This window comes from Duganella paludis (assembly GCF_054461335.1).
In genome coordinates this window covers 57,672-114,639 of the sequence record NZ_CM136922.1, presented here as the reverse complement: position 1 = coordinate 114,639, position 56,968 = coordinate 57,672, and the positions used below count along the sequence as shown (strand labels likewise).

Below are 56,968 nucleotides of genomic sequence, written 5' to 3'. Positions count from 1 at the left end.
AAACCTGCCCGGTGTGCGGCTCGCATGTGGTGCGAGAAGAGGGCGAGGCCATCGCCCGCTGCTCCGGCGGTTTGTTCTGCTCCGCGCAGCGCAAGGAAGCCATTCGCCACTTCGCCGGCCGCCGCATGATGGACATCGAAGGCCTGGGCGACCGCTACATCGACAGCCTGGTCGAATGGGGCAAGGTGCAGCGCGTGGCCGACCTGTATGCGCTCAAGCTGGACGACCTGCTGGAGATGAAGCGCCTGGCCGATGAGCGCGACGGCACCACGCCGGAAACCGTCGCCAAGGGGAAGATCGCCACCAAATGGGCCGACAACCTGCTGGAAGCCATCGCCGCTAGCAGGAACCCGCCGCTGGAGCGCCTGCTGTTCGCGCTCGGCATCCGCCATGTGGGCGAATCGACCGCCAAGACGCTGGCCGAATGGCTGGGCCGTTTCGACTTGATCCGCCGCGTGCCGGCCGCGCTGCTGCGCGTGCTGCCCGACATTGGCGGCACGGTGGCCGACTCCATCGCCGAATTCTTCGCCGAACCGAAAAACCAGGAAGCTATCGACGCGCTGCTGGCCGCCGGCGTGGCGCCGCAGGGTGAGCACCCGCCCAGCGCCAAGCTGCGCGAGAAACTGGAACCGGTCAAATTGCTGGCCGCGCTGGCGATACCAAAACTGACCGAACCGCGCAGCAAGCAACTGATCGAAGAGGGCGTGACGCTGGAAACGCTAGGCTATCTGCAAGTGTTCAACGTCTTCGGCCTGCCGGCCGCCGTGGCGGAATCGCTGGACAACTGGATGGCGCAGCCGGCCAATCGCGAACAGGTCAAGGCGCTGCATCTGCTGCGCGAAGACCTGCTGGCGCAGCTACCGGAAAGCGTGGCCGCCGAAGGTCACCTTACCGGCAAGACCTTCGTCATCACCGGCACGCTGCCGACCATGGGCCGCGACCAGGCCGCCGCGCTGATCGAAGCCAAGGGTGGCAAGGTCTCCGGCTCGGTATCGAAGAAAACGCATTACCTTGTCGCTGGCGCAGATGCGGGCAGCAAGCTGGCCAAGGCACAAGAGCTGGAAGTGACGATTCTGGACGAAGCAGGACTGCTCGCATTACTCGAAAAAGAAGAATAACCATGACCAAAATTAAAAAAGCCGTATTCCCTGTCGCAGGGCTGGGCAGCCGCTTCCTTCCCGCCACCAAGGCGCAGCCGAAGGAGATGCTGCCCATCGTCGACAAGCCGCTGATCCAGTACGCGGTCGAAGAGGCGGTCGCCGCCGGCATCACGGAGATGGTGTTCATCACCGGCCGCAACAAGCGCGCCATCGAAGACCACTTCGACAAAGCCTACGAGCTGGAATCGGAACTGGAGGCCGCCGACAAACACGCGCTGCTGGAACTGGTGCGCAATGTGATACCGAAGAGCGTCAACTGCATCTACATCCGCCAGTCCGAGCCGCTGGGCCTGGGCCACGCGGTGCTGTGCGCGCGCCCGGTGATCGGTGACGAGCCGTTCGCCGTGCTGCTGGCGGACGACTTCATGGACACGGCCGACGGCGTCAAGCCGGTGCTGGCGCAGATGACCGAGCTGTATGCCTACGAACGCTCCAGCATCCTGGCGGTGCAAGAAGTGCCGCGCGAAGCGACCCGCCAATACGGCATCGTCAGCGCCACCGCCTACCAGCCCAAGCTGGAACTGGTGCATGGCATCGTCGAGAAACCGAAGCCGGAAGTGGCGCCGTCCACCTTGGCGGTGGTGGGACGCTATGTGCTGTCGGGCCGTATCTTCGACTACCTGGAAAATCTGGGCAGCGGCGCCGGCGGCGAGATCCAGCTGACCGACGGTATCGCCGCGCTGATGAAAGACGAGCGTGTGCTGGCCTACCGCTACGACGGCATCCGCTACGACTGCGGCTCCAAGCTGGGCTACCTGAAAGCCACCACGGCGATGGGTCTCAAGCACGCGGAAACCGGCGAGGACTACTGCGCCTTCCTGCGTCAGATCCAGTGCGACATCGAGGCTCAATCAAAATGACCGTCCGTGAGATCCTGAAGATGGGCGATCCGCGCCTGCTGCGCGTGGCCGAACCGGTGACCGAATTCGACACGCCCGCCATGCGCGAACTGATCGCCGACATGTTCGACACCATGCACGCTGCCAACGGCGCAGGCCTGGCGGCGCCGCAGATCGGCGTCAACCTGCAGCTGGTGATCTACGGCTTCAAGAGCAATCCGCGCTACCCGGAGGCGCCGCAGGTGCCGGAAACGGTGCTGATTAATCCCGTGCTCAGGCCCTTGTCGGAAGAGATGGAGGAAGGCTTCGAAGGCTGCCTGTCCGTGCCCGGCCTGCGCGGCAGCGTGCCGCGCTACGCCAAGCTGCGTTACGAAGGCGTGGATCAGCACAACCAGCCGATCAAGCGCGACGTGGACGGCTTCCACGCGCGCGTGGTACAGCACGAGGTGGACCACCTGTTGGGCAAGCTGTACCCGATGCGCATCAAGGACTTTTCCAAGTTCGGCTTTACGGAAGTGATGTTCCCCGATCTCGACCCCAACGACGACGACTGACGCCATGCGCACCGAGCCGCCACCGCAATCGATACGGCCGCGCGTCGGCAAGGTGCGTGGCGAATTTCAGATGGGGACTTCGCGCATCCGGCGCATCGGCATCAACCGCTGGCACTGGGGCGATATCTACCACTGGATGCTGACGGTCAGCTGGCCGCGTTTCTTTGTGCTGGTCGGCCTGCTGTACCTGTTCACCAACCTGGCGTTCGCGCTGGCCTTCTACGCGGTGCCCGGTTCGATCTCGAATGCGCGGCCCGGCTACTTCCCCGATTGCGTCTTCTTCTCCATCGAGACGCTGGCCACGGTCGGTTATGGCTATATGAATCCGGCCACCACCTACGGCCACGTGGTGGCGTCGACCGAGATCCTGCTTGGCATGGTGGAGGTGGCGGCGGTGACCGGCCTGCTGTTCGCGCGCTTCTCGCGGCCCACCTCGCGCATCATGTTCTCCGATGTGGCGGTGGTGACGCCGTTCAACGGCGTGCCCACGCTGATGCTGCGCGCCGGGAACGAGCGCGCCAACCTGATTCTGGAAGCGTCGGCGCGGGCCTCGCTGGTGCGGCGCGAAACCACCCTGGAAGGGCAGGTCTTCACGCGCTTCTACGATCTGAAACTGGAGCGCGAAGAAAATAGCGTGTTCGCGTTGAGCTGGACCATCCTGCACCAGATCGACGAAACGAGCCCGCTGTTCGGCAAGACGCAGCAGGACCTGATCGACGAAGGCACCACGCTGGCGGTGGGCATCTCCGGCACCGACGACACGCTCAACGACTTCGTCCACGCGCGCCAGACCTATGCGGCGGAGCACATCTTCTTCAACCACCACTTCGCCGACATCATGTCCGACAAACTGGAAGGCAATGTGCGCATCCTCGACTTCAGCAAGTTCCACGACATCTACCCGGACGGCAGCAGCGAAGGTACCATGCCCGGCGCCGCGCTGGCCCATCCGGGCTAGCCGCTCAGCAGGTCGCGCGAATTCAGCAAAGCATAGACGATTTCAGGATGCTCGCGGAAGCAGCGGCGCACGGCGGCCGGCAGCGCTTCCTGGGTTTTGCGGCACAGGCCCGGCTGCTCGACCAGTTTGATCGACAGGCCCATCACGGTGCTGACGCCGCGCGCGCTCGGGGTAATGGTCAGCGTAATGCCGAGCAGTTCCTGCAGGCGCTGTTTCATGCGGCCCAGGTCTTCGTAGGTGGCTACGGCCGCAATGCGTTCAATCAGCCGTTTCTCTTCCTCTCGCGTGAGGCGCAGCACGCGGATGTCGGCGCCGTCGCGTTCCCAGGCGTCCAGCAGCTCATCGCGCCCGCACACGCAAGCGCCCGGCGGGCACTCTTTGCGGATCGGGAAGGGCAGGGCAGGGCACATGGTTAGCTCGCGGTCACGGGATCTGAATTTTACTCTTGTTTGCGGCAGCTCAAACCCAGGTCAGCATATTTTCCTATGCTAGACTGGTTATATGGTGGGAGGCTGTTATGAACACTTGGTCGGTAGAAAATGCACAAAGCCAATTTGCCGATATGCTGGATGCATGTCTGAAGGGCGAGAGCGTGGCGTTGCTGACGCAACAAATGGCGCGATCTGCTCACCGGCCTAGTCTAAAGGAGTTGCTATTGAGTGACTGGGCCCGAACCGATGAGCTGGTTCCCGAAAGATTAAAATCGCGGAACAGTACAACTTTGTCTGAGTGACGTTAAATGTATCTGCTTGATACGAACGTCGTCTCGGAGCTACGGCATTTGCGTCCTCATGCTGGCGTTCTTGCCTGGATAGCGCCTATACCCGATGATGAACTATATCTTTCTGCCGCTACAGTAGGCGAAATTCAGGTTGGTATAGAACGGACAAGGGAGAGAAACCCCGCTAAGGCCAATGAGATCGAACGCTGGGCCATCCTTTTAATTGGGAGCTATAATTTGTTGCCAATGGATGCGGAGACTTTTCGTCTTTGGGCCAAGCTGATGCATCGACGCACACATGCCCTCGATATGGACGCTATGATTGCGGCAACCGCAAAGCAGCACAATTTGATTGTGGTGACGCGCAACGTTGGCGATTTTATCCCTTTCCAGGTAGACGTTTTAAATCCTTTCTTACCACGCGAGGAATAGAACTACTGCAGGCGTTGCTGCAATAGTGCGAGCACGGCGGCTTCCTCCGGGTGCAACGAGTGCAGGTCTTCCTGCAGCTCTTCCTTGGCGCGCTGGCGCAGGGCGTCCAGCATGGTGCCGTCGAGGTAGGACTCGATCACGGCCGGATGCACATAGCACTTGCGGCAGATGGTCGGCGTATTGCCGAGCTTTTTGGCCACCGCTTCGATGGCCTGCACGATGTTCTTCTTGGCCTGGGCTTCCGAGTCATACTTCTCGTACTCCTTCAGCGCGACGGCGGCCAGCACGGTGCCGGCCCAGGTGCGGAAGTCCTTGGCGGTGTAGTCCGCGCCGGTGATGGTTTGCAGGTATTCGTTGACGTCGGCCGAGCCGATGGCGTGCGGATCGCCGTCGTCGTCCTCATACTGGAACAGATCCTGTCCCGGTAGGTCGCGCATGCGGCGGATAATGTTGGCCAGGCGCCGGTCCTGCACTTCCAGCGCATGATGTACGCCGCTCTTGCCGCGAAAACGGAATTCCACCTTGCTGCCGTCCAGCCGCACGTGGCGGTCGCGCAGCGTGGTCAGGCCGAACGATTTGTTCTCACGCGCGTATTCCTCGTTCCCGATGCGCATCAGCGTCGCCTCCAGCAGATAGACGATGGTGGCCAGCACTTTCTCGCGCGGCAGCCCTGGCTTGCGCAGCGCGGCGTCCACCGCCACGCGGATCGAGGGAAGGGCCTTGCCGAAGTTGAGCATGCGGCCGTACTTGGCGTCGTCGCGGTGCGCGCGCCAGCGGGCGTGGTAGCGGTATTGTTTGCGGCCGCGCGCATCGCGGCCGGTGGCTTGCAAGTGGCCGAGGGCGTGCTTGCAGATCCAGACGTCGGTCCATGCCGGCGGAATCACCAGCGCCTTGATGCGGGCGAGGATGTCGGCATCGGCGACCGCCTTGCCGTCGGCATCGAGATAGCGGAACTGCTTGCCGCGCAGCTGGCGCGTGATGCCCGGCTGGTCGTCGTGCACATAACGCAGGCCCGCCAGCCTGGCGGCGACGGGCGCCGGCGTGGTGGCCGGGGCAGACGTGGAGGCGGGGACTTGCAGCACGGCGTGCGGGTCGCGTTTCATGGTTATTCTCGCTGATCAGGTCAGGGAATCCTACGCCGGCCCGTACGGGGACGATGTGCGCTAGCGCACGATTTATTAATCCATCCGCTTGAGACGCTGGCCGACGATGCTCCATTTGCAGGCCTCGCCGTCCACGCGGCCGGTCAGCACCCAGCCGGTGCCGATCTTCTCGACGCCGATCTCGCATTCCAGCTCCTTGGCCAGCTTCTCGGCCCAGCCCTTGGCGGCGCCTTGACCCTTGAACAGCTCATTGCCTTCGTAGATAACGGTGGCGTCGAATACTGAGGCGGCGAATACGGTCATGATGGTCTTCCAAAAAAAGTAAGCCGTTATTGTGCCACGGACTGCCGTTTGTATTAAGATCCGCGTTCTTGATTTTTATGCAAGGTTGAACATGAAGCGGATTTCGGTGGCGTTGTTTATGTTTATGTTTATGTCGATGGCGATGCAGTGCCAGGCGGCGAGCATCGAGGACAGCGTAAGCCATGTGCGTGCGCTGCGCCAGCAGGCCGCCGGCCTGACCGGCGCAGACGCCACGGCGGCCGACCTGCAGCGCGCGAGCATGCTGCTGGAGGACGCCCAGCGCTACCTCGGCGAGGCGGTGCAGGCCACCGGCAATCCGTCGCTGCGGCTGGAGGGCTATAACAACCTGGTACCGCTGGCTGCCACCTACAGTCGCCAGGGCCGCAAGGAGCAGGCGCTGGTCGCGCTGGAGCAGGCCAGCATGCTGCTGTGGTTTCCTGCCGCCGCCAAGCAGCTGCGCACCAGCAGCGAGTTCGAGGCGATCCGCAACGAGCCGCGCTTCCAGACCGTGCTTGCCACCGCCGCGCTGCCACAGCGCCTGTGGCAAGGTCCCGCCAGCGCGCAGCCCTACACGGAGTCGCTCAGCATGGAGCAGCGCATTGCCGGCCTCACGCACTTCTGGGCCGAGGCGCGTCACAGCTTCGTCTACTTCGACAAAGTGCCGGACCTCGACTGGGACAAAGTCTATATGGAGTACCTGCCCAAGGTGATGGCGGCGCAGACCACGCGTGACTATTACGCGGTGATGCGCCAGCTGGCGCCACTGCTCAAGGACGGTCACACCAACATCTGGGCGCCTGGCGAGTTGAACGCCGAATTCGAAGCGGTGCCGCCCGTGCGCATGACGTTAGTAGAGGGCCGCGTGCTGGTGGCGTTCATCGACGACGCGGCCCTGGCGGCGTCCGGACGCCTGCGTGTGGGCGATGAACTGCTGGCCATCGACGGCGTGCCGGTGCACGACTATGCGAAGCAGCGCGTGGCGCCGCTGGTCAGCGCCGGTGCACCGCAGGATCTGGCGTTCCAGACCTACACGGTGGGCCTGCTGCGCGGCCGCGCCACGGACGCCGTGAAGCTGCGCCTGCGCGCCGCCGATGGCGCCGAGCGGGGGGAGAAACGATTGCCCGCAGCGGCGGCTATCACTGGCCGGAAGCGCCGCAGTTTTCCATGCAGGCTAACGGCGTGGCCTACCTGCGCATCGACCACTTCACCGACGATTCCGGCCTCAAGGCCTTCGAAGCGGCGCTGCCGCAGATCCTCAAAGCGCGTGCGCTGATCATTGACATGCGCCGCAACGGCGGCGGCAATGGCCAGATCGGCTCCCAGATACTCAGCTACCTGACACGCAAGCCTATCGTCGGCGCAACCAGCTACGTGCGCGCCAACGACGCCTATCTGCGCGCCTCCGTCGGCAGCCTGGTGAACTGGACGCAGCTGCCGGGCGGCGCTTACGTGCAGCAGCGCGAACAGGTGTACGAGGGACCGGTGGCGGTGCTGAGCGGCCCGCAGACTTATTCAGCGGCCGAGGACTTCGTCGTCACCTTCAACATCATGCGGCGCGGCCTGACGCTGGGCGAGGCCACCGGCGGCAGTACCGGGCAGGCCATCAACTTCCAGTTGCCCGGCGGCGGCGGGGCGCGCGTTTGCGCAAAGCGCGACGTGTTCCCTGACGGCCGCGAGTTCGTCGGCATCGGCGTGGCGCCGCAGATCGAAGTCAAACAGACTGTCGCCGGCCTGCGCGCCGGGCGCGATCCGGTGCTGGAGCGGGCGTTGGCGGAGTTGGCGGGGGCGGGCAAGCGCTAAAGCGGTTTGTACCTACGCTACCACTACGTCATTCAACGTATTCCTCGGAGATTGCCGTCTCGTTAATCTTGTCTCATCCAAAACCAAACTGGGAGAGCAAGATGGGGGTGAAACAGGTGCTGTTGGCAACGGCGGTTGCAGCGGCGGCGGGCAATGCGCTGGCCGGTGCGACGATCAACGTTGGCGAAGACAAGTCGGTCACGGTCGGCTTCGGACTGCGCGAGAGCTACACCAGCGCGGATCACGGCGCGCCGGACGGCGGCCGCTCCAGCGACTTCAATCTGGACAGCGGACGCCTGTTCTTCGGCGCTTCGCTGAACAAGAACATCAAGGGCATGTTCAACACCGAGTGGGACGGCGACAAGATCCGCGTGCTGGATGCCGCCGGCCAGTTCGCCATTTCGCCTGAACTGAATATCTGGGCCGGCCGCCTGCTGTCGCCGTCCGACCGCGCCAACATGGCCGGTCCATACTACTCGCTGGGCGGCGGCTACTGGGCCGGCGTGGCTTCGCGCTACGGCTACAACGGCGGCATCTTCCGTGGCCGCGACGACGGCGTGGTCGTCTGGGGCAATGTGGGCGACGGTGGCCGCCTTGGCTACTCCTTCGGCGCCTTCGAAGGCCACACCTTCGGCATCGGTTCGCTGACGCAGAACCAGGCCAAGGCCGCAGGCGTCAAAGCCGACGACGCCCTGATGTACGCAGGCCGCGTGCAGTACGACTTCTGGGATGCGGAGCCGGGCTACTACGGCACCGGCAACTACCTGGGCGGCGCCGACATCCTCGCCATCGGCGTGGCGGGCCGCTACCAGAAGGACGGCATCCTCACCGTCGGCAAGGTTGGCAAGTACAGCTCCTACAACGTCGACTTTCTGCTTGAAAAACGCATCAAGGGCGCCGGCGCCTTCGCGGTGGAAGCGGCGTGGTACGACTACGACACCGGCGACATCATCAAGTCCGAACAGGGCAAGGCCTATTCCGCCGGCGCTTCCTACATCTTCGAAGAGAAAGCCGGCTGGGGCAAGTTCCAACCGTTCGTGCGCTGGCAGAAGTTCGCCGCCGACACCAACATCGACACCAAGCAGTTCGATGTCGGCACCAACTACATCATCGACGGCTACAACGCGCAGATCAGCGCCGTGTACTCGAAGACCAGGATCACCAGCGTCGCGGATCAGGACAAGTTCTCGATCGCCCTGCAACTTCAATACTAATCAACCACCACGGAGCCAACCCATGCAAAATCGTCGCAACTTTATCGGCACCATGAGCCGCATCGCCGCCGCCTCCGCGCTGCTGGCGGCAGGCACGCAGGCCTACGCGGCCGACACCATCAAGATCGGCATCCTGCACTCGCTGTCCGGCACCATGGCCATCTCGGAGACGTCGCTGAAAGACGTGGCCCTGATGACCATCGATGAAATCAACGCCAAGGGCGGCGTGATGGGCAAGAAGCTGGAAGCGGTGGTGGTGGACCCGGCCTCCAACTGGCCGCTGTTCGCGGAAAAAGCGCGCGGCCTGATCGCGCAGGACAAGGTCTCGGTGGTCTTCGGTTGCTGGACTTCGGTGTCGCGCAAGTCGGTGCTGCCGGTGTTCAAGGAGCTCAATAGCCTGTTGTTCTATCCGGTGCAGTACGAAGGTGAAGAACTGGAGAAGAACGTGTTCTACACAGGCGCGGCGCCGAACCAGCAAGCGATTCCTGCAGTGCAGTACCTGATGAGCAAGGACGGCGGCGGCGCCAAGCGCTTCGTGCTGCTGGGGACCGATTACGTCTACCCGCGCACCACCAACAAGATCCTGCGCGCCTACCTGAAGAGCAAAGGCGTGAAGGACAGCGATATCGACGAGGTGTACACCCCGTTCGGCCATTCGGATTACCAGACCATCGTCGCCAACATCAAGAAGTTCTCGGCCGGTGGCAAGACGGCTGTGATCTCGACCATCAACGGCGACTCCAACGTGCCGTTCTACAAAGAGCTGGGTAACGCTGGCCTGAAGGCGACCGACGTGCCGGTGGTGGCGTTCTCGGTTGGCGAGGAAGAGTTGCGCGGCGTCGACACCAAGCCGCTGCTGGGGCACCTGGCGGCGTGGAACTACTTCGAGTCGGTGAAGAATCCAGTGAACACGGACTTCATCAAGAAGTGGAAAGCCTACGCGGTCGCCAAGAAGCTGCCGAATTCGAACACGGTGGTGACCAACGATCCGATGGAAGCGACCTACGTCGGCATTCACATGTGGGCGCAGGCGGTGGAGAAGGCCAAGTCGACCGATACCGACAAGGTGATCGCAGCGATGGGCGGCCAGACCTTCAAGGCGCCGTCGGGCTTCACCCTGACCATGGACCCGACCAACCACCACTTGCACAAGCCTGTGTTCATCGGCGAGATCCGCGCGGACGGGCAGTTCAACGTGGTCTGGAAAACGCCAGGCCCGGTACGCGCCGCGCCATGGAGCCCATACATTCCGGGTAACGAAGGCAAGCAAAAGCTGTAAGCGGCATCACGTCAGCATGGGCTCCCGCTTTCGCGGGAGCGACGGCTGCCGCATAGCCGCCGTCCACTGCAATTGCGTGCCGCCGGCCGTATAGCCGCCGTCATTCCCGCGAAAGCGGGAATCCATGCTGAGCCAATCGCATCAACTAAGGAATACGCATCTTGAAAAAACTCCTTCTCCTTGCATGCCTGCTGCTGGCCGGCGCCGCGCGCGCGGCGATCGATCCGGCCATGCTGGCGCCACTGGCCGGTGACGATCCCGACGCCCGCGTCGAAGCCATCGCTAAAATCGGCGCACTCGCCAACGACGACGCCACGCGCTTCCTGACTTCCCTGCAAAACGGCGACGTCTATACCACGCCCGACGGCAAGCTATACATCGTCGCCGACGACAAGGCCATCGACGCCGCCACTGGTACCAGCGGCCCCTTGCCGGAAGGCCTGGATGGCCTGATGATCAACAACCGCCTGCGCGGTGCGGTCGACGAAGCGCTGTCCGCGCTCAAGATGTTCTCGCCGAACCGCGCGCAACGCCTGGCCGCCGTCACCGAACTGCAAAAAACCGCCACCTACGCGCAAGCGCCGCTGATCGAAAAAGCTCTCAGCAAGGAAACCGACGCCGAAATCCGCAGCATGCTGCGCCTGGTCGCCGCCACCGCCAACCTGCAATCGCCGCAGGCCGCCAGCCGCCGAGCCGCCGTCGAAGCGCTGGCCGAGAGCAGCAACGCCAACCTCCGCCCGACGCTGCAAGCCATCGTCACCGACGACGCCGACGAAAGCGTGCGCGTCGCCGCCGCCCACACCCTGCAGGCGCTCGACAGCCGCCTCGCGCGCACTGAATTCATCGGCAACATCTTCTACGGCATCTCGCTCGGCAGCGTGCTGCTGCTGGCGGCGCTGGGCCTCGCCATCACCTTCGGCCTGATGGGCATTATCAACATGGCGCACGGCGAGCTGCTGATGATCGGCGCCTACACCACTTACCTGTGCCAGATGGCCTTCCGCCGCTGGATGCCGGATGCGCTGGACTGGTACCTGGCCGCCGCGCTGCCGGCCGCCTTCCTGGTGACGGCGCTGGTCGGCATCGCGCTGGAACGCACGGTGATCCGCTGGCTCTATGGCCGTCCGCTGGAAACGCTGCTGGCCACCTGGGGCATCAGCCTGATACTGATGCAAGCGGTGCGCACCATCTTCGGCGCGCAGAACGTGGAAGTGGCCAATCCGGCCTGGATGTCCGGCGGCGTCACCGTGCTTGGCTCGCTGGTGCTGGCCTACAACCGCATCGCCATCATCGTCTTCGCCGCGCTGGTGGTGGGCGGCGTGTGGCTGATCCTGAACAAAACGCGTCTCGGCCTGTTCGTGCGCGCCGTCATGCAGAACCGCCGCATGGCCGGCTGCGTGGGCGTCTCCACCGCCAAGATCGATATGATGACCTTCGGCCTCGGCTCCGGCATCGCCGGCCTGGGTGGCGTGGCACTGTCGCAGCTCGGCAACGTGGGGCCGGACCTGGGCCAGAGTTACATCGTCGACTCCTTCATGGTGGTGGTGCTGGGCGGCGTGGGCCAGCTGGCCGGCACCGTGATTGCCGCACTGGGACTGGGTGAAGCCAACAAATTCCTGGAGCCGGTGGCCGGCGCGGTGCTGGCCAAGATCGCCATCCTAATCTTCATCATCATCTTTATCCAGAAGCGTCCGCAAGGGCTGTTCGCCATGAAAGGCAGGAGCGCTGAATGAACCATCCATCTCTGTTTTCGCGCAAGGCGTGGAGCGGCATCGTCGGCTTCACCGTGCTGCTGGCGGTGCTGCCGCTGCTGAATGTCTTCTTTGCCGATGGCCACCCGCTGCACGTATCGAGCTATCTGGTGGGCCTGATCGGCAAATTCATGTGCTACGCGCTGGCCGCGCTGGCGCTGGACATGGTGTGGGGCTACGCCGGCATCCTGTCGCTGGGCCACGGCGTATTCTTCGCGCTGGGCGCCTATGCGCACGGCATGTACCTGATGCGCTCCATCGGCCGCGAAGGCGTGTACCAGAGCGACCTGCCGGACTTCATGGTCTTCCTCGACTGGAAAACCTATCCCTGGTACTGGAGCGGCACCGACAGCTTCTGGGTGGCGCTAGCGTTGATCGTGCTGGTGCCTGGCGTGCTGGCTTTCGTGTTCGGCTTCTTCGCCTTCCGCTCGCGCATCAAGGGCGTGTACTTCTCGATCATCACGCAGGCCATGACGTACGCCTTCATGCTGCTGTTCTTCCGGAATAACACGGGCTTCGGCGGTAACAACGGCTTCACGGACTTCAAGCGGATACTGGGTTTTCCCATCAGCGCACCGGGCACCAAGGCCACGCTGTACCTGGTGACGCTGGCGGCGCTGGTGGGCGCGCTGCTGCTGTGCCGCTGGATCGTCAAGTCCAAGCTGGGCCGCGTGCTGCAGGGCGTGCGCGATTCGGAATCGCGCCTGATGTTCATCGGTTACAACCCGCTGTGGTTCAAGCTCTTTGTGTGGACGCTGTCGGCGGTGCTGTGCGGGATTGCGGGCGCGCTGTATGTGCCGCAGGTCGGCATCATCAATCCTTCCGAAATGTCGCCGGCGAATTCGATCGAGATGGTGATCTGGGCGGCGGTCGGTGGGCGTGGCACGCTGCTTGGCCCGATCATCGGCGCATTCTCGGTGAATGGTTTGAAAAGCTGGTTCACCGGCGCATTCCCGGACCTGTGGCTGTTCGCCCTGGGTTTGATCTTCATCCTGGTCACCCGCTATCTGCCTAGCGGCCTGGCCGGACTCGTACGCAAGAAGGAGCAGGCATGAGCGCAATGAACGATGGGCGCATCGCCCTGCAGGGAGTGGACACCACCCACGGTGCGATTCTGTACCTGGAAGAGATCAGCGTGGTGTTCGACGGCTTCCGCGCGTTGAACAAACTGAGTCTGGATATTTCGGTCGGTGAGCTGCGCTGCATCATCGGGCCGAATGGCGCGGGCAAGACCACCATGATGGACGTCATCACCGGCAAGACGCGGCCGACTTCCGGCACGGCCTTCTTCGGCCAGACCATGGACCTGAGCCGCATGAGCGAACACGAAATCGCGCACGCCGGCATCGGCCGCAAGTTCCAGCGGCCCACGGTGTTCGAGCAGCACACGGTGTTCGAGAACCTGGAGCTGGCGATGAAGATGGACAAGCGCGTGCGGCCTACGCTGTTCGCGCGTCTCTCATCGGAACAGCGCGGCAAGATCGAAGAGATTCTCAAGCAGATCCGCCTGAACGGCAGCGAACAGCGCCTGGCCGGGCTGCTGTCGCACGGCCAGAAGCAGTGGCTGGAGATCGGCATGCTGCTGATGCAGGAGCCGCAACTGATCCTGCTGGACGAGCCGGTGGCCGGCATGTCGGACGCTGAAACAGCGCGCACGGCGGAGCTGCTCAACGAATTGCGCGGCAAGCACTCCATCATGGTGGTGGAGCACGACATGGCCTTCGTCACCGAGATCGCGCAGCAAGGCGTGGTGACGGTGCTGCACGAAGGCTCGGTGCTGGCGCAAGGACGCATGGACGAAGTGCAGGCCGATGAACGGGTCATCGAAGTCTATCTGGGACGGTAACGATATGCTGCAAGTAGAAAAAATCAACCAATACTACGGTTCCTCGCACACCTTGCGCGGCGTCTCGCTGGAGCTGGAAAAGGGCAAGTGCATGGCGCTGTTGGGCCGCAACGGCGTGGGCAAGACCACGCTGCTCAAATGCCTGATGGGCGTGTTGCCGGTATCGGCGGGCAGCGTCAGGTTGGAAGGGCGCGACATCACCAAACTGGCGCCGCACCAGCGTGCGCGGGCCGGCATCGCCTACGTGCCGCAAGGCCGCGAAATCTTCGCGCGGTTGACGGTGGAGGAAAACCTGCTAATGGGGCTCGCCACGCACAGCGGCAAGAAGGCGCACCTGATCAAGGGCGAGGTGTACGAACTGTTCCCGGTGCTGAAGGAAATGCTGCACCGGCGCGGCGGCGACCTGTCCGGCGGCCAGCAGCAGCAACTGGCGATCGCCCGCGCCTTGCTGGCGGAGCCCAAGCTGATCATCCTGGACGAACCGACCGAAGGCATCCAGCCATCGATCATCAAGGACATCGGCAATGTGATCCGCCTGCTGCGCCAGCGCGGCGACATGGCGATCCTGCTGTGCGAACAATACTTCGACTTCGCCCACGAACTGGCCGACCAGTTCATGGTGCTATCACGCGGCGAAGTAGTCGCCGCCGGCGCGCAAGCGGCAATGAACGACCCCGAAGTCAAGCGCCATCTGGCGGTTTAGGCGGGGAGTCGCCCAGCACGTCCTGGACGTAGAGCATGGTGACCAGGACGGAGAGGACTGCCGCTATCGGCGTGGCGAGGGCGATGCCGGCCATGCCGAACAGGGCGCCGAGCAGCATTTGCATGGCGATGGTCAGTGCCGGCGGTAGCGATACGCTGCGCGCTTCGATCAGCGGGGAGAGCAGGTAGCCTTCCGCCAGCTGGATGCCGAGGAATAGCAGCATGGTGTACAGGCCCAGTTCCGGGCTGATGGAGAAGGCGATCAACACCGCCGGCACGCCGGCCATCAACGGGCCGATGTAGGGGATGAAGTCGAGCAGGCCGGCGATCAGCCCGAGCACCATGGCCAGCGGCACGTCCAGCGCCCACAGGCCGGTCGCGGTGGCGACGCCCACTACGATCATCGACGCTACTTTGCCCACCAGCCAGCGCGCCAGCGTGTCGCCGATGGCATCCAGCACTTCGCGCGCGCGGCGGCGCCGCGTTTTGGGAATGAGTTTGATAAAGCCGTCGATGTAGAGCGTCGGCTGGGCCGCGAAGTACAGGCCCACGCACAACACGATGACGGCGTTGCCCAGCGCGCCGAACACGCCGGTGAATACCAGGCCCGCATTCGGCACCATGGCTGTCAATTGCTTGCGTATTTGCTCCGCGCTTGGCAGGTCGGACAGGATGCTGCGCAGGAAGGCGTTGTGCGCCACTGCGGCGCGCAGCCGTTCGATTGCGTCCGGCACCACGGAGCCAAGCTCCGTCGCTTGCTCGGCGATTTGCGGCGCGAGCGCCCAGCCACCGCCACCGATCAGCGCGGCCAGCGCAAGCGCAATGATGGTGAGGGCCACGCCGCGCCGCATGGGCAGGCGCTCGGCCATGCGGCGGCTCAGTTCATATAGCAGGATGGCGAACAGCGCGCAGGCGAACAACAACAGGAAGACTTCCGCGCCGAACCACAGTGCGGCCAGCACCAGGATGAATAACATGGCGATGCCGTAGGCCAGCACCACGCGATGCAGGAAACTGCGCTCGCTGCCGCGCGGTGAGAGGGACGGCGAGGGCGACGATGATTGCGCGGGCTGAAAAGGCGGCGAAGGCTGCAAGGACTCGGCAGCTGGCGAGGGTGGGGCGGCCGGTGGCGATGGGCTGGGCGTGGGCATGTTGGTTTTCTCCGTTTATGGTTTGAGCAGGTAGGCGGCGATGTCGCGCGCGTCCGACTCTGTGACACCCATGGCCGGCATGGCGGTATGCGGCTGGAATCGCTGTGGCTCCCGCAGCCAGAGGGCGAGGTTGGCGTGGTTGTTGGAGAGGCCGCCGGCGATGTACTGCCGCGCCGCCAAATCGCGCAGCGGCGGGCCGACCAGCGTCGCGGGACCGGTCACGCCGGGGATGAGGTGGCAGGCGTTGCACGCGTACTGGGTCAGCGCCAACCGGCCCCGTTCCGCATCGGCTTGCGCTTGCGTGGGACGCGGCGCGCGCGCTGGATGGCCGGCCTGCTCGGCCAGCGCAGTGTAGGCCGGTGGCGACAATGTCGGCAGCACCGTCAGGAAGGCGACCACGGACCAGATGTCTTCATCTGCCAGATGAAATTCCCACGCCGGCATGCCGCTCATCTTGATGCCGTGGCGTGTAATCCAATACAGCTCGTTGGGACGCCAGCGCCGCGCGGCGTCGGCCAGCGGGCCAGGTATGGGCTGCATGCTTTTGCCGATGTCGCCTTGCGCGACGCCGGGTGCGCCGTGGCAGGTGACGCAGTTGTCGCGATATAGGCCGGCGCCACGCAGGACCACTGCGGGACCAGGATTCAATGGCGCCGTGATCTCGCGCGCATGGTGCCGCACGGATTCGCGCAGGCCGATTTCCAGCAGGCTGTGCACCCATTGAAAGTGCGAACGCGTGGCACCGACGTTGTAGTAGCCGCCGTACAGTAGCAGCACGCCGCCCGCAGCGCCGAGCGCCGCCAGCGCGCCCAATGTGGCGACGGCAGTGATGGCGACAAGTCGGCGGCGACGGGGCATGGTCATTACCTGCGTCCTGTTGAAAAGACATGAAAGTTGTGATTCTTATAGTATATCGAGATGACGGGCTAAGGCAGGTTCCAATCGTGCGCATCCTTTTTCTCCTACCGCTGGCATGGCTGGCCGCTTGTGATAGCGGCGGGCCTGCACCTGCGCGCGTGGAGGGCGGCGATGCGCAACGCGGCAAGCTGCTGATGGCGCAATATCAATGCGGGGCATGTCATCAGGTGGCCGGCGTGGCCGCCGCGCGCGGGCAGATCGGGCCGCCACTGGACAGTTTCGGCGGTCGTAGTTATATCGCGGGCAGTGTGCCGAATACGCCCGATGCGCTGGTGCGCTGGCTAGTCGATCCGGCCGCGCTCAAGCCTTCCACCACCATGCCGGCGATGGGCGTGTCGGCCGAGGATGGGCGCCACATGGCCGCTTATCTGTACGCGCTGCCATGACGAGTCCTCAGCAATCGGCGCTGCACCCGGCCGGGCCGGACGCGGAGGTGATCGGGCAATTGGCGTGGGTGCTGACTGCCGGCGCGACGGTGATCTTTATTGGCGTAATGGTGCTGTGCGTGATGGGATTGCGCGGGCGGCGCGAGGTGCGGTCGCGTGTTTGGCTGATCGGTGGTGGTGTGCTGCTGCCGGTGGTGGTGCTGTCGGCGTTGTTGGCTTTTTCCACCTGGCGCGGCGCGCAATTGAGTATGCCGTCGTCGCAGCATGCGGTGAAGATTGCGGTGATTGCGCGGATGTGGTGGTGGGAGGTGCGCTATACCGATCCGGCGGGCGGGCCGGATATTGTGTTGGCCAATGAGATACGGTTGCCGGTGGGGCGGCCTGTGTATCTGGGCTTGGGCAGTGCGGATGTGATTCATAGCTTCTGGGTGCCGGCGTTGGCGGGCAAGGTGGACATGGTGCCGGGCCGTTGGCATGGCATGACGCTACAGGCCGATCACGCAGGCGTGTATCGCGGGCAGTGCGCGGAGTATTGCGGCGAACAGCATGCACGCATGGCCTTGCATGTGGTTGCGCAGAGCGAGGCGGAATTTGCGGCGTGGCTGGCGGCGCAGGCCAGGCCGGCCAGAGAGCCGTTGGTGGTGCAGGCCGGGCGGCGTATTTTCGAGCAGCAGCGCTGCGGGGCGTGTCATACGATCCGTGGCGCCGGCGGCAGTGCGCAGGGTGCGCAGGCCACGCTTGGACCGGACCTGACGCACGTCGGCAGCCGCCTGCACATCGGCGCGGGCACCTTGCGCAATGATCGTGGCGCGCTGGAGGCGTGGATCGCCAATCCTCATATCAGCAAGCCCGGTGTGCGCATGCCGGCTTCCGCCGACCTGCCACTGGCCGACCTGCAAGCGCTGGCCGCCTACCTGGAGCAGCTGAAATGACCACGCCGCGCAGCGATCCGCATCCACCCCTGCCAAGCTCCGTGCCGCGCCCGGACGGCGAGCTGGAACAACTGGAGCGCATCTGGCGTACACCGAAAGGCCTGCGCTTCCTCACCACCGTCAATAACTCCACCATCGGCCTGCTGTACATCGGCACCGCGCTGCTGTTCTTCGTGCTGGCCGGGATACTCGGCCTGATGATCCGCGCCCAGCTCGCGCTGCCGGAGAGCAGCCTGCTCAGCGCCGCCGTCTACAACCAGGTATTCACCATGCACGGCACGGTGATGATGTTCCTGTTCGCGATCCCCGTGGTGGAGGCGATCTCCGTATTCCTGCTGCCCGCCATGCTGGGCGCGCGCGACCTGCCGTTTCCGCGCCTGTCTGCATACGCCTACTGGGCCTACGCGGCCGGCGGCCTCGGTTTCTTCCTCAGCTTATTCGCCGGCCTGGCGCCGGACGGCGGCTGGTTCATGTATCCGCCGCTGACCGGCAAGGAACACTCGCCCGGCATCAACGCCGACTTCTGGCTGCTGGGCATAGGCTTCATCGAAATCTCCGCCATCGCCGGCGCGATAGAACTCATCGTCGGCATCCTGTTCACGCGCGCGCCTGGCATGACGCTCAGCCGCATGCCGGTCTACGCCTGGGCCATGCTGGTGATCGCGCTGATGATCGTGTTCGCCTTCCCGGCCATCATCGCCGGCACCGCGCTGCTGGAATTGGAGCGCGCCTACGACTGGCCGTTCTTCATTCCCGCGCGCGGCGGTGATCCAGTGCTGTGGCAGCACCTGTTCTGGTTCTTCGGCCACCCGGAGGTGTACATCATCTTCCTGCCGGCGGCCGGCATGGTGTCGATGATGATCCCGACGCTGGTTGGCTCGCCGCTGGTGGGCCACCGGCCGGTCGTGATCGCGCTGGGTGCGGTCGGCGTCATCAGCTTCGCGCTGTGGGCGCACCACATGTTCACGGCGGGCCTCAGCCTGTGGTCCGCCACGCTGGTATCGGCCGCCAGCATGATGGTGGTGGTGCCGACCGCGATACAGGTGTTCGCGTGGATCGCCACCTTGTGGCGCGGACAGGTGCGCATCAATGCGCCGATGCTGTTCGTGCTGGGCTTCCTGTTCATCTTTCTGCTCGGCGGGCTGACCGGAGTGATGGTGGCGGTACTGCCGTTCGACTGGCAAGCGCACGACAGCTACTTCATCGTCGCCCACCTCCACTATGTGCTGATCGGCGGACTCGTATTCCCCATGTTTGGCGCGCTGTATTACTGGATGCCGCTGGTGAACGGCCACCAGCTGTCAGAACGCTTGGGACGCTGGGTGTTCGGCTTGATGTTCGTCGGGATGAACGTGGCGTTCTTCCCGATGCACCTCACCGGCTTGCTGGGCATGCCGCGCCGCGTCTACACCTACTCGCCGGAGATGGGATGGAACCTGCTTAATCTCGTGTCCAGCATCGGCGCCTTCATCCTGGCGCTGGGCGTGCTGCTGTTCATGATCGACGCCGTGCGCACGCTGCGCAAGCCGAAGCGCCGGCACGGCAATCCATGGCAGGCGCCCACGCTGGAGTGGCTGCACACCGAGGACTACGCCACCCGCAGCATTCCGGACGTGCGCTCGCGCGAGCCGTTGTGGGACAACCCGCAACTGCCGCAGGAAGTGGAAGCCGGCGCGCATTGGCTGCCGGGTAGCGCCACCGGCCGCCGCGAAACCATCGTCACCAGCCCCGTGATGGCGCGGCCGCTGTACGTGCAGGTGCTGCCGGGCGACAGCTGGTGGCCGTTCGCCGCCGCCATCGGCACGGCCGGCTTCTTTCTGCTGCTGACGGTTGAGATGGCGCTGGCGGCGTGGGCCTGCGGCCTGGTGGCGGTGGCCTCTGTACTGGCGTGGATGTGGCAGTCGGACAGCTTGCCGCCGCAGCGCATGGTGCGCGTGGCGGACGCGGTGTCATTGCCGCTCGGCGCGCGCGGCGTGTTATCGCATTCCTGGTGGGCCACCATCATCATGCTGGTGGTGGACGCCACAGTGTTCGCATCCTTCCTGTTCGCGCACATCCACACGGCGATGCGGCTGGAAGTGTGCCCGCCGCCCGGCAGCAGCCTGCCGTCCGCAGCAGCCACGTGGGCGTCGTGCGGCTTGCTGGTCGCCGGCTCGCTGTTGATCGCATGGGCGCGGCGCCACGCGGCGAGTGGCTGGCAGCGGCTGGCTTTCGTATTGGCCCTGGTCTGCATGCTGGGCGGCGTGGGCATGGATCTCGGTAGCCAGCGCGCAGCCGGCCTCGATCCCGTTGCCACGGCATGGGGCGCAACGGTGGCGGCGATGCTGGCTTACCAAGGATTGCATGCGGTGCTGCTGGCGATCCTGTGCATCTACCTGTTGGCGCGTTCATGGACCGGACGCCTTACTGCGGTCAATCGCGCCACGCTGGATAACTGCACGCTGGTGTGGCACTACACGACGTTGCAGGGCCTGTGCATCGCCGCCGCGCTGCGGATCATCAATGCGTCTTGAAGAAGTTGCGGGTGATGGTTTCCAATTCGCCGCTGCGTTTCATCTGCGTGATAGCCGCGTCGAACTGCTTGACGAAATCTGATTTGAACGCATAGACGCCCTTGTCACGGTCTGTATAACCCAGGTAGCCTTGCTTGGTAGCGATCTGCACCGCCTCCGCCAGCTCGGCGTGGCTGACGCCTTCCTGATATTTACCGTCGGCCTTCATCTTGTTCAGTGTCCACTGGATGGAGACGCGGTCGTTGATGTAGCAGTCGATGCGCTTCAGGCCTAGCTTGATGATATTGGTCTCGCTGTCCTTGGCTTCCTCTACGCGCAGACTGCCTGACTGCACCGCCTTGTCGAACGCTTCGCCGCCGACGATGAAGCCGGCGTTGTTGCCGATGGTGAGGCCGTAAAAGTCGTCCGGCCAGCGCTTGCGCGGCTTCGCCGCCAGCACGTCCTTGCGGCACACCGCCACCACGTGTTCCTCATACAGTGGCTGCGAGTAGGGCCAGGTCCACGGCTCGTCCTTGGTGTTCATGTAGGGCGGATACAAGGCGAAGCCGGTGCCGGCCTTGAGCATCGCCATGCCACGCTTCCAGGGCACGGTCAAGATGGTGACCTTGTAGCCTTGCATATAGCCGGTGGCGGCGCGCACGATGTCGTAATACAGGCCTGCCGGCTTGCCGTTCTGTTCATAGGAATAGGGCGGATAGCCGGCGTCACCGTAGATCGTGACCGGAATGTCGGCCGCGTGCGCACCAGCGCACAGCGCTGAAATGAACAGGGCCTGGCATATTTTCATGGATTACATGTTAACACGATAGTCAGTGCGCCAGCCACGCCATCGTCTGCGAACAGGCATAAAGCAACAGGCCTATCATGCCCCCCACCAGCGTGCCGTTGACGCGGATGAACTGCAGGTCCTTGCCGATATTGAGTTCGATCTGGCGCGACATGTCCTTGTCGTCCCAGGCCTTGACGGTGTCGCTGATGTGGCGCGTGAAGAAGCTGGAAAAGGCCGGCGCCAGCGTGCGGGCCATGCCGGCCAGGTGCTGGTTGAGCGAGGCGCGCATGTCGGGATGGGCCAGCAGTTCCTCGCTGAGCCATGCGCTGGCCTGTTCCACGCCGGCGTTCAGGCGCGAGTCGGGGCTGGCGATATCGGCCGTGATCCAGTCCCTTACGCTGCCCCACAGGTCCTTGATGTAGGCGTTGAACGGATCGCCGTCGCGCAGGTAGCGTTTGAATTCCTCACCCTTGGCGAGGAACTCCGGGTCCGACTCCAATCGCTCCAGGAAGCGCTGCACCACGCCGTCGAACTTGATGCGCAGCTTGTGGTCACGATCGGCCGCGATGTTTTCCATGGTGTTCTGCAGCGCCTTGGCGATCATGGCCGCGCCGCTTTCGCTGATCCACTCGGTGGGCAGCATCAGTTCCATGGTGGCGTGTTCGCGTTTCAGCCAGGCGGTGATCTGGCCGGCGATCATCTCGCGCGTGGTGGGGCGGTTGATGAGGCCCATCAGGGCCACCATGCCGTCGTCCAGCAGTTCCTGATGGCGGCCGTCGCGCGTCAGTCCGGCCAGCAGCGCGCCCAGGGAGCGTGACAGATCAAGCTTGCCGATGGCCGTATTGAGCGCGTCGCGCAGCAGCTGTTGTATGCGCACATCGTCGGCGGTGGCCAGGATTTCCGGCAGGAGCTTGAGCAGGTGGCCGGCCAGGTAGCCTCGGTTGGCGGGCTCGCGGAGCCATTGCGCCACATGGGTGGATGGATCGGTTTTCAGGATGACGGCCGCCAGCGATTCGGGCTTGAGGAATTTTTCGTCGACAAAGCCGGCCAGGTTGTCGGCGATGCGCTCCTTGTTGTTCGGGATGATGGCGGTGTGGCGCGCGATGAAGGGGATCGGCACGCGGCGGAATAGGGCCACCACGGCGAACCAGTCGGCCAGCGCGCCGACCATGGCCGCTTCCGACACCGCCCGCAAGCAGTCGGTCCAGAAGCCGCGCGGCAGCAGCGAGGTGACGACGAACACCAGCGCCGCCGCCAGCAGGAGCGACAGCGCGAGACGCTTGGAGCGCTTTAATTCGGCTTCTTTATCCATGCGGCGATTATGGCACGGACTGCGCGCGAGGCCCGGCACGAATGCCCGGCGCGGGCGCGGGGGGAGGCTATGCGCTCGTCGCTGCGCGGATCTTGCCGAGGGCGACCGCCGCCGCCGAGGTGCGCGTCTCCACGCCGAGTTTAACGAACACGTGCTCCAGGTGCTTGTTGACGGTGCGCGGGCTGGTGCCGAGGATGTCGCCGATGTCGCGGTTGGTCTTACCCTTGATGACCCAGTTCAGCACCTCGGACTCGCGCTGCGTGAGCTTAAAGCAGTTCATCAGTGATTCAATGGTGGCCACATCCGATTCCTCGCGCAGCACGATCATCCATTGCTCGTTCTCGCTGTACTCCGCCGCCGAAAAGATCAGGCGCCGGCTGCCGCGCGCCAGCGTCAGCGGCGGGTGCGACTGGCCCTGGCTGTGCGCCAGCTGCGTCGCCTGCAGCCACCCCGGCAACTGCTCCTGTAGCCCGGTGTCGGCCAGATAGCCCTGCATCAGCGTGCGCGCCAACGGCGTTTGCCAGACGATCTTGCCGTCGCGCGGCGTCATGGCGATGACGGCGTTGCCGAAGGCGTCCAGCGCGCTGCGCGCCTGGTCCACCAGCTGCGCGGTCTGCATGTGCGAGGTGATGCGCGCCAGTACCTCGCTGGTGCGCAGCGGCTTCGTGACGTAGTCGTTGCCGCCCGCCTCGAACGCTGTGACCACGTGCTCCGCCTCGGTCAGGCCGGTCATGAAGATCACGGGAATATGGCGCGTGGCCAGGTTGGCCTTGAGCTGGCGGCAGGTTTCAAAGCCGTCCATGCCGGGCATGATGGCGTCCAGCAGGATGATGTGCGGCTGCGCCTCGGCGGCGCGGATCAGGGCGGCGGCGCCGTTGTTCGCCACCAGCACGGTGTAGCCCGATTCGTCGAGCGCGTCGTGCAGCACGGCCAGGTTTTCCGGCACGTCGTCCACCACCAGTACCACGGGTGTGTTCACGGCTTCACGGTTGAAGTTCATCATTCTCTTTCACGAAATCCGCCATCGCATCGAGCTGGAAGCGGGCGGCAAAGTTACGCATGGTGTGGGTGAAATGCTGGTAACGCGGATCGAGCGCACCGATTTCATTGAGTTTGTTCTGGATGCCGCGCACATAACCGACGCGTATCAATTCGCGCAGCGCCGTCATGGCTTCATCCGGCGGGAACACCAGTTCCGGCGCCGCTGCGGGCGTGGGCGCCTTAAGAGGTGGCTGCGTGATCCATTCCAGCGACAGCCGCGCGCCGACCCAGTCCAGCAGCTCTGTCACATTCACTGGCTTGACGAAGAAGTCCTCGGCGCGGATGGCGGCCGGATTTTCCATGCCCTTGTCGAAGGCGTTGGCAGACACGATGGCGATCGGCGTGACCGACATTTCGCGCCGGCGCAGGATGTAGCTGGCTTCCCAGCCGTCCATGCCGGGCATGGCCAGGTCCATCAGGATCAGGTCCGGCTTGAAGCTGGCGTATTGGTCCAGGCATTCCAGGCCGGACGCCGCCTGCGCCACTTCGAAGCCCAGCGGCTGCAGGATGTTGAGCAGCAGTTCGCGATCCACGCGCTCATTGTCGACCACCAGGATGCTGCGGCGCGGGCCGGCATAGCCGATGCGTTGCAACTGAGCGGCCGCAGCATGCGATGCGCCGCCGCCAGCCGTGCGGCCGCCCGGCGCGTGCACGCTGGGCAGGAACAGGCGCACGTGGAAGATGCTGCCGCGCGGCGTGGTGCGTACTTTCAGCTCACCGCCCATCAGCTGCGTCAGCATCCGGGCGATCGGCAGTCCCAGGCCGGTGCCGCTGGCGTTGGCGTGCGCGCTGGCGCTGCCGCGCGAGAATGGCTCGAAAATATGGTCGATCTCTTCCTGCAGGATGCCGGGGCCGGTGTCTTCGATTTCAAACGACGCCATCTCACGCGCGTAGTGCAGACGCATGACGATGCCGCCATGGCTGGTGAACTTGACGGCGTTGCCGAGGATGTTGATCAGGATCTGGCCCAGCCGCTTGCGGTCGGCGCGCACGCAGCGCGGCAGGGCGCCGGTCAGTTCGTAGCGGAAGGCCAGGCCCTTGTTGGCAGCCTGTAGTTCGAACATGTGCACCACCTGGCCGATGAAGTCCGGGAAGTCCAGCTCCTTCATGTCGAAATTGAGCTTGCCGCTTTCGATGCGGGCGATGTCCAGCGTACCTTCGATCAGCGACAGCAAATGTTCGCCGCTGTTGCGGATCACGCGCACGGCCTGCTGGCGATGGGCCGGAATGGCGGGATCGTTGTCCAGCAACTGCGCGTAGCCGAGGATGGCGTTGAGCGGCGTGCGGATCTCGTGGCTGATGCCGGCGATGTAGCGGCTCTTGGCCTGGTTGGCCAGGTCGGCGGTCTTCTTGGCCTGCTGCAGCTGGGCGTCGGTTTGCTGGTGCAGCTCGATCTCGCGCGTCAGCAAACCGGTCTGGCGGTTCGACTCTTCCTGCGCCACGCGGCGGCTTTCGCTGGTCAGCACCAGCCACCAGGCGACGATGCCGCTGGTGAGCAGCAGCGCGGCGAAGATCTTCACGAACACCAGTTGCAGCTGCGGCAGCAGGGCCTGCGCGCCGGCCGGCAGCACCGATTGCTCGTGGTAGTAGATCAATCCCATCAGCGCGCCGAGGAACAGCACGGTGACGATCATCAGCAGCAGATAGTGCCCAAGCCCGCTGCTCAGGTAGCGCCACAGCGACTGCGGTAGCAGCGCGCGCATGGCCTGCTGCCATTGCACCGCCACGCGCGCATGCGGCTTGCAGGCGTCGTTGCAGCGCGCGTCGAGGCAGCAGCACAACGAGCAGATGGAACCCTGATAGGCTGGGCAGTGCGCCATGTCCTCGGCTTCGTATTCCTTTTCGCAGATGACGCAGGTCTTGCTATGCACGTGCTCCGGCTGGCGTGCGATGTAATAGCGGCCACCCGTGGCGTAGGCGATCAGCGGCGAAGTCACCAGCGCCGTCACCAGCGCGATGAAGGCGGAGAAGGCCTGCGCCTGCACGCCGAACACGCCCATGAAGGCGGCGATGGACAGCGCGGAGGCCAGCAGCATGGCGCCCACGCCCACCGGGTTGATGTCGTACAGGTAGGCGCGTCGGAACTCGATGCCCTTGGGGCTCAGGCCCAGCGGCTTGTTGATCACCAGGTCCGCCACCACCGCCGTGATCCACGAAATGGCGATGTTGGAGTACAGGCCCAGTACCTGGTCCAGCGCCTGGAACACGTCCAGCTCCATCAGCAGCACGGCGATCAGCGCGTTGAACACGGCCCACACCACGCGGCCCGGATGGCTGTGCGTCAGGCGCGCGAAAAAATTCGACCACGCCAGCGAGCCGGCATAAGCGTTGGTCATGTTGATCTTCACCTGCGACACCACCACCAGCAGCGCGGTCGCGGCCAGCGCCAGTTGCGGATGCTCGAACACCAGCCCGAAGCCGGCCAGGTACATATGGGTTGGATTCACCGCATGCTCCAGCGGCATGGCGCTGCTGATCGCCAGCCATGCCAGCAGCGCGCCGCCCAGCATCTTGGCGATGCCGAGCAGGATCCAGCCCGGCCCGGCGAGCAGCACGCCGAAGTGCCAGCGCAGGCGGTTGGCCTTGGTCTGCTGCGGCATGAAACGCAGGAAGTCAACCTGCTCGCCGATTTGCGTGATCAGCGCCACGCCGACCGCCGTCGCCGCGCCGAACATCAGCACATTGAACTGGCCGTGCGTGCCGTCGCGGCCAGCATACGTCATCAACTGGCCAGGCAGTTCCGGGCGCTTGATGAAGATGGCGATGAAGGGCAGGGCCATCAGGATCAGCCAGACCGGCTGCGTCAGCATCTGGATGCGCGAGATCAGCGTCACGCCATGCGTCACAAGCGGAATCACCACCAACGCGCTGACCATGTAGCCGAGATAGAGCGGCAGGCCGAAATACAGCTCCAGCGCATAGGCCATGATGGCCGCTTCCAGCGCAAACAGGATGAACGTGAACGAGGCGTAGACGAACGACGAAATGGTCGAGCCGATGTAGCCGAAGCCGGCGCCGCGCGTCAGCAGGTCCATGTCGACGCCGTGGCGGGCGGCGTAGTAGCTGATCGGCAGGCCGGTGAGGAAGATGATCAGGCCGATGGCCATGATGGCCCACAGCGCGTTGATGAAGCCGTAGTTGACGGTGATGGTGCCGCCGATGGCCTCTAGCACCAGGAACGAGATCGCCCCGAACGCTGTGTTCGATACGCGAAACACCGACCAGCGCCGGAACGCGCGCGGCGTGTAACGCAGCGCGTAATCCTCGATGGTCTCATTGGCCACCCAGGTATTGTAATCGCGCCGGATTTTGACGATGCGCTGTGTCGAGGTCATAAAAAAAGCAGCTAGTGGACTAGCTGCTTTTTAAGCAATTTTTATGCCTAGAACTACGCTGCGCGCTGACGACCGGAATGCAGCTTGTCGAGCAAGCGCTTGAGTTCTTCTTCCATGGCCGGCGACAGATTGGCGAACTGGCAGCCGATCTGCACCTGCTCGCCCAGCAGGAAGGAACGGAAGGTGCGCGACAGCCGCACTTCCAGGTCGGCGATCATCACCGAATCCGGTCCCAGCTCCAGCCGCACGCGTTGTAGCTTGCGGCCGACGTGTAGGCCGACCGCGTCGCGCGGCGCCGCGCGCATGCCGACGCCGCCGGCGGAAAAGTCGTACAACTGCAGCTCGTACGGTTTGCCGTTGAGGACGAAGGAGGCCATGTAGTACACGCCCAGCGGGGTTTCCAGACGCGTCGAGGAGCGGCGGTTCAGCACCTGGCACCTCAGCGGGAACTCCAGCTGGTGCAGGGTAGGCTGGTCCGGCAGCGACGGCCAGGTATCCGAAGTGAGCTTGAACTGGATCTTCGCCGAACGCAGCCAGGCCACGAAGACGGCGTCGCCGGGCGGCAGGAACTCGCCCTCGTTCAACTCCAGCACAAAGTAGGGATTTTCCGGATCGACCGACTTCAGCCGGCCCATCACTACATTGGTGGAACTGGACGGATAAATCGAGACCGGCTCGCCCGATTCGGCGAGCGCAGTCAGGGAATCACCGATGTCATGTTCATCGGTCATTTCGTGGGGGTTCGAACCCGTCGCGATTGGCTCCACAGCGTCTTTTAGGGTGGGGGGCCCGCGTCGAAATTCATTTGGTATTGGATCGTTCACGACGGCATATCTCTTTGATAATGACTTCTATAATGCGAGGTCGATCTCGGTAGTTTATAGCGGATTCAGCGTTTTGGCTTGCAAAATAGCAAGAATTTTTGATCCTTTGTGGTTCAAAAGCGCTCATCGGGGCGCAGATAGCGCCACTGGCCCACCGGCAGGTCGCCCAGCTTCACTTTGCCGATGCGCACCCGTTTCAAACCGACCACCTTCAGGCCCACCATATCGCACATGCGGCGAATCTGGCGCTTCTTACCTTCCTTCAAGGTGAAGCTGAGCTGGTCGTCGTTCTGCCAGCGTACCTTGGCCGGCAGCAGCGGCTTGCCGTCCATCCAAAGGCCGTGGTTGAGCTTTTTGAGGTCGCTGTCGGGCAGCTTGCCCGGCTTGGTGTATTCCACGCGCACCAGGTATTCCTTGTCGACTTCGGTGGTTTCGCCGATCAGGTGCTTGGCCACGCGGCCGTCCTGGGTCAGCACCAGCAGGCCGACCGAGTCGATGTCCAGGCGGCCGGCCGGCACCAGCGAACGCAGCTGGGTCGGGTGGAACATTTCCGGCGATGGGTCTTCCGGCCAGCGGTTTTCCGGCTTGATCAGCACCACGGCCGGCTGGTAGCCGTCCTCGGCCTGGCCGGAGACGTAGCCCATCGGCTTGTTGATCAGGATGGTTACGCGCTTGGACTGCTCGGCGGCGGCCTGGCGCTCGACGGTGACTTTCTGGCTCGGGTAGATCTTGGTGCCCAGCTCGGAGATGACTTTGCCGTCAACCCGGACCCAGCCGCGCTCTATCCATTCGTCGGCCTCGCGACGCGAGCACAAGCCCAGTTCGGACATGCGTTTGGACAGGCGGAGTAATTCTTCAGACATGATGATGCTCTTTTAAAACAGGGGTTAAACCTTGATGGCGTCCAGCAGGTCGGTTTCCAGCTGGATCTGGTTGCGGGCGTTGTTGAGCGCCGCGCCGTCGATCAGGAACACGTCTTCCACGCGCTCGCCCAGGGTCATGACCTTGGCCGTGTGCAGGTTGATCTTGTACTTGGTCAGTACATTGGCGATAGAGTACAGCAAACCGGTGCGGTCGTTGGCGGCCACCGACAGCAGGTAGTATTGGCCGCGCTCGTCCGGCCGCAGGTCCACCGTCGGCTGGATGGGGAAGGTGCGCGACAGGCGCGACAAGCGGCCCTTGCCCGGCGCCGGCAGCGGCTCGGGCGTGGTCAGCAGGCTGCACACCTCGTGCTCGATCAGGCTGATGATGTCGCGGTAGCTCTTGGCGAAGTTCTGCTCGGTCACCAGGAAGGTGTCGAGCGCGTAGCCGTGGCGCGTGGTGTGAATCTTGGCGTCGAGGATGCTGAAATTCTTGCGGTCGAAATAGCTGCAGATGCGCGCGAACAGGTCCGGCTGGTCCTTGATGTAGACGGCGATCTGCAGCCCTTCGCCGATCGGCGCCAGGCGGCATTTCACCACCGGCTGCTCGCTGTTGAAGCGGTCGTACAGCGCGCGCGTCTGCCAGGCGATGTCGGAGGCGTCATGGCGCAGGAAGTAGGCGACGTCGAGCTGTTTCCAGAACGCTTGGTGCGCATCCGCTTCCAGGCCGTACAGGCGCAGGGTCGCCAGCGCTTCCTGCTGGCGGTTGCGCAGTTCGTTGTCGGCGCTGTGCGGCTCGCCGCCCAGCACGCGCAGGGTGATCTTGTAGAGGTCTTCCAGCAGCTTGGCCTTCCAGGCGTTCCACACCTTAGGGCTGGTGCCGCGGATGTCGGCTACCGTCAGCAAATACAGGCCGGTCAGGTGGCGCTCGTCGCCCACCACCTTGGCGAAGGCCTGGATCACGTCCGGATCGGACAAGTCCTGTTTCTGCGCCACTTGCGACATGGTCAGGTGGTTCTCGACCAGGAACACCACCAGTTCGGTGTCTTCCTCGCTCATGCCGTGGTCGCGGCAGAACTGTTCGGCGTCGGCCATGCCGAGCTTGGAGTGGTCGCCGCCCCGGCCTTTGGCGATGTCATGAAACAGTGCGGCCAGGAACAGCACCCACGGCTGCGGGAAGTTGGCCATCAGCTGGCTGCAGAACGGGTATTCGTGCGCGTGCTCGGCCATGGTGAAGCGGCGCATATTGCGCACCACCATCAGGATGTGCTGGTCGACCGTGTAGACGTGGAACAGGTCGTGTTGCATCTGGCCGACGATCTTGCGGAAGTTGGGCAGGTAGCGGCCCAGCACCGACAGGTCGTTCATGCGGCGCAGCGCGTGGATCACGCCCACCGGCGCCTGCATGATGCGCAGGAACAGCGAACGGTTGGCCGGATCGGCGCGGAAGGCGGCGTCGATCTGGAAGCGCTCGTGCCACAGCGCGCGGGTGGCGCGCGCCGTCATGCCCTTGAGCGCCGGCCGCTCGGTCATCAGCAGGAAAATCTCCAGCATGGCCGACGGATTCTTCTCGAAGGTGTCGTCCTCGGCGATGTCGATCAGGCCGTTGACGTCGTTGAAGCGTTCGTTGATGCGCACCGCCTCGCCCGATTTCGGGAACAGCCGTTCCTCGATGTTCTGCAGCAGGATGGTGTTGAGCTGGGTGACGGTCTTGGCGGCCCAGTAGTAGCGCTGCATCAGGTATTCGCTGGCGCGGCGCATATTGGGGCCGCTGCCGGTGGCGGTCAGGCCCAGCGACTCGGCGATGGCGGTCTGCACGTCGAACACCAGGCGGTCTTCGCGCCGGCCGGCGTGCAGGTGCAGGCGCACGCGGATATCCTTGAAGGCGCGTTCCTTCTCCATCAGCTGCTTGGCTTCGGTCTGCGTGATCAGGCCGCTGGTGGCCAGGGTGCGCCAGGAGTTGGCCAGGCCGGAAGCCTTGACCAGCCACAGGATCACCTGCAGGTCGCGCAGGCCGCCCGGGCTTTCCTTGCAGTTCGGCTCCAGGCTGAAGGCCGTGTCTTCGTACTTGGCGTGGCGCTGGCGCATTTCCAGCAGCTTGGCGTGGAAGAAGGCGCGCGGGTCCATGGCGGCGTCGTAGCGGTGCTGCAGTTCGGCGAACAGCTGATCGTCGCCGCAGATGATGCGCGCTTCCAGCAGGCTGGTTTGCACCGTAATGTCGGCCGCCGATTCGCTCAGGCACTCGTCCACCGTGCGGATGCTGTGGCCGATTTCCAGTCCCAGGTCCCACAGCAGCTGCACCAGCTCTTCCAGCTTTTCGGTGGTGGCGGCGTCCGGCGCCTGCTCCAGCAAAATCAGCAGGTCGACGTCGGAATAGGGGAACAGCTCACCGCGGCCGTAGCCGCCGACGCCGATCAGCGCCGTGTTTTCCGGCAGCGCGGCCGCGTGCCAGGCCGTGGTGAGCACCGCGTCGACGCTCTGGCGCAGGCTGCGCAGCAGCTTTTCCGGCTTGCCGTCGTCACGGAATGCGGCGATGACGAGCTGGCGGTCGGCTTTCAGCTGGCGCTTGAGTTGCTCGCGCAGTTCCTTCTTCATCACGGCCGCGTTCACGGCTTACGCTGCCTTGGCGGCGGCGCCGCCGATGAAGGCCGGCGGCGGCGGGCTGCCGGCCGACAGGGTCAGCACTTCATAGCCGGTGTCGGTCACCAGGATCATGTGTTCCCACTGGGCCGACAGGCTGCGGTCCTTGGTTTTGATGGTCCAGCCGTCGCCCATTTCGCGGATTTCGCGCTTGCCGGCGTTGATCATCGGCTCGATGGTGAAGATCATGCCGGTTTCCAGCACGATGCCGGTGCCGGGACGGCCGTAGTGCAGCACCTGCGGCTCTTCGTGGAACACCTTGCCGATGCCGTGGCCGCAGAACTCGCGCACCACGCTGTAGCCGGCTTTTTCGGCGTGTTGCTGGATGGCGTGGCCGATGTCGCCCAAGGTGGCGCCCGGCTTGACCTGGGCGATGCCCAGCCACATGCATTCGTAGGTGATCTCGGACAGGCGCTTGGCCATGATCGACGGTTCGCCGATGAAGAACATGCGGCTGTTGTCGCCGTGGTAGCCGTCCTTGATGACGGTGATGTCGAGGTTGACCACGTCGCCGTTCTTGAGCACCTTGTCGCCCGGGATGCCGTGGCAGATCACGTCGTTGACGGAGGTGCAGATGGCTTTCGGGTAGGGCGTGTAGCCCGGCGGGCAGTAGTTCAGCGGCGCCGGGATGGTGCCCTGGACGTTGACCATGTATTCGTGGCACAGGCGATCGAGTTCGCCGGTGGTGACGCCCGGCTTGACGAAGGGGGTGATGTAGTCCAGCACTTCGGAGCCGAGGCGCCCGGCGATGCGCATGCCTTCGATGTCTTCGGCGGTTTTGATGGAAATGGACATAGTGATCGCAATCTGCAAGGTAAACGGTGAACACGCCCGGCGCACCGATCGCTGAGTCAGCGATCAGCGGCGGCGCGTGGCGTGCGATATGTTGAAATTATAAACGACGGCGGGGCAGTCGTGCGGCTGTCGCCGCCAGCCCTGGCGGACGGCGGCATGGGCGCGGTCTTAGGCGCCTGCCTTGGCCGCCGCTTTGGCGCGGCGACGCGCCTGCCAGCCCACCAGGCCGAGGCCGGCCAGCAGCATGCCCCAGGTGTCGGCTTCCGGCACCGGGGAGACGTCGTCGACGTCGCCGCTGCCGTTGGAACCGCGTCCGCCGCGGCCGCCAAACCCGACGTGACGGGTGTCGTCCCCAGCTTTTGCCAGTTCCTCGTCGTCCTGCAGGTGGTCCAGTGCGTCAAGTGCGCGCTGGCGGGCGATGCGGCGCTGGGCCTCTTCGGCCGGATCCAGTTCGATCGGTTCGAGCTTCGGCGCGTCGAACAGACCCAGTTCGGCCAGGCCGGGGTCGGTGAATTCGACCGGGGCTTCGAGCTCGCGCGCCGGCGCCGCAGGTGTCGACGCGACGGCTTCGGAGCGGGTGACGCGGCTGACGTTGCCGCAGATGCGCGGCACCAGGATGCAGTGCTGCTCGACGCAATACACGGCGCCCGGCTCGTTGCGCGTGTCCGCCCACTTGTCGCGCGTGACGGTGGCGCAGACCGAGGCTTTGCCGAAATGCATGTCGCGGATGGCGGGATCGTATTGGTATTTGCCGGTGATGTGCTCGCGCGTGATGCTGACCTTGTCGTCGGACTGGTTTTCCTGCATGCGGCGCTTGAGCGTGCTTCGCACGGCCTCCGGAATGTCGGTGTAGCGGTCGATGGCGGCTGCGGCGCCGCCGGTGTAGGGGTTGTGGCCTGGGTGGTCCCAGGAGCAGCTGGGTTGAATCGCGGCGGCAAGTGTGACAGCTAGCAGTAAGGGCATGGAAAATCTCTCAGGCTGGGCGCTATCGCATGGGTTGGGCGCGGCGAAATTAATGTAGTGGAACTATGGTGTCCCGAATGATATTACACTTTCCATATAAATAGCTATCTACTAAGAATTTTTTGATGCTCTGCGCTATGTTGGTGCATCGGCGCACAACACTATCATCTTGCATGCACCATCGCGGGGCGGTTGGCCGCCGTCTCATAGAGCGAGAGTGCTTGCCCAAGTGGCTGTTTTTAGGGTAGAATCTCGGGTTGCTTGAATTTGGTTTAAGCAATGTTGTATTTCTTAATTTAAACACGCGAATCCGTTCGACAAGGGTGCCAGGGAATTTTCCCGGGTGACTGATCGGATTCCAGAACTAACCCTGGAGTAAATTATGTCCGTAACTATGCGCGAAATGCTGGAAGCCGGTGTCCACTTTGGTCACCAAACCCGTTTCTGGAACCCAAAGATGGCTCCGTTCATCTTCGGTCACCGTAACAAGATCCATATCATCAACTTGGAAAAGACGATGGGTATGTATCAAGAAGCGATGAAACACGTGAAACAGGTAGCCGCAAGCCGTGGCACCATCCTGATGGTAGGCACCAAGCGTCAAGCACGCGACATCATCGCCGCTGAAGCTCAGCGCGCGGGCGTTCCTTTCGTCGACCAGCGTTGGCTGGGCGGCATGCTGACCAACTTCAAAACCATCAAGACCTCGATCAAGCGCCTGAAAGACATGGAAGCTTCGGTGGAAGACGGTTCGGTTGAGAAGCTGTCGAAAAAAGAAGCGCTGATGTTCCAACGCGAAATCGTTAAGCTGCAAAAATCGATCGGCGGCATCAAAGACATGGGCGGCGTTCCTGACGCAATCTTCGTCGTTGACGTTGGCTACCATAAAGGCGCCATCACCGAAGCCGCAAAACTGGGCATCCCGGTTATCGGCGTGGTCGATACCAACCACTCGCCAGAAGGCGTGCAATACGTCATCCCAGGTAACGACGACTCGTCGAAAGCCATCACGCTGTACGCCCGTGGCGTTGCAGATGCGATCCTGGAAGGCCGTTCGGCCGCTGGCGCCGAAGTTGTAGAGATGGTTAAAGCAGCAGCCGGCGACGAATTCGTCGAAGTCAGCGAACAGGCTTAATCGTTTCTGACAGGCTGTAGAAAAAGGGGTGGCCAACAGCTCCCCCTTTTTTTTGACATAACCACCCACTGAAATACCGAATACAGGAGAAACACATGGCAGCGATTACTGCAGCAATGGTAGGCGAACTGCGCGCGAAGACCGACGCGCCGATGATGGAATGCAAAAAAGCACTGACCGAAGCCGAAGGCGACATGGGTCGTGCGGAAGAGATCCTGCGCGTCAAGCTGGGCGGCAAAGCTGGTAAAGCAGCAAGCCGTATCACCGCTGAAGGCGTGGTAGCGACCTACATCGCCGACGGCGTAGGCGCCCTGATCGAAGTGAACTCGGAAACCGACTTCGTTGCGAAAAACGACGACTTCCTGAACCTGGCCAACACCGCTGCCCGTCTGGTAGCTGAAAAGAACCCGGCCGACGTCGCTGCCCTGCTGGCCCTGCCAGCCGGCGACGAAGGCAAGACCCTGGACGAAGTGCGTGCCGCACTGATCGGTAAAATCGGCGAAAACATGTCGATCCGCCGCTTCCAGCGTTTCGAAACCACCGCCAAGCTGGCTTCGTACCTGCACGGCACCCGCATCGGCGTGGTCGTTGAATTCGACGGCGCGGACGAGCAAGTGGGCAAAGACGTGGCCATGCACATCGCTGCAATGAAGCCAGTGTCGCTGTCGTCGGACCAGGTTCCTGCGGAACTGATCGAAAAAGAGCGCTCGGTTGCTCAGCTGAAAGCGGACGAAGATGCAGCCGCCGCTGTTGCCGCCGGCAAAACCCCACAGGCTGCCGACATCGTCGCCAAGCGTCTGGAAGGTTCGGTCCAGAAGTTCCTGAAAGAAGTATCGCTGCTGAACCAGGCTTTCGTGAAAAACGACAAGCAATCGATCGAGCAGATGCTGAAAGAAAAATCGACCACCGTTAAATCGTTTGCCATGTACGTGGTAGGCGAGGGCATCGAGAAGAAAGTAGACGACTTCGCAGCAGAAGTGGCCGCTCAAGTGGCCGCTTCCAAAGGAGCGTAATAAAAAGAAAACGGGCCGAGAGGCCCGTTTTTTTAAGCCCTCAGTAGTGCCCGGCGTTGGGCGAGGTATCATAGGCGCCGGCAAGCTTACCCGAATAACTTTATCTAGGAGCCCCGTCTCATGTCCAAACCAGCCTATAAGCGCGTCCTCCTCAAATTGTCCGGCGAAGCCCTGATGGGCGATGATCCTTACGGCATCAACCGGGGCACGATCGAGCGCATGGTGGCCGATGTGGCCGAGGTCGCGAAACTGGGCGTGGAGCTGGCGATCGTCATTGGCGGCGGCAATATCTTCCGTGGCGTGGCGCCCGGTGCGCAAGGCATGGACCGCGCCACCGCCGACTACATGGGCATGCTGGCCACCGTGATGAACGCGCTGGCCCTGGCCGACGCCATGCGTCACGTGGGCATCACCGCGCGCGTCATGTCGGCCATCGGCATCGAGCAGGTGGTGGAGCCGTATGTGCGCCCGAAGGCGCTGCAGTACCTGGAAGAAGGCAAGGTCGTGGTGTTCGCGGCCGGCACCGGCAATCCGTTCTTCACCACCGACACCGCAGCGGCGCTGCGCGGCTCGGAGATGAGCGCGGAAATCGTGCTGAAGGCCACCAAGGTGGACGGCGTCTACACCGCCGATCCGAAGAAGGATCCGAACGCCACGCTGTACAGCACGATCAGCTTCGACGAAGCGATCGCCAAGCACCTGCAGGTCATGGACGCCACCGCTTTCGCGCTGTGCCGCGACCAGAAACTGCCGATCAAAGTGTTTTCCATCACCAAGCCCGGCGCGCTGATGCGCGTGATCATGGGCGAGGATGAGGGTACACTGGTTCACGTTTAATTTTTAAGAAACAACAGGAGAGCAGCAATGTCCGTAGCTGACGTTAAAAAGAGTGCGCAAGAGCGCATGGTCAAATCGCTGGAAACCCTGCGTGCCGACCTGGCCAAGGTCCGTACCGGTCGCGCCCACACCGGCATCCTCGATCACGTGACGGTTGATTACTACGGTAATCCGACCCCGATCAGCCAGGTCGCCAACCTGACCCTGGTGGACGCCCGCACCATCGGTGTGCAGCCGTTCGAGAAGAAAATGGCCGGCGCCATCGAGAAAGCCATCCGCGACGCGGACCTGGGCCTGAACCCGGCCGCGCAGGGCGACACCATCCGTGTGCCGACCCCGCCGCTGACCGAAGAGCGCCGCAAGGAAATGGTCAAGCTGGTCAAGAGCGAAGGTGAAGACGCCAAGGTTGCCGTGCGCAACATCCGTCGCGACGCCAACGAAGGCTTGAAAAAGCTGGTCAAGGACAAGGCGATTTCGGAAGACGACGAGCGCCGTGGCACCGACGACATCCAGAAACTGACCGACAAGGCCATCGCCGATATCGACAAGATGCTGTTGGATAAGGAAAAAGAAGTTTTGACGGTGTAACACCGGCGGAGTCCCCCTCGTCCTTCCGCCCACTGGGCGAAACGACTTCCCGCGTACGCGGGAATCCATGCTGAGCGTGCCCGCACGCGTACTATGGATTCCCGCCTGCGCGGGAATGACGTTTCTGCGGAGCGCTTCTTGTCTTTTCGCGTCACACCTGCAATACTTTATACTTTGGCACCAAAGTTTTCATGAAATATACGAGTTCGACTACCGAGGTTCCAGACGCACCCGCCGTGCCGCGCCACGTGGCGATCATCATGGACGGCAACGGCCGCTGGGCCACCAAGCGCTTCCTGCCGCGCGTGGCCGGACACGTCAAAGGCGTGGAAGCCGTGCGCACCGTGGTCGAGTCCTGCGCCCGCCGTGGCGTCGAATACCTCACCCTGTTCGCCTTCAGCTCGGAAAACTGGCGCCGCCCGGAAGAGGAAGTGTCCCTTCTGATGCGCCTGTTCGTGACCGCGCTCGAACGCGAAGTCTCCAAGCTGCACGCCAATAACATCCGCCTGCGCGTGGTGGGCGACCTGTCCCGCGCCGACGACAAGCTGCAAGGCATGATCGCCGCCGCCGAGCGCAAGACCGCCGCCAACACCCGCATGACCCTGACCGTCTGCTTCAACTACGGCGGCCGCTGGGACATCATGCAGGCCGTCGGCCAGATGGTCCAGGCCCATCCCGGCGCCACCGATTTCAGCGAGGCGCAACTGGCGCCGCACCTGGTCATGGCCTACGCGCCCGAGCCGGACCTGTTCATCCGCACCGGCGGCGAGCAGCGCATCTCCAATTTCCTGTTGTGGCAGCTCGCTTACACCGAGCTGTTCTTCACCGACATCTACTGGCCGGACTTTTCCGCCGAATGTCTCGACGAGGCGATCGCCTCCTACCAGCACCGCGAACGCCGTTTCGGCCGCACCGGGGCGCAACTGGCTGAAAAGACAAACTAAATGCTGAAAACGAGGATTATTACCGCTCTGGTCTTGCTGGCGGTGCTGCTGCCGGTCCTGTTCTTCAACTATTTCCCCGCGTTTGCCCTGGTGGTGACGCTGTTTGTCGGCGCCGCCGTATGGGAAGGCGCCCGCCTGTTCGGCCTGGCCGAGGGCAAGGCCCGCGCGGCCGGCTTCGTCGGCGCCGGCCTGTTCGTGCTGCTGATGTACACCGCCAAGCCGGGCTCGGTCAACGCGCTGTACGGCGTAGCCGCCTTGCTGTGGGTGATCCGCTACGCGCCGACGCTGGGCCTGGGCCTGCCGCCGTTGCAGGGCGCGGCCAACTGGTCGCTGGCGATCACCTTCACCTTTGCCGTGTTCGCGGCCTTCTTCGCCATCGTCGGCCTGTTCCTGCACTCGCCGCTGTACCTGCTGTCGGTGATGGTGCTGGTGTGGATCGCCGATATCGGCGCCTACTTTTCCGGCAAGGCCTTCGGCAAGCGCAAGCTGGCGCCGAGCATCTCGCCCGGCAAGTCGTGGGAAGGCGCGATCGGCGGCGCGATTGCCGTGCTGGTGATCGCCTCGCTGTCGGTGGTCCTGGCCGACGCTGGTGGCAACACAACCGCCCCGTGGCTGCAAGACACCTTCACCTACAAGCTGCACGCCCGCTTCGGCTGGGCGCTGACGCTGCTGGTGTTGCTGGTGATCGTGATGTTTTCCGTCATCGGCGACCTGTTCGAATCCGCGCTCAAGCGCCGCGCCGGCATCAAGGACAGCAGCAACCTGCTGCCCGGCCACGGCGGCGTGCTCGATCGCGTGGACGCGTTGATCCCGGTGCTGCCGATGGCCGCACTGGTCACGTCCTGGCTCTGAAAGAATTCCCATGCAACGTATCACCGTTTTAGGCGCCACCGGTTCGATCGGCGTATCCACGCTGGACGTGGTGGCGCGCCATCCCGAGCGCTATGCCGTCTATGCCCTGTCCGCGCATAGCCGCGTCGACGACCTGGCCGCGCAGTGCGTGCAGTTCCGTCCCGCGCGCGCCGTGGTCGGCACCGCCGCCGCCGCCGACCAGCTGGCCGCGCTGCTGCGCGCCGCCGGCGTGAAGACCCAGGTGGAGTGGGGCGAGCAAGCCCTGTGCGCCATCGCCAGCGCGGCGGAAGTCGACAGCGTGATGGCTGCCATCGTCGGCGCCGCCGGCCTGGCGCCGACGCTGGCCGCCGCCCGCGCCGGCAAGAAGATCCTGTTGGCGAACAAGGAAGCGCTGGTCATGTCCGGCCAGCTGTTCATGGACGCGGTGCAGGAATCGGGCGCAGTGCTGCTGCCGATCGACAGCGAACATAACGCCATCTTCCAGTCGATGCCGCAGTTCGGCGGCCGCGTGCCGGCCGTGCGCGACCCGGCCGCCGGCGTCGCCAAGATCCTGCTGACCGCATCGGGCGGCCCGTTCCTGACGCGCGACGTCGCCTCGCTGGAAGCGGTGACGCCGGAGCAGGCCTGCAAGCATCCCAACTGGTCGATGGGCCGCAAGATCTCGGTCGATTCGGCCACCATGATGAACAAGGGCCTGGAAGTGATCGAGGCCCATTGGCTGTTCGGCGCCCCGGCCGACCGCATCGAAGTGGTGATTCACCCGCAATCGGTGATCCACTCGATGGTGTCCTACGTCGACGGCTCGGTGCTGGCGCAGCTGGGCAACCCGGACATGCGCACGCCGATCGCCCACGCGTTGGCTTACCCGGAGCGCATCGCCTCCGGCGTGGCGCAGCTGGACCTGACGCAGATCGCCACGCTGCAGTTTGAAAAACCGGACTTCACGCGCTTCCCGTGCCTGGCCCTTGCCTTCGACGCGCTGCGCGCCGGCGGCACCGCGCCGGCCCTGCTGAACGCGGCCAACGAAGTGGCGGTGCAAGCCTTCCTCGACCTGAAGATCGGCTTCCGCCAGATCGACCGCGTGATCGCCCATGTGGTGGACACGCTGCCGCACGGCGCCGCCCACAGCATCGAAGCGGTGATGGCGCAGGACGCTGCCGCCCGCGCCGCCGCTGAAACCCATATCGCCGGACTGGCCCAATGAACTTCCTGCAAACCGTGCTGGCGTTCGTCGTCTGCCTGGGCTCCCTGATCGTATTCCACGAACTGGGGCACTATCTGGTGGCGCGCTGGTGCGGCGTGAAAGTGCTGCGCTTCTCGGTCGGTATGGGCAAGGTGGTGTGGTCGCGCCGTTTCGGCCCGGACCAGACGGAATGGGCCATCTCGGCGCTGCCGCTGGGCGGCTACGTCAAGATGCTGGATGCGCGCGAGGGTGAGCTGACCGGCCTGCCGGAAGCGGACCTGCAGCGCGAGTTCACGCGCCAGAACGTCTGGAAGCGCATCGCCATCGTCGCCGCCGGCCCGTTGGCCAACTTCCTGATCGCCATCGTGCTGTTCGCGGGCCTGTACATGCACGGCATCGAGGAGCCGAGCAGCAAGATCAGCGTCGTCGCCGGCACGGCGACCGCCGCCGCGCAGGCCGGCCTGCAGAACGGCGACGTGGTCACCGCCGTCAACGACCAGCCGGTGCAGGTATGGTCGGAACTGCGCTGGCAGTTCATCCAGTCCGCCATCGACAAGCACGAGATCCGCCTCGCCATCGAGCGCGCAGGGCAGGGCCGCGTCGCCGCCACCTTGCCGGCATCCGCGCTGGCAGGCCTGGATCTGGAAGGCGACGTGCCGGCCCAGCTGGGCGTCGGCGTTTCGCGTCCGGCGCCGCTGGTGCAGCAAGTGATACCGGGCAGCCCGGCCGAACGCGCCGGCCTGCGCGAGGGCGATCTGCTGACCGCCGTCGACGGCGTGGCGGTGGCCGACGGCATCGCCTTCATCGACATCATTCGTGCATCGGCCGGAAAAACGGTGCAGGTGGACCTGCAGCGTAGCGGCCAGCCGCTGACCGTGAGCATGACGCCGCAGGCGGAACAGGCAAAAACCAGCAAAGGAACTGTAACAGTCGGTAAGATCGGCGCGTACGTCGCGCTGCTGCCCGATATGATCAAGGTGCCTTCTTCCCCGCTGGCGGCGGTCGGCAAGGCGGTCGGCAAAGTGTGGGACACCTGCGCCATGACGCTGAAAATGATCGGCAAGATGATCACCGGCGAAGCTTCGCTGAAGAACGTCACCGGTCCGATCACGATTGCCGATTACGCCGGCCAGACCGCACGAATGGGCGTGGCCAGCTATTTGAGCTTTATCGCCTTCATCAGCATTAGTTTAGGTGTGATGAATTTGCTTCCAATTCCGGTTCTGGATGGCGGGCATTTGCTGTATTATTCGCTGGAAGTTTTAACTGGGCGTTCTGTGCCGGAGCGCGTTGGAGAAATCGCGCAGCGTCTTGGCATGGGTTTGTTGCTGACTTTGATGCTGCTTGCGGTCTTTAACGACGTTGCCCGGTTGTTGTAGTAGTTCTCGTTGATTGAGCCATTGAACCCGATGAAATTATATTCTGACCGTATTACTTCAACTTCCCTGCGCCGTAGCCTGATCGGCGCCGCTGTCCTGGCTCTGTGCAGCGGTAGCGCCATGGCGATCGATCCTTTCGTCATCAAAGATATCCGCGTCGAAGGGATCCAGCGTACGGAAGCCGGTACGGTCTTCAGCTATCTGCCGGTGCGTGTCGGCGAAACCTTCACCGACGACAAATCCGTCACCGCCATCAAGGCGCTGTACGCGACCGGCTTCTTCAAGGACGTCAAGCTGGAAAAAGACGGCCAGGTGCTGGTGGTGCTGGTCGAGGAACGTCCGGCCATCTCCAAGGTGGACTTCACCGGCACCAAGGAATTCGAAAAAGACATGCTGGTCAAGGCGCTGAAGGACATCGGCGTCGGCGAGACCAAGATCTTCGACAAGGCCTCGGTGGAACGCGCCGAGCAGGAACTCAAGCGCCAGTACCTGTCGCGCGGCCTGTACGGCGTGAAAGTCGTCACCACCGTCACGCCGCTGGAACGCAATCGCGTCAGCATCACCTTCGCGGTGGACGAAGGCGAAATCGCCAAGATCAAACAGATCAACATCGTCGGCAACAAGGTGTTCTCGGACAAAGAGCTGAAGGACAACCTGGCGCTCAACACCGGCGGCTGGTTCAGCTGGTACACCAAGGCCAACCAGTACTCCAAGACCAAGCTGACCGGCGACATCGAGTCGCTCAAGTCCTTCTATCTGAATCGCGGCTACATCGAGATGAACATCGATTCGACCCAGGTGTCGATCACGCCCGACAAGAAGGATATTTACATCACCATCAACATCACCGAGGGTGAGCAGTACAAGGTATCGGACATCAAGTTCGAAGGCGAGACCTTCGGCCGCGAGGAAGAACTGCGCACCCTGGTGCTGCTGCGCAAGGGCGTGACCTATTCGGGCGAGCTGCTGACCGCCACCAACAAGCTGATTTCGGATCGCCTGGGCACCTTCGGCTACGCTTTCGCCAACGTCAACGCCAATCCGGACATCAACCGCGAGAAGCGCGAAGTGGCCTTCACCTTCTTCATCGATCCGGGCAAGCGCGCCTACGTGCGCCACATGAACATCGCCGGCAACACCACTACCCGCGACGAAGTGATCCGCCGCGAGTTCCGCCAGTTCGAGTCGAGCTGGTACGACGCCAACAAGATCAAGCTGTCGCGCGACCGCGTCGACCGCCTCGGCTACTTCAAGGACGTGACCATCGACACGCCGGAAGCGCAGGGCACCTCCGACCAGGTCGACGTCAACCTGACCGTGGTCGAAAAGCCGACCGGTAACTTCCAGATCGGCGGCGCGTTCTCGCAGTCGGAGAAGTTCTCGTTCCAGGCGGCGGTCCAGCAGGCCAACTTCGCCGGTTCGGGCACCACCGTGGGCCTGGAGCTGAACACCTCCAAGTACAGCCGCACGATCTCGTTCTCGCAGACCGACCCTTACTACACCGACGACGGCATCTCGCGCGGCTACGAGCTGTATCTGCGCACGCAGCAGCCGCCGGCGCTGAACATCGGTTCCTACACCATCAAGCAGCAGGGTGGCCGCATCAGCTACGGCGTGCCGTTCTCGGAAGTGGACACCGTGTTCTTCGGCATCGGCCTGGAACGCTCGCGCATCACCACCGACAGCACCTCGCCGATCCGCTTCCAGGAATACGTCAATACCATCAACGGCACCACCACCGGTGTCGGCACCGCCTCGACCAACGCCGTGCCGCTGACGATGGCCTGGGCGCGCGACAGCCGCGATTCGGCGCTGACGCCGACCGTAGGCCGCTACCAGCGCGCCAACCTGGAGCTGGACCTGGTCGGCAAGCAGAAATACTACCGCGCCGTGTACGAGCACCAGTGGTACAAGCCGCTGTACCAGAAGGTCACGCTGGCCCTGAAGGGCGAGATCGACTACGGCCGTGGCCTGGGCGACAGCAACTACCCGGTGTTCAAGAACTTCTATGGCGGCGGTATCGGTTCGGTGCGCGGCTACCTGAGTTCCTCGCTGGGCGCGGTCGACTACCGCTACGGCGATGCACTGGGCGGCGCTTCGCGCCTGATCGGCAATGCCGAGCTGCAGCTGCCGTTCCCGGGTTCGGGCCAGGACCGCAGCTTGCGCTGGTTCGGTTTCCTGGACGGCGGCCAGGTCTATCAGGAAGGCGAGAAGATGCGCTTGTCGCAGCTGCGTTACTCGACCGGTCTGGGGATCAGCTGGATTTCGCCGGTCGGTCCACTGAAACTGAGTTATGCTAAGCCCCTGAACGCCAAGACGGGCGACCGCCTGGAACGCTTCCAGTTCCAGATGGGCAGCGGCTTCTAATGGTTGAAGTTGTGCTTGAAGGTAATATCATTTTTCTCGGAGAAATAAGTTGAAGACTGCATCTGCAACCATGACCAAATATCTCGCCGTGCTTGCACTGGGCTGGTGTTCATTGGCGCCGGTGCAGGCTCAGACCTCGGCCTCGCGCATCGCGTGGATCAGCCCTGAACGCATCTACAATGAATCCAAGCTGGCCAAGCTGGCCGAGGAAAAGTTGAAGGAAGAGTTCAAGTCGCGCGAGAAGGCCATGGCCGAAATGGCCGGACGCCTGAAGACCGCCTCGGAAAAGCTGGAGAAGGATGCGCCGACCTTGAGCGAGGCGGAGCGCGTCAAGCGCCAGCGCGACGTGTTCGAGCTGGATAAGGAATACCAGCGCCGCCAGCGCGAGTTCCGCGAAGACGTCAGCCAGCGCACCAACGAGGAGCGCCAGGCGATTTCTGAAAAAGCCACCAAGATCATCAAGCAGCTGGCCAGCGTCGAAGGTTTCGACATCGTGCTGCAGGACGCGGTCTGGGCCAGCAACCGCATCGACATCACCGAGAAGGTGCTGTCCGCGCTGGACAAAGATAAATAAACAAAAAGATTGGATCACCCGATGGGCACTCGACTAGGCACATTGGTCGAACGCTTGGGCGGACAGCTGGTGGGCGATGCGAACCTGGAAGTGACCGGGATCGCGCCACTGGCGGATGCCGGCGTTTCGCACATCAGCTTTCTCAGCAACAGCAAGCTGCGCGCGCAAGCGCTGCAGAGCAAGGCGGCGGCGCTGATCGTGTCGGCCGCCGATGACGCATTCATCGCGGCCGGCTACAGCGGCGCGCGCATCGTCGTTCCCAACCCGTATGTGTATTTCGCCCGCGCGGCGCAGTATTTCGCTGCGCTGACGGCCATCGTGCCGGCGGCCGGCGTGCACGCCACCGCCGTGGTGGCCGACAGCGCGCAGGTGGCCGCATCGGCCCACGTGGGCGCGCGCGCGGTGATCGAAGATGGCGCCGTGATTGAAGACGGCGCGGTGATCGGCGCCGGCTGCTTCATCGGCCGCGAGGCGGTGATCGGCGCCGGCACCCAGCTGTTCGCCAACGTCACCTTCCACGCCTACTGCCAGATCGGCCAGCGCGGCATCATCCATTCCGGCGCCGTGATCGGCACCGACGGATTCGGCTTCGCCAACGAGGGCGGCGTGTACATCAAGATACCGCAGACCGGGCGCGTGATGATTGGCGACGACGTCGACATCGGCGCCAACACCACCATCGATCGCGGCGCCTTGGCCGACACCATCATCGAAGACGGCGTGAAGCTGGACAACCAGATCCAGATCGGCCATAACTGCCATATCGGCGCGCACACGGCCATGGCCGGCTGCGTCGGCGTGGCCGGCAGCGCGAAGATCGGCAAGTACTGCACCTTCGGCGGCGCCGCCATGGTGCTGGGCCACCTTGAAATCGTCGACAAGGTGCATGTCGGTTCGGGCAGCATGGTATCGCGCTCGATCCTGGAACCGGGGCAGTACACCGGCTTCTACCCGCTGGCGAAAAACGCCGACTGGGAAAAGTCGGCCGCGATTGTCCGCAACCTGTCGGCCATGCGCGATAAAATCCGTGCGCTGGAAAAAACCATCAAGACCAAAACAGAGAATAACGAATCATGACCACTACTCAGCCTGAAACCTCCAAGACGATGGACATCTGCGAAATCAAGTCCTACCTGCCGCACCGCTATCCGCTGCTGCTGGTCGACCGCGTGTTGTCGTACGAAGAGAACAAGCGCATCACCGCCATCAAGAACGTCACCGTCAACGAAGAATTCTTCAACGGCCACTTCCCGCACAAGCCGGTGATGCCGGGCGTGCTGATGATCGAAGCGATGGCGCAAACCGCCGCGCTGCTGTCGTTCAAGACCATGGGCATCAAGCCGGACGAAAATTCGGTGGTGTACTTCGTCGGCATCGACAACGCGCGCTTCAAGCGCCCTGTGGGTCCTGGCGACCAGCTGAAGATGGACATCGAAATCGTGCGCGTCTCGCGCGGCATCTGGAAATACAAGGCGGTCGGCTCGGTCGACGGCCAGACTGCGGTCGAAGCGGACCTGATGTGCACCATCCGTAACGCCGCCGACGCATCGCAGCCGGCGGCAGGGCAGTAATCATGTCCAGGATACACGCCACCGCCATCGTCGACAGCAAGGCCGAGCTGCACGAGAGCGTAGAAGTCGGCCCGTATACGGTGATCGGCCCGAACGTCACCATCGGCTCCGGCACGGTGGTCGGCCCGCACGTGGTCATCGAAGGTCACACGACCATCGGCAGCGACAACAAGTTCTTCCAGTTCTCGTCCATCGGCGCCGCGCCGCAGGACAAGAAGTGGGCCGGCGAAGCGACCCGCCTGACCATCGGCGACCGCAACACCATCCGCGAATTCTGCACCTTCAACACCGGCACCGTGCAGGACAAGGGCGTGACCTCGCTGGGCAACGACAACTGGATCTCGGCCTACGTCCACCTGGCGCACGACTGCGTGGTTGGCAGCAATACGATCTTCTCGAACAACGCGCAGATCGCCGGCCACGTCGAAATCGGCGACCACGTGATCATGAGCGGCTTCGCCAACGTGCACCAGTTCTGCAAGATCGGCGCGCACGCGTTTGTCGGCATGAGCACTTCGCTGACCCAGGACGTGCCGCCGTTCGTGCTGTTGAACGGTAACCCGGCGGCGGCGCACGGCGTGAATATCGAAGGCCTGAAACGGCGCGGCTTCACGCGCGAGCAGATCAACGGTATCCGCGCGGCCTACAAGATCATCTACCGCTCCGGCCTGACGCTGGAAGAAGCCAAGGCGGCGCTGGTGGCCGAAGAGGCTGCGGTACCGACCGAAGTGGCGCTGCACATGCGCGCCATGCGCGAATTCCTCGATACGGCGAGCCGTGGCATCGTCCGCTGACAAGCTGTCGTTAGCCTTGGTGGCAGGCGAGCCGTCCGGCGACATGCTGGCGGCTCGTTTGCTTTCCGGCCTGCGTCCGCATCTGCCGGACGCGCGCTTCCACGGCATCGGCGGCCCGCACATGATGGCGCAGGGCTTCGAATCGCACTGGCCGATGGACCAGCTGACGGTGCGCGGCCTGCTGCCCGTGTTGATGCGCTACCGCGAGCTGAAGGGCATCCAGAACCAGCTGCGCGACCAGTTGCTGGCCGAGCGGCCGGCCGCCTTCATCGGCGCCGACTACCCGGGCTTCAACCTCGGGCTGGAAGAGCAGCTGAAGGCGGCCGGCATCCCGACCATCCACTATATCGGCCCGCAGATCTGGGCCTGGCGCGGTGGCCGCATCAAGAAAATCATCCGCGCCGTGTCGCACATGCTGGTGGTGTTTCCGTTTGAAGAAGCGATCTACCAGCAGGCCGGCGTGCCGGTCAGCTATGTGGGCCATCCGCTGGCGGAGCTGATCCCGCTCGCGCCGGACGAAGGTGCGGCCAAGCGCGCGCTGGGCATGCCGGAGGACGCCAACGTGGTCACCATCATGCCGGGCAGCCGCATGTCGGAGATCAAGTACAACACGGTGGCCTTCATGCAGGCGGCCAGGCTGCTCAAGCTGCGCGACCGCACGCTGCGTTTCGTCGCGCCGATGGCCGGCGAGCGCCAGAAGCAGTACTTCCTGCAGCTGGTGGCGCAGGCGGGCCTGCAGGACGTTGAGATCCAGCTGCTGGACGGCCAGTCGCACACCGCGATTGCGGCCGCCGACGCGGTGCTGGTGGCGTCCGGCACGGCCTCGCTGGAAGTGGCGCTGTTCAAGAAGCCGATGGTCATCGCCTACAAGATGGCGGAGCTGGAATGGCAGATCCTGCGCCACTTCAACTACCAGCCGTGGATCGGCATGCCGAACATCCTGGCGCGCGAATTCCTGGTGCCGGAGATGCTGCAAGGCGCGGCCAATCCGGACGGGCTGGCGGAAGCCATGTGGAAGCAGCTGAGCGACGCGCCGCACCGTTTGCGGCTGGCGCAGCGTTTCACCGACATGCATCACAGCCTGCTGCGCAACAGCGCGGCGGAAAGCGCCGCAGCGGTGCTGAAAGTAATCGGCGCCTGAATGTCGTTCCCGCGAAAGCGGGAATCCATGCTGAGCGCCTCCGGTCATCGACCTATGGGTTCCCGCTTGCGCGGGAACGACGGAATGAAGAGTAACTAAAGTGAAGAATCAAAACCTGGGACTGTTCGACGACCTGCCGGCATCGCCCGATGAAATCATCTGCGGCGTGGACGAGGCGGGACGCGGGCCGCTGGCCGGCCCGGTGTTCGCGGCCGCCGTCATCCTCGACGTCTCGCGTCCCATCGAAGGCCTGCGCGACTCGAAGAAACTCACCGAAGCCAAGCGGGACATGCTGGCGCCGCTGATCAAGCAGCACGCCGTGGCGTGGGCCATCGCCGAAGCGTCTGAAGACGAAATCGACAAGCTGAATATCCTGCAGGCCTCCATGCTGGCCATGCGGCGCGCGGTGGAAGCGCTGAGCACCGTGCCGACGCTGGCCCTGATCGACGGCAACCGCTGCCCGGTGATGAAGATCCAGAGCATCGCCATCATCGGCGGCGACGACAAGGTGGACGCCATCTCGGCCGCTTCCATCCTGGCCAAGACCGCGCGCGACGCGGCGCTGGTGGTGCTGCACGAACGCTATCCGCAATACTGCTTCGACCAGCACAAGGGTTACGGCACGGCGCTGCACCTGGAGCGCCTGCGCGAGCACGGGCCGTCGCCGGTGCATCGCCGTTCCTTCGCGCCGGTGCGCGCGCTGCTGGAGGTGAACCTGTGAAGACGATTACCTCGCGCGACAACGCGCAATACAAAGACCTGGTCAAGCTGGCCGGCAGCTCGTCGGCACGCCGCAAGGCCGGCCGCACGCTGCTCGACGGCGTGCACCTGTGCCAGTCGTATCTGCAGCTGCGCGGCCTGCCGGAGCAATGCGTGGTGAGCGAAGGTTCGCTGCAGAACGCTGAAGTGATGGAGATCGTCGGCCAGCTGGAGGCGCAGCGCGCCCACGTGCTGGCCTTGCCGGACGCGCTGTACAACGCCGTCAGCCAGGTGGAGCATGGCGTCGGCGTCATGTTCCTGGTCGCCACGCCGGAGCGCGCGGTGACGGCGCCCCTGAGTGTATCGGCGGTGCTGCTGGACGGCGTGCAGGATCCCGGTAACGTCGGCTCCATCCTGCGCAGCGCGGCGGCGGCGGGCATCACGCAGGTGTACTGCAGCGCCGGCACGGCGTTCTGCTGGTCGCCGAAAGTGCTGCGTGCGGCCATGGGCGCGCACTTCGTGCTCGATATTTTTGAAAACGTCGACCTGGCGGCGCTGATTGCGGGCGCCAAGGTGCAGACCCTGGCCACCAGCGGCTACGCCACGCAGCGCCTGTACGACGTCGATTTGCGCGTGCCGACCGCATGGCTGTTCGGCCACGAAGGGCAGGGCGTGGCGGACGACCTGCTGTCGGCGGCCACGCACCAGGTGGTGATACCGCACCTGGGCCAGGTGGAGTCGCTCAACGTGGCCGCCTGCGCGGCGGTTTGCTTTTTCGAACAAGTAAGGCAGAATCAGGCGTAAGCACACACTGGAGCTGTACATGGATATCGCGCAGTTGCATTTTCTGGTAGCCGAAGGGGATCAGGTTCAACGCCATGCGCTGGCCGATATCCTGGTGCACGTGGGCGTTGGGCGCATCACGCAGGCGCCCGACGGCCACACCGCGCTGCGCCACTTCAGCGCCGGCATCACGCCGCCGGTGGACATCGCCATCATCGACCTGGCGCTGCCGGGCATGGATGCGCTGGAACTGATCCGCCGCCTCGGTGAAGCGCGCTGCAAGGCCGGCATCATCGTGGTCGGCGCGCAAAGCAACGCCGTGCTGTTCTCGGTGGAGACCATGGCGGACGCTTATGGCGTCAATGTGCTGGGCGCGATCGGCAAACCGGTGATCGGCAGCCGTTTGATGGCGCTGGTATCCAACTACTTGCAACCCGGCGCGGCGCACGGCGCGCAGGGACCGGCGCCGCGCATGTCCTTTGCCGAAGTCGGGCAAGGCCTGCAGGCGCGCGAATTCGACCCTTACTTCCAACCGAAGATCGAGCTGGAGACGGGGCAGGTCAAGGGCCTGGAGATGTTCGCGCGATGGCGGCACCCGCTGCATGGGGTGCTGGGACCGGCTTCGTTCATGCAGGCGCTGGAAGACAACCGGCGTGTCGACTTCCTCGATTGGGCCATGATCGAAAAATCGGTGGCGGCTTGCCGCAAGCTGCACGACCAGGGCGTGCCGATCTCGGTATCGATCAACGTCGACCAGACCACGCTGGCGCACCCGCAATTCATGGAGCAGATCGGCACCTGCCTTGAGCGGCACCGCATCATGGCCGACTACATCACCTTCGAAATGACCGAATCGGCGGTGCTCACCACCGACCCGCACTTCCTCGAACGGCTGCTGCGATTGCGGATGAAAGGCTTCGGCCTGGCGATCGACGACTATGGGACAGGGCGCAGCAACCTGCAACTGCTGGCGCGCATCCCGTTTTCGGAACTGAAGATCGACCGCAGCTTTGTGGATGGCGCCTCCAAGCGCGCCGCCATCGGCACGGTGCTGCGCTCCTGCCTGGGCCTCGCCCGCAGCCTGGATCGTCGCTCGGTGGCGGTAGGCGTCGAAACCAAGCAGGATTGGGACTTCCTGCAAGGCCTGGGCTGCACCTACGCCCAGGGCTACTACATCGCCAAACCGATGCCGGTGGAAGACTTCCCCGCCTGGCTGGCCGACTGGCAGCACTTCTTCTGATCAGTACTCGCGCCGGTCCGGTTTGATTTCCTGCAGGATGGTGGTCGATATCTCTTCAATCGACTTGGTGGTCGATGACAGCCAGCGTATGCCCTCGCGCTTCATCATCGCCTCCGCCTCGTTCACCTCATACCGGCAATTCTCCAGCGACGCGTACTTGCTGCCCGCGCGTCGCTCATTCCGTATCTCGCTCAAACGCTCCGGCGTAATGGTCAGCCCAAAAATCTTGGACTTGAACTCATACAGCGACGACGGCAACCTGCCACGCTCGAAATCATCCGGTATCAACGGATAGTTCGCCGCCTTGATCCCATACTGCATCGCCAGGTACAAACTGGTCGGCGTCTTGCCCGAGCGCGACACGCCCACCAGAATCACATCGGCCGACGACAAATTCTTGTGCGACTGCCCGTCATCATGCGCCAGTGAGAAATTGATCGCCTCGATCCGGTTCTTGTACTCCTCGCTGTCCACGATATTGTGCGAACGGCCGATGGTGTGGGTCGACTTCACCCCCAACTCTTGTTCCAACGGAGCAACAAAGGTCTGGAACATGTCCATGTACATGCCTTTGCATAGCCGAATGATGTCCGACAACTCCGTCTTCACCAGGGTCGAAAAGATGATTGGCCGTTGACCATCGGTTGCAAACGCTTCGTTGATCTTGCGCACCGCGTCGTGCGCCTTGTCCAGCGTATCGATGAAGGGAAGCCGCACCTGGCGGAAGCGCAGCTCGAATTGGGTCAGGACCGAGTGACCAAAGGTTTCTGCCGTGATGCCGGTCCCGTCCGAAACGAAAAAGACCGTGCGGGCGGCGGAGGGCAGGGGTTGTCGTTGTTCTTGTGTCATGTAGAGGTGGCTATCGGTATTGTGAATCGTCAATTCGCGTTTCAGGCTGTAGAATGCTTGGCAATGGTTAGATTGTGCTGCACGACGAACAGAATAACAAGAAACAAGTCTGCGCCTCGCTGGAAGATTTCTATCATCAAAAAGGTGTAATTATGTCCAACGCAGCATTGAAGGAGCAAAACAACGAAGCGGTTTACGTTGCCTCGTTTGAACACTTGCGAATGACGGATGTCGAATCCGTCGGCGGCAAGAACGCCTCGCTCGGCGAGATGATCAGCCAGCTGGCGGAAGCCGGCGTGCGCGTGCCTGGTGGTTTCGCCACCACCGCGCAGGCTTTCCGCGACTTCCTGTCGCACAGCGTCGGTGGCGGTAAATCGCTGGCCGACCGCATCGCCGACCGCCTGTCCGATCTGAACATCGACGACGTGCGTTCGCTGGCGCAAGCCGGCGCCGAGATCCGTCAGTGGATCATCGACACCCCGTTCCAGCCACGCCTGGAAGCGGAAATCAAAACCTACTACGACCAACTGGTGGCTGATTCCAGCACCGAGATGTCGTTTGCCGTGCGCTCCTCGGCCACCGCCGAAGACTTGCCGGACGCCTCGTTCGCTGGTCAGCAGGAGACCTTCCTGAACGTGGTCGGCATTGAAAACGTGCTCGACGCCATGAAGCACGTCTTCGCTTCCCTGTACAACGACCGCGCCATTTCCTACCGCGTGCACAAAGGCTTCACCCACGCCGAAGTGGCGTTGTCGGCCGGCGTGCAGCGCATGGTGCGTTCCGACCTGGGCGCGGCCGGCGTGATGTTCACCATCGATACCGAGTCCGGCTTCAAGGACGTGGTGTTCGTCACCTCCAGCTATGGCCTGGGCGAGACGGTGGTGCAGGGCGCCGTCAATCCGGACGAATTCTATGTCCACAAACCGATGCTGGAAAAAGGCAAATCGCCTGTCATCCGCCGCAACATCGGCTCCAAGCTGCTGAAGATGGAATTCACCAACGAAGCCAAGGCTGGCCGTTCGGTGAAAACCGTGGACGTGCCGGTCGAGCTACGCAACCGCTATTCGCTGAACGACGAAGAAGTGGTGGAGCTGGCCAAGTACGCCGTCATCATCGAGAACCACTACCAGCGTCCAATGGACATCGAGTGGGGCAAGGATGGCCGCGACGGCAAGCTGTACATCCTGCAGGCGCGTCCTGAAACCGTGAAGTCGCAGCAGAAGGCGACCGACGTGCAGCAACGCTTCAAGCTGAAGTCGAGCGGCACGGTGCTGGCCTCCGGCCGTGCGATTGGCCAGAAGATCGGCGCCGGTCCGGTGCGCGTGATTCACGACCCGGCCGATATGGAACGCGTGCAGCCAGGCGACGTGCTGGTGGCCGACATGACCGACCCTAACTGGGAACCGGTGATGAAGCGCGCTTCCGCCATCGTCACCAACCGTGGCGGCCGTACCTGCCACGCGGCGATCATCGCGCGTGAACTGGGCGTGCCTGCGGTGGTTGGTTGCGGCGACGCTACCGACGTGCTGAAGGACGGCACTTTCGTCACCGTCTCGTGCGCCGAAGGCGACGAAGGCAAGATCTACGACGGCCTGCTGGAAACCGAAATCTCGGAAGTGGCGCGCGGCGAACTGCCCAAGCTGCCGACCAAGATCATGCTCAACGTCGGCAACCCGCAGCTGGCCTTCGACTTCCAGTCGGTGCCGAATGCGGGCGTCGGCCTGGCGCGCCTGGAGTTCATCATCAATAACAATATTGGTGTGCACCCGAAAGCGATCCTGGAATATCCGAACATCGACGCCGACTTGAAGAAAGCGGTGGAGTCGGTCGCGCGCGGCCACGCTTCGCCGAAAGCCTTCTACGTCGACAAGCTGGCCGAAGGCATCGCCACCATCGCCGCCGCGTTCTGGCCGAAACCAGTGATCGTGCGCCTGTCGGACTTCAAGTCCAACGAGTACAAGAAACTGATTGGCGGTTCGCGCTACGAGCCGGACGAAGAAAATCCGATGCTGGGCTTCCGTGGCGCGGCGCGCTACCTGGCCGCCGACTTTGCCGGCGCCTTCGAAATGGAATGCGCCGCCATGAAACGCGTGCGCAACGACATGGGCCTGACCAACGTCGAGATCATGGTGCCGTTCGTGCGCACCCTGGGCCAGGCTGAAAAAGTCGTGGACCTGCTGGGCAAGAACGGCCTGGTGCGCGGCGAAAACGGCCTGCGCCTGATCATGATGTGCGAAGTGCCATCGAACGCGATCCTGGCGGAGCGCTTCCTCGAGCATTTCGACGGCTTCTCCATCGGTTCCAACGACCTGACCCAGCTGACCCTGGGCCTGGACCGCGATTCCGGCATGGCGCTGCTGGCGGCCGACTTCGACGAGCGCGACGATGCGGTGAAAGCGCTGCTGTCGCAAGCCATCCAGGCTTGCCGCAAGCAGGGCAAGTACATCGGCATCTGCGGCCAGGGGCCATCCGACCACCCGGACTTCGCGGCGTGGCTGATGGAGCAGGGCATCGAATCGATGTCGCTGAATCCTGACTCGGTGATCGACACCTGGCAAAAGCTGGCCAGCCTGCAGAAATAATAAAGTATTGACGACGATGGAAAATGGTTTAGACTGGAGTTATCGAATTTAGTAGCAAAAAACTCTATCAATACCATTTGTCCAGCAGCACAAACCCTCGCCGCCCATTCCGGGCAGCGGGGGTTTTTGCATTTGAAAGGAGAGCATCATGGCTGATTGGAGCTACTGGCTGGCCGCCGCCGGCCTCACCGTCATACTTGAACTATTCACCGGCACGTTCTACCTGCTGATGATCGCCATCGGCCTGGCGGCGGGCAGCGCCGCCGCCTTGCTGGGCTTCGGCGAGGCCGTGCAGCTGCTGGTGGCCGCCGTGGTCGGCGTCGGCGCCACGGTCGCGCTGCGGCGCAGCCGCTTCGGCCTGCAGCATCAACGCGTGCAGGCTGAGCGCGACCCCAACGTCAACCTTGATATCGGCCAGACCGTGCATGTGCCGGCGTGGCAGGATGGCGCGGCGCGCGTGATGTATCGCGGCGCGCTGTGGGATGTCGTCCTGGAAGCCGGCGCCACGCCGGGGGCCATCCCTGCGCCGGGCCAATACACGATACGCGAAGTACGCGGCAGCCGCCTGATCGTGGCCGCCTGAGATTAACTTACGGAGAAATACATGGATATCAGCATCGGCAACGTCACCTTCATCCTGTTCATACTGGCTTTGGTGTTCGTCTTCAAAACCATCAACGTGGTGCCGCAGCAGCACGCCTGGGTGGTGGAGCGGCTCGGCAAATACCACGCCACGCTGGGGCCTGGTCTCAACATCGTGATTCCGTTTGTGGACCGCATCGCCTACAAGCACCTGCTGAAGGAAATCCCGCTGGATGTGCCGCCGCAGGTGTGCATCACCAAGGACAACACGCAGCTGCAGGTGGACGGCATCCTGTACTTCCAGGTGACGGACGCCATGCGCGCCTCGTACGGCTCGTCCAACTACATCGCCGCCATCACCCAGCTGGCGCAGACCACGCTGCGTTCCGTGATCGGCCGCATGGAGCTCGACACCACCTTCGAGGAGCGTGAGCACATCAACACCACCATCGTCAACGCCATCGACGAATCGGCGTCCAACTGGGGCGTGAAAGTGCTGCGCTATGAAATCAAGGACCTGACGCCGCCGAAGGAAATCCTGCACGCCATGCAGGCGCAGATCACGGCCGAGCGCGAGAAGCGCGCCTTGATCGCGGCGTCGGAAGGCCGTCAGCAGGAGCAGGTCAACATCGCCAACGGCGAGCGCGAAGCGCAGATCGCGCGCTCGGAAGGCGACAAGAAAGCGGCCATCAACCGCGCGCAGGGCCAGGCGGCGGCCATCGTCGCGTTGGCGGAAGCCAGCGCCACGGCGTTGCGTCAGGTCGGTGCGGCGATCCGCGAGCCGGGCGGCGACGAAGCCATGAACCTCAAAGTGGCCGAGCAATACATCAACGCCTTCGGCCAGCTTGCCAAGACCAACAATTCGATTATCATACCGGCCAATCTCGGGGAGATGAGCGGCCTGATCGCAACTGCGATGCAGGTCGTCAAAACGCAAAGCAAGATCATCAAGGAATAATTATGGGAACCTGGTCGGTGGACGCCTTCGGCAACGACTACGCGCAGGACTGGGCGGAAGACTTGCACGAAACGAACAATCTGGACGCGGTGGCGGATACGCTCAACACGGTGCTGGACAGCGGCGCGGAACTGGAAGCGCCGTTCGCGGCCGAAGCGCTGGCGGCGATCGAAGTGCTGGCGCGGCTGCAGGGCAAGGGCGGTCCGCAAACGGAAGACAGCGCGGCGATCGACGAATGGGTGGAAGCGCGCAAAGCCAAGGCCAAGCCGCGAGTTGACTTGGCGGAGAAGGCACTGCGCGCCATCGAGCGCATCACCGCGCCCTACAGCGAACTGCGGCAACTCTGGGAAGAAAGCGAGCACTACGCGGACTGGTGCGCATCCGTGGAAGACCTGCGCACCCGTCTTTAAGATTCGGGGTCAGTTCCGACATTCGGACACGAGCCCATCCGTAGCGCCTGCTACGGATGGGCTCGTGTCCGAATGTCGGAACTGACCCCGAATTTTTATTGCTTGCGGCGGCGGGCGGCGAAGCCTACCAGGCCCAGGCCGGCCAGCAGCATGGCGTAGGTTTCTGGTTCCGGTACGGCCGTTACCGAGATCATGTCCAGCGAGGTGCCCAGGCTGTCGCTGGTGCCGGTCGCGGTGAACGTCAGTTTCGTTGCGCCCGTGGCCAGGAAGGTGTAGCTGCCATTGGCCCAGCCGCCGCCCGACGTGCCGACGCTGCTGACGACGCTGTCGTTCAGGGAGACGCTCAAGCCTTGCGAGGTGACCGGTACGTTGATGCGGTCGGCGTACTTGTAGGTCAGGGTGTAGTACTGGCCAGCCGTCGTGCTCAGGATTTGGTAGATGTCGCTATTGCCGGTGGTGTCGAGTTCGACGAAGTTGTGACCATCAGCCGCCGAGCCTTCGACCATGTTGCGGATTTCAATGCCGCCACTGGTGTTGGACCAGTTGGTCAGAGCTGCCGTGTTGTACCAGGTGTAGTTGTCGACGTGATCGGCTTCAAAGCTGCCGTTGAGCACCAGCTCAACCGGCGCAGCTTGTGCTGCACCAGCTGCCATCAGGGCCGCGAGTGCGGCGCATTTCAGAATGTTCTTGGCTTTCATGGCGTATCCCTTTTCGTGTTGTTAGTTGGTAACTTTGGTTTCTCAAAAGACATGCAAATTTTATCTTGGAAATACCAAACTCGCCTAGTGATATTTGTCACTTTCTGATGTGTTGTACCATTTGGGTATGAACCAAGACATCGAACAGCTGCAAATTTTTCTGCAACGCAACAAACGGGTGCTGGTGCTGACCGGCGCCGGTCTCAGTACCGCTTCCGGCATCCCCGATTACCGCGACAAGGATGGCGTGCGGCGCGGCCGCAATCCCATCCAGGGGCCGGATTTCCGCAAGTCCGAGGCGGTGCGCCGCCGCTACTGGGCGCGCAGCATGGCTGGCTATCCGACCCTGGCCGGCGCCGCGCCCAACGCCGGCCACCGTGCGCTGGCCGAGCTGGAGGCTAGCGGCCGTATCCATGCCGTAATTACGCAGAATGTCGATGGCCTGCACCAGCGCGCCGGCAGCCGCAAGCTGATCGAGCTGCATGGGAATATCCACGGCGTGCTGTGCCTGGATTGCCGCAAGGTGCATCCGCGTACCGAAATTCAGCAATGGCTGCTGGACGCCAATCCGACCTTCGCGCCCACCGGCCCGGCCGGCGAGGTGGTGCCCGAGGCGCGTCCCGACGGCGACGCCGAACTGGAGCTCGACGAGTTCCAGGATTTCCGCCTGCCGCAATGCGGCGTTTGC

The 56,968-nt window shown here is 63.4% G+C and carries 54 protein-coding genes (2 of these 54 only partly in view); 38 read left to right on the top strand and 16 right to left on the bottom strand.

What is annotated here, in order from left to right; translation table 11 throughout:
• The 4 genes in view from ligA to ACXZ1M_RS00485 are tightly spaced (at most 4 nt apart) and all read left to right on the top strand, a layout consistent with a single transcriptional unit that may run on beyond the window.
• A protein-coding gene (gene ligA / locus ACXZ1M_RS00500) for an NAD-dependent DNA ligase LigA (protein ID WP_459051295.1) crosses the window boundary here: on the top strand, positions 1-1,118 show its end. The gene continues 1,225 nt to the left of window position 1, outside the view; only the last 1,118 of its 2,343 coding nucleotides appear in the window; its start codon lies beyond the left edge, outside the window; it ends in the stop codon at positions 1,116-1,118.
• A 2-nt stretch (positions 1,119-1,120) separates the two neighbouring features.
• Positions 1,121-2,020 carry a UTP--glucose-1-phosphate uridylyltransferase GalU gene (gene galU, locus ACXZ1M_RS00495; RefSeq protein WP_459051294.1) on the top strand — a complete coding sequence of 300 codons (900 nt, stop codon included), beginning with the start codon at positions 1,121-1,123 and terminating at the stop codon, positions 2,018-2,020.
• Positions 2,017-2,553 (top strand): peptide deformylase, encoded by a 537-nt coding sequence (gene def / locus ACXZ1M_RS00490; protein WP_459051293.1) that lies wholly within the window; start codon positions 2,017-2,019, stop codon positions 2,551-2,553. The genes galU and def overlap by 4 nt, the downstream gene beginning before the upstream one ends.
• Positions 2,554-2,557: 4 nt before the next feature.
• Complete coding sequence (locus ACXZ1M_RS00485; protein ID WP_459051292.1) at positions 2,558-3,511, top strand: ion channel; 954 nt, start codon at positions 2,558-2,560, stop codon at positions 3,509-3,511.
• Here ACXZ1M_RS00485 and ACXZ1M_RS00480 read toward each other — a convergent pair.
• On the bottom strand, positions 3,508-3,921 hold the full coding sequence (locus tag ACXZ1M_RS00480; RefSeq protein ID WP_459051291.1) for a hypothetical protein: 414 nt from the start codon (positions 3,919-3,921) through the stop codon (positions 3,508-3,510). The genes ACXZ1M_RS00485 and ACXZ1M_RS00480 overlap by 4 nt on opposite strands.
• A gap of 329 nt (positions 3,922-4,250) precedes the next feature.
• Here ACXZ1M_RS00480 and ACXZ1M_RS00475 point away from each other — a divergent pair, with 329 nt between their 5' ends.
• A complete protein-coding gene (locus ACXZ1M_RS00475; protein WP_459051290.1) occupies positions 4,251-4,664 on the top strand; it encodes a PIN domain-containing protein in 414 nt (137 codons plus the stop codon).
• Between the two features lie 2 nt (positions 4,665-4,666).
• Here ACXZ1M_RS00475 and ACXZ1M_RS00470 read toward each other — a convergent pair whose 3' ends face one another.
• The gene (locus ACXZ1M_RS00470) at positions 4,667-5,767 is read right to left on the bottom strand and encodes a DNA topoisomerase IB (protein WP_459051289.1); all 1,101 of its coding nucleotides are present in this window, start codon (positions 5,765-5,767) and stop codon (positions 4,667-4,669) included.
• 75 nt (positions 5,768-5,842) lie between these two features.
• Positions 5,843-6,070, bottom strand: coding sequence for a hypothetical protein (locus ACXZ1M_RS00465; protein ID WP_459051288.1), 228 nt, complete (start codon positions 6,068-6,070; stop codon positions 5,843-5,845).
• Between the two features lie 118 nt (positions 6,071-6,188).
• On the opposite strand from ACXZ1M_RS00465, the gene ACXZ1M_RS00460 reads away from it, so the two are divergent.
• The 8 genes from ACXZ1M_RS00460 to urtE all read left to right on the top strand — a co-directional run bounded on the left by ACXZ1M_RS00460 (position 6,189) and on the right by urtE (position 14,663).
• On the top strand, positions 6,189-7,343 hold the full coding sequence (locus ACXZ1M_RS00460; RefSeq protein WP_459051287.1) for a TPR end-of-group domain-containing protein: 1,155 nt from the start codon (positions 6,189-6,191) through the stop codon (positions 7,341-7,343).
• Positions 7,235-7,870 carry a S41 family peptidase gene (locus ACXZ1M_RS00455; RefSeq protein WP_459051286.1) on the top strand — a complete coding sequence of 212 codons (636 nt, stop codon included), beginning with the start codon at positions 7,235-7,237 and terminating at the stop codon, positions 7,868-7,870. Before ACXZ1M_RS00460 ends, ACXZ1M_RS00455 begins: the two co-directional genes overlap by 109 nt.
• 101 nt (positions 7,871-7,971) lie before the next feature.
• Positions 7,972-9,084, top strand: coding sequence for a porin (locus ACXZ1M_RS00450; protein WP_459051285.1), 1,113 nt, complete (start codon positions 7,972-7,974; stop codon positions 9,082-9,084).
• A 52-nt stretch (positions 9,085-9,136) separates the two neighbouring features.
• Positions 9,137-10,363, top strand: coding sequence for an urea ABC transporter substrate-binding protein (gene urtA / locus ACXZ1M_RS00445; RefSeq protein WP_459054093.1), 1,227 nt, complete (start codon positions 9,137-9,139; stop codon positions 10,361-10,363).
• Between the two features lie 152 nt (positions 10,364-10,515).
• Entirely contained in the window at positions 10,516-12,096 is a 1,581-nt protein-coding gene (gene urtB, locus ACXZ1M_RS00440) for an urea ABC transporter permease subunit UrtB (RefSeq protein ID WP_459054092.1), read from the top strand.
• Entirely contained in the window at positions 12,093-13,169 is a 1,077-nt protein-coding gene (gene urtC / locus ACXZ1M_RS00435; RefSeq protein WP_459051284.1) for an urea ABC transporter permease subunit UrtC, read from the top strand. The genes urtB and urtC overlap by 4 nt, the downstream gene beginning before the upstream one ends.
• On the top strand, positions 13,166-13,960 hold the full coding sequence (urtD, locus tag ACXZ1M_RS00430; RefSeq protein ID WP_459051283.1) for an urea ABC transporter ATP-binding protein UrtD: 795 nt from the start codon (positions 13,166-13,168) through the stop codon (positions 13,958-13,960). The genes urtC and urtD overlap by 4 nt, the downstream gene beginning before the upstream one ends.
• Before the next feature lie 4 nt (positions 13,961-13,964).
• Positions 13,965-14,663: an urea ABC transporter ATP-binding subunit UrtE gene (gene urtE, locus ACXZ1M_RS00425; protein WP_459051282.1), complete on the top strand. Its 699-nt coding sequence runs from the start codon at positions 13,965-13,967 to the stop codon at positions 14,661-14,663.
• Here urtE and ACXZ1M_RS00420 read toward each other — a convergent pair.
• Entirely contained in the window at positions 14,641-15,813 is a 1,173-nt protein-coding gene (locus ACXZ1M_RS00420; RefSeq protein ID WP_459051281.1) for an AI-2E family transporter, read from the bottom strand. The genes urtE and ACXZ1M_RS00420 overlap by 23 nt on opposite strands.
• Before the next feature lie 15 nt (positions 15,814-15,828).
• Positions 15,829-16,677 carry a c-type cytochrome gene (locus ACXZ1M_RS00415; protein ID WP_459051280.1) on the bottom strand — a complete coding sequence of 283 codons (849 nt, stop codon included), beginning with the start codon at positions 16,675-16,677 and terminating at the stop codon, positions 15,829-15,831.
• Positions 16,678-16,757: 80 nt separating this feature from the next.
• Here ACXZ1M_RS00415 and ACXZ1M_RS00410 point away from each other — a divergent pair, with 80 nt between their 5' ends.
• From ACXZ1M_RS00410 to ctaD, 3 genes are read left to right on the top strand one after another with little or no spacing between them, the layout of a single operon-like run.
• Positions 16,758-17,117, top strand: coding sequence for a c-type cytochrome (locus tag ACXZ1M_RS00410; RefSeq protein WP_459051279.1), 360 nt, complete (start codon positions 16,758-16,760; stop codon positions 17,115-17,117).
• Positions 17,114-18,049 carry a cytochrome c oxidase subunit II gene (locus ACXZ1M_RS00405; RefSeq protein ID WP_459051278.1) on the top strand — a complete coding sequence of 312 codons (936 nt, stop codon included), beginning with the start codon at positions 17,114-17,116 and terminating at the stop codon, positions 18,047-18,049. The genes ACXZ1M_RS00410 and ACXZ1M_RS00405 overlap by 4 nt, the downstream gene beginning before the upstream one ends.
• On the top strand, positions 18,046-20,562 hold the full coding sequence (gene ctaD / locus ACXZ1M_RS00400; protein ID WP_459051277.1) for a cytochrome c oxidase subunit I: 2,517 nt from the start codon (positions 18,046-18,048) through the stop codon (positions 20,560-20,562). The genes ACXZ1M_RS00405 and ctaD overlap by 4 nt, the downstream gene beginning before the upstream one ends.
• On the opposite strand, the gene ACXZ1M_RS00395 is transcribed toward ctaD, so the two are convergent.
• The 9 genes from ACXZ1M_RS00395 to ACXZ1M_RS00355 form a co-directional block, all read right to left on the bottom strand.
• Positions 20,549-21,349: a substrate-binding periplasmic protein gene (locus tag ACXZ1M_RS00395; protein WP_459051276.1), complete on the bottom strand. Its 801-nt coding sequence runs from the start codon at positions 21,347-21,349 to the stop codon at positions 20,549-20,551. The two genes, ctaD and ACXZ1M_RS00395, sit on opposite strands and share 14 nt — an antisense overlap.
• A gap of 22 nt (positions 21,350-21,371) precedes the next feature.
• Positions 21,372-22,643 (bottom strand): DUF445 domain-containing protein, encoded by a 1,272-nt coding sequence (locus ACXZ1M_RS00390; protein ID WP_459051275.1) that lies wholly within the window; start codon positions 22,641-22,643, stop codon positions 21,372-21,374.
• 67 nt (positions 22,644-22,710) lie between these two features.
• Positions 22,711-23,643: a response regulator gene (locus ACXZ1M_RS00385; protein WP_459054091.1), complete on the bottom strand. Its 933-nt coding sequence runs from the start codon at positions 23,641-23,643 to the stop codon at positions 22,711-22,713.
• Positions 23,627-27,019, bottom strand: a complete 3,393-nt coding sequence (locus ACXZ1M_RS00380) for a hybrid sensor histidine kinase/response regulator (protein ID WP_459051274.1) — start codon at positions 27,017-27,019, stop codon at positions 23,627-23,629. The genes ACXZ1M_RS00385 and ACXZ1M_RS00380 overlap by 17 nt, the downstream gene beginning before the upstream one ends.
• A 53-nt stretch (positions 27,020-27,072) precedes the next feature.
• The gene (locus ACXZ1M_RS00375) at positions 27,073-27,750 is read right to left on the bottom strand and encodes a flagellar brake protein (RefSeq protein WP_459051273.1); all 678 of its coding nucleotides are present in this window, start codon (positions 27,748-27,750) and stop codon (positions 27,073-27,075) included.
• Between the two features lie 206 nt (positions 27,751-27,956).
• Complete coding sequence (locus ACXZ1M_RS00370) at positions 27,957-28,706, bottom strand: pseudouridine synthase (protein WP_459051272.1); 750 nt, start codon at positions 28,704-28,706, stop codon at positions 27,957-27,959.
• A 24-nt stretch (positions 28,707-28,730) separates the two neighbouring features.
• Positions 28,731-31,298: a [protein-PII] uridylyltransferase gene (locus ACXZ1M_RS00365; protein ID WP_459051271.1), complete on the bottom strand. Its 2,568-nt coding sequence runs from the start codon at positions 31,296-31,298 to the stop codon at positions 28,731-28,733.
• An 18-nt stretch (positions 31,299-31,316) separates the two neighbouring features.
• Positions 31,317-32,138: a type I methionyl aminopeptidase gene (map, locus tag ACXZ1M_RS00360; RefSeq protein WP_459051270.1), complete on the bottom strand. Its 822-nt coding sequence runs from the start codon at positions 32,136-32,138 to the stop codon at positions 31,317-31,319.
• Positions 32,139-32,306: 168 nt separating this feature from the next.
• Positions 32,307-33,101, bottom strand: a complete 795-nt coding sequence (locus ACXZ1M_RS00355) for an MHFG family PEP-CTERM protein (protein WP_459051269.1) — start codon at positions 33,099-33,101, stop codon at positions 32,307-32,309.
• Between the two features lie 382 nt (positions 33,102-33,483).
• Here ACXZ1M_RS00355 and rpsB point away from each other — a divergent pair, with 382 nt between their 5' ends.
• From rpsB to ACXZ1M_RS00270, 17 genes are all read left to right on the top strand, one after another.
• Positions 33,484-34,236, top strand: a complete 753-nt coding sequence (rpsB, locus tag ACXZ1M_RS00350) for a 30S ribosomal protein S2 (RefSeq protein WP_459051268.1) — start codon at positions 33,484-33,486, stop codon at positions 34,234-34,236.
• A 95-nt stretch (positions 34,237-34,331) separates the two neighbouring features.
• Positions 34,332-35,249, top strand: a complete 918-nt coding sequence (gene tsf, locus ACXZ1M_RS00345; RefSeq protein ID WP_459051267.1) for a translation elongation factor Ts — start codon at positions 34,332-34,334, stop codon at positions 35,247-35,249.
• Positions 35,250-35,369: 120 nt separating this feature from the next.
• Positions 35,370-36,086, top strand: coding sequence for a UMP kinase (pyrH, locus tag ACXZ1M_RS00340; RefSeq protein ID WP_459051266.1), 717 nt, complete (start codon positions 35,370-35,372; stop codon positions 36,084-36,086).
• A gap of 27 nt (positions 36,087-36,113) precedes the next feature.
• Complete coding sequence (gene frr, locus ACXZ1M_RS00335; RefSeq protein WP_459051265.1) at positions 36,114-36,674, top strand: ribosome recycling factor; 561 nt, start codon at positions 36,114-36,116, stop codon at positions 36,672-36,674.
• A 191-nt stretch (positions 36,675-36,865) separates the two neighbouring features.
• On the top strand, positions 36,866-37,618 hold the full coding sequence (gene uppS, locus ACXZ1M_RS00330; protein WP_459051264.1) for a polyprenyl diphosphate synthase: 753 nt from the start codon (positions 36,866-36,868) through the stop codon (positions 37,616-37,618).
• Positions 37,619-38,470 (top strand): phosphatidate cytidylyltransferase, encoded by an 852-nt coding sequence (locus ACXZ1M_RS00325; protein WP_459051263.1) that lies wholly within the window; start codon positions 37,619-37,621, stop codon positions 38,468-38,470.
• Between the two features lie 10 nt (positions 38,471-38,480).
• Entirely contained in the window at positions 38,481-39,674 is a 1,194-nt protein-coding gene (gene ispC, locus ACXZ1M_RS00320; protein ID WP_459051262.1) for a 1-deoxy-D-xylulose-5-phosphate reductoisomerase, read from the top strand.
• Positions 39,671-41,032: an RIP metalloprotease RseP gene (rseP, locus tag ACXZ1M_RS00315; protein ID WP_459051261.1), complete on the top strand. Its 1,362-nt coding sequence runs from the start codon at positions 39,671-39,673 to the stop codon at positions 41,030-41,032. The genes ispC and rseP overlap by 4 nt, the downstream gene beginning before the upstream one ends.
• Before the next feature lie 30 nt (positions 41,033-41,062).
• Positions 41,063-43,399 carry an outer membrane protein assembly factor BamA gene (gene bamA, locus ACXZ1M_RS00310; protein ID WP_459051260.1) on the top strand — a complete coding sequence of 779 codons (2,337 nt, stop codon included), beginning with the start codon at positions 41,063-41,065 and terminating at the stop codon, positions 43,397-43,399.
• Between the two features lie 70 nt (positions 43,400-43,469).
• The gene (locus tag ACXZ1M_RS00305) at positions 43,470-43,973 is read left to right on the top strand and encodes an OmpH/Skp family outer membrane protein (RefSeq protein WP_459051259.1); all 504 of its coding nucleotides are present in this window, start codon (positions 43,470-43,472) and stop codon (positions 43,971-43,973) included.
• A gap of 21 nt (positions 43,974-43,994) precedes the next feature.
• Positions 43,995-45,050 carry a UDP-3-O-(3-hydroxymyristoyl)glucosamine N-acyltransferase gene (gene lpxD / locus ACXZ1M_RS00300; protein ID WP_459051258.1) on the top strand — a complete coding sequence of 352 codons (1,056 nt, stop codon included), beginning with the start codon at positions 43,995-43,997 and terminating at the stop codon, positions 45,048-45,050.
• Positions 45,047-45,544 (top strand): 3-hydroxyacyl-ACP dehydratase FabZ, encoded by a 498-nt coding sequence (gene fabZ, locus ACXZ1M_RS00295; RefSeq protein WP_373987368.1) that lies wholly within the window; start codon positions 45,047-45,049, stop codon positions 45,542-45,544. The genes lpxD and fabZ overlap by 4 nt, the downstream gene beginning before the upstream one ends.
• Positions 45,545-45,546: 2 nt before the next feature.
• Entirely contained in the window at positions 45,547-46,338 is a 792-nt protein-coding gene (gene lpxA / locus ACXZ1M_RS00290; protein WP_459051257.1) for an acyl-ACP--UDP-N-acetylglucosamine O-acyltransferase, read from the top strand.
• Entirely contained in the window at positions 46,322-47,479 is a 1,158-nt protein-coding gene (gene lpxB / locus ACXZ1M_RS00285; protein WP_459051256.1) for a lipid-A-disaccharide synthase, read from the top strand. The genes lpxA and lpxB overlap by 17 nt, the downstream gene beginning before the upstream one ends.
• Positions 47,480-47,579: 100 nt before the next feature.
• On the top strand, positions 47,580-48,200 hold the full coding sequence (rnhB, locus tag ACXZ1M_RS00280; protein ID WP_459051255.1) for a ribonuclease HII: 621 nt from the start codon (positions 47,580-47,582) through the stop codon (positions 48,198-48,200).
• Positions 48,197-48,982 carry a TrmH family RNA methyltransferase gene (locus tag ACXZ1M_RS00275; RefSeq protein WP_459051254.1) on the top strand — a complete coding sequence of 262 codons (786 nt, stop codon included), beginning with the start codon at positions 48,197-48,199 and terminating at the stop codon, positions 48,980-48,982. The genes rnhB and ACXZ1M_RS00275 overlap by 4 nt, the downstream gene beginning before the upstream one ends.
• Before the next feature lie 19 nt (positions 48,983-49,001).
• Complete coding sequence (locus ACXZ1M_RS00270; RefSeq protein ID WP_459051253.1) at positions 49,002-50,201, top strand: EAL domain-containing response regulator; 1,200 nt, start codon at positions 49,002-49,004, stop codon at positions 50,199-50,201.
• Here the strand turns inward: ACXZ1M_RS00270 and ppsR are convergent, their stop codons facing one another.
• A complete protein-coding gene (ppsR, locus tag ACXZ1M_RS00265; RefSeq protein WP_459051252.1) occupies positions 50,202-51,050 on the bottom strand; it encodes a posphoenolpyruvate synthetase regulatory kinase/phosphorylase PpsR in 849 nt (282 codons plus the stop codon).
• A gap of 152 nt (positions 51,051-51,202) precedes the next feature.
• On the opposite strand from ppsR, the gene ppsA reads away from it, so the two are divergent.
• The 4 genes from ppsA to ACXZ1M_RS00245 all read left to right on the top strand — a co-directional run bounded on the left by ppsA (position 51,203) and on the right by ACXZ1M_RS00245 (position 55,582).
• Positions 51,203-53,632, top strand: coding sequence for a phosphoenolpyruvate synthase (gene ppsA / locus ACXZ1M_RS00260; protein WP_459051251.1), 2,430 nt, complete (start codon positions 51,203-51,205; stop codon positions 53,630-53,632).
• 148 nt (positions 53,633-53,780) lie between these two features.
• The gene (locus tag ACXZ1M_RS00255) at positions 53,781-54,215 is read left to right on the top strand and encodes an NfeD family protein (protein ID WP_459051250.1); all 435 of its coding nucleotides are present in this window, start codon (positions 53,781-53,783) and stop codon (positions 54,213-54,215) included.
• 21 nt (positions 54,216-54,236) lie between these two features.
• Entirely contained in the window at positions 54,237-55,172 is a 936-nt protein-coding gene (locus tag ACXZ1M_RS00250) for an SPFH domain-containing protein (RefSeq protein ID WP_459051249.1), read from the top strand.
• 2 nt (positions 55,173-55,174) lie between these two features.
• On the top strand, positions 55,175-55,582 hold the full coding sequence (locus ACXZ1M_RS00245; RefSeq protein WP_459051248.1) for a DUF4259 domain-containing protein: 408 nt from the start codon (positions 55,175-55,177) through the stop codon (positions 55,580-55,582).
• Between the two features lie 95 nt (positions 55,583-55,677).
• On the opposite strand, the gene ACXZ1M_RS00240 is transcribed toward ACXZ1M_RS00245, so the two are convergent.
• Entirely contained in the window at positions 55,678-56,280 is a 603-nt protein-coding gene (locus ACXZ1M_RS00240) for an FxDxF family PEP-CTERM protein (RefSeq protein WP_459051247.1), read from the bottom strand.
• 127 nt (positions 56,281-56,407) lie between these two features.
• Here ACXZ1M_RS00240 and ACXZ1M_RS00235 point away from each other — a divergent pair, with 127 nt between their 5' ends.
• Positions 56,408-56,968: the 5' portion of an NAD-dependent protein deacetylase gene (locus ACXZ1M_RS00235; protein ID WP_459051246.1), read on the top strand. It continues 270 nt past the right edge of the window; the window shows 561 of its 831 coding nt (coding positions 1-561); it begins with the start codon at positions 56,408-56,410; the stop codon falls past the right edge of the window.

Coding starts and splice junctions, on each gene's coding strand:
- galU (WP_459051294.1), top strand. CDS start 1,121: ATGACCAAAATTAAAAAAGCCGTATTCCCTGTCGCAGGGCTGGGCAGC.
- def (WP_459051293.1), top strand. CDS start 2,017: ATGACCGTCCGTGAGATCCTGAAGATGGGCGATCCGCGCCTGCTGCGC.
- ACXZ1M_RS00485 (WP_459051292.1), top strand. CDS start 2,558: ATGCGCACCGAGCCGCCACCGCAATCGATACGGCCGCGCGTCGGCAAG.
- ACXZ1M_RS00480 (WP_459051291.1), bottom strand. CDS start 3,921: ATGTGCCCTGCCCTGCCCTTCCCGATCCGCAAAGAGTGCCCGCCGGGC.
- ACXZ1M_RS00475 (WP_459051290.1), top strand. CDS start 4,251: ATGTATCTGCTTGATACGAACGTCGTCTCGGAGCTACGGCATTTGCGT.
- ACXZ1M_RS00470 (WP_459051289.1), bottom strand. CDS start 5,767: ATGAAACGCGACCCGCACGCCGTGCTGCAAGTCCCCGCCTCCACGTCT.
- ACXZ1M_RS00465 (WP_459051288.1), bottom strand. CDS start 6,070: ATGACCGTATTCGCCGCCTCAGTATTCGACGCCACCGTTATCTACGAA.
- ACXZ1M_RS00460 (WP_459051287.1), top strand. CDS start 6,189: ATGTTTATGTTTATGTCGATGGCGATGCAGTGCCAGGCGGCGAGCATC.
- ACXZ1M_RS00455 (WP_459051286.1), top strand. CDS start 7,235: ATGCAGGCTAACGGCGTGGCCTACCTGCGCATCGACCACTTCACCGAC.
- ACXZ1M_RS00450 (WP_459051285.1), top strand. CDS start 7,972: ATGGGGGTGAAACAGGTGCTGTTGGCAACGGCGGTTGCAGCGGCGGCG.
- urtA (WP_459054093.1), top strand. CDS start 9,137: ATGAGCCGCATCGCCGCCGCCTCCGCGCTGCTGGCGGCAGGCACGCAG.
- urtC (WP_459051284.1), top strand. CDS start 12,093: ATGAACCATCCATCTCTGTTTTCGCGCAAGGCGTGGAGCGGCATCGTC.
- urtD (WP_459051283.1), top strand. CDS start 13,166: ATGAGCGCAATGAACGATGGGCGCATCGCCCTGCAGGGAGTGGACACC.
- urtE (WP_459051282.1), top strand. CDS start 13,965: ATGCTGCAAGTAGAAAAAATCAACCAATACTACGGTTCCTCGCACACC.
- ACXZ1M_RS00420 (WP_459051281.1), bottom strand. CDS start 15,813: ATGCCCACGCCCAGCCCATCGCCACCGGCCGCCCCACCCTCGCCAGCT.
- ACXZ1M_RS00415 (WP_459051280.1), bottom strand. CDS start 16,677: ATGACCATGCCCCGTCGCCGCCGACTTGTCGCCATCACTGCCGTCGCC.
- ACXZ1M_RS00405 (WP_459051278.1), top strand. CDS start 17,114: ATGACGAGTCCTCAGCAATCGGCGCTGCACCCGGCCGGGCCGGACGCG.
- ctaD (WP_459051277.1), top strand. CDS start 18,046: ATGACCACGCCGCGCAGCGATCCGCATCCACCCCTGCCAAGCTCCGTG.
- ACXZ1M_RS00395 (WP_459051276.1), bottom strand. CDS start 21,349: ATGAAAATATGCCAGGCCCTGTTCATTTCAGCGCTGTGCGCTGGTGCG.
- ACXZ1M_RS00390 (WP_459051275.1), bottom strand. CDS start 22,643: ATGGATAAAGAAGCCGAATTAAAGCGCTCCAAGCGTCTCGCGCTGTCG.
- ACXZ1M_RS00385 (WP_459054091.1), bottom strand. CDS start 23,643: ATGAACTTCAACCGTGAAGCCGTGAACACACCCGTGGTACTGGTGGTG.
- ACXZ1M_RS00380 (WP_459051274.1), bottom strand. CDS start 27,019: ATGACCTCGACACAGCGCATCGTCAAAATCCGGCGCGATTACAATACC.
- ACXZ1M_RS00375 (WP_459051273.1), bottom strand. CDS start 27,750: ATGACCGATGAACATGACATCGGTGATTCCCTGACTGCGCTCGCCGAA.
- ACXZ1M_RS00370 (WP_459051272.1), bottom strand. CDS start 28,706: ATGTCTGAAGAATTACTCCGCCTGTCCAAACGCATGTCCGAACTGGGC.
- ACXZ1M_RS00365 (WP_459051271.1), bottom strand. CDS start 31,298: ATGAAGAAGGAACTGCGCGAGCAACTCAAGCGCCAGCTGAAAGCCGAC.
- map (WP_459051270.1), bottom strand. CDS start 32,138: ATGTCCATTTCCATCAAAACCGCCGAAGACATCGAAGGCATGCGCATC.
- ACXZ1M_RS00355 (WP_459051269.1), bottom strand. CDS start 33,101: ATGCCCTTACTGCTAGCTGTCACACTTGCCGCCGCGATTCAACCCAGC.
- rpsB (WP_459051268.1), top strand. CDS start 33,484: ATGTCCGTAACTATGCGCGAAATGCTGGAAGCCGGTGTCCACTTTGGT.
- tsf (WP_459051267.1), top strand. CDS start 34,332: ATGGCAGCGATTACTGCAGCAATGGTAGGCGAACTGCGCGCGAAGACC.
- pyrH (WP_459051266.1), top strand. CDS start 35,370: ATGTCCAAACCAGCCTATAAGCGCGTCCTCCTCAAATTGTCCGGCGAA.
- frr (WP_459051265.1), top strand. CDS start 36,114: ATGTCCGTAGCTGACGTTAAAAAGAGTGCGCAAGAGCGCATGGTCAAA.
- uppS (WP_459051264.1), top strand. CDS start 36,866: ATGAAATATACGAGTTCGACTACCGAGGTTCCAGACGCACCCGCCGTG.
- ACXZ1M_RS00325 (WP_459051263.1), top strand. CDS start 37,619: ATGCTGAAAACGAGGATTATTACCGCTCTGGTCTTGCTGGCGGTGCTG.
- ispC (WP_459051262.1), top strand. CDS start 38,481: ATGCAACGTATCACCGTTTTAGGCGCCACCGGTTCGATCGGCGTATCC.
- rseP (WP_459051261.1), top strand. CDS start 39,671: ATGAACTTCCTGCAAACCGTGCTGGCGTTCGTCGTCTGCCTGGGCTCC.
- bamA (WP_459051260.1), top strand. CDS start 41,063: ATGAAATTATATTCTGACCGTATTACTTCAACTTCCCTGCGCCGTAGC.
- ACXZ1M_RS00305 (WP_459051259.1), top strand. CDS start 43,470: ATGACCAAATATCTCGCCGTGCTTGCACTGGGCTGGTGTTCATTGGCG.
- lpxD (WP_459051258.1), top strand. CDS start 43,995: ATGGGCACTCGACTAGGCACATTGGTCGAACGCTTGGGCGGACAGCTG.
- fabZ (WP_373987368.1), top strand. CDS start 45,047: ATGACCACTACTCAGCCTGAAACCTCCAAGACGATGGACATCTGCGAA.
- lpxA (WP_459051257.1), top strand. CDS start 45,547: ATGTCCAGGATACACGCCACCGCCATCGTCGACAGCAAGGCCGAGCTG.
- ACXZ1M_RS00270 (WP_459051253.1), top strand. CDS start 49,002: ATGGATATCGCGCAGTTGCATTTTCTGGTAGCCGAAGGGGATCAGGTT.
- ppsR (WP_459051252.1), bottom strand. CDS start 51,050: ATGACACAAGAACAACGACAACCCCTGCCCTCCGCCGCCCGCACGGTC.
- ppsA (WP_459051251.1), top strand. CDS start 51,203: ATGTCCAACGCAGCATTGAAGGAGCAAAACAACGAAGCGGTTTACGTT.
- ACXZ1M_RS00255 (WP_459051250.1), top strand. CDS start 53,781: ATGGCTGATTGGAGCTACTGGCTGGCCGCCGCCGGCCTCACCGTCATA.
- ACXZ1M_RS00250 (WP_459051249.1), top strand. CDS start 54,237: ATGGATATCAGCATCGGCAACGTCACCTTCATCCTGTTCATACTGGCT.
- ACXZ1M_RS00245 (WP_459051248.1), top strand. CDS start 55,175: ATGGGAACCTGGTCGGTGGACGCCTTCGGCAACGACTACGCGCAGGAC.
- ACXZ1M_RS00240 (WP_459051247.1), bottom strand. CDS start 56,280: ATGAAAGCCAAGAACATTCTGAAATGCGCCGCACTCGCGGCCCTGATG.